The following is a 54223-nucleotide window of genomic DNA, read 5'->3' on the forward strand; positions in this document are numbered from 1 at the left end:
GCGGCCGGCTTCCTCTCCATCGCTGAAGATGTTCCCCTGATGCCGGGTCTGGCGGAAAACGCCGACGCTGCGGCCGTCTTCGACAAGCCGTCGGGCCGCATCGCCAGCACCGAAGCCAAGGGTGCGGTCACCGCCAAAGCCGTGCGTGACTTCTACGCCAGCACCCTGCCGCAACTCGGCTGGACCCGGCAGAACAGCGAACAGTATCGCCGCGAAAAAGAGCAGCTTCGCCTCGGCTTCGCCGGTCGCGATGGCGCGCTCACGGTGCGCTTCGAACTCGCACCGCATCAGCAATAATCCGGAAAACCAGAGGACACAGTCATGGCATATGAGAACATCCTGGTGGAGACGCGCGGCCAGGTCGGCCTGATCACGCTGAACCGGCCCAAGGCGCTCAATGCCCTGAATGCGGCGCTGATGCAGGAAATGACCGCCGCGCTGGATGCCTTCGAGGCCGACGACAACATCGGCTGCATGATCATCACCGGCTCGGAAAAGGCCTTTGCCGCCGGTGCCGACATCAAGGAAATGCAGTCCAAGACCTATATGGACGTCTACAAGGAAGACTTCATCACCCGCGATTGGGAGCGCGCCGCGCGCTGCCGCAAGCCGGTGATCGCGGCGGTCGCCGGCTATGCGCTGGGCGGCGGCTGCGAACTCGCCATGATGTGCGATTTCATCATTGCCGCCGATACCGCCAAATTCGGCCAGCCGGAAATCAATCTCGGCACCATTCCCGGCGCCGGCGGCACCCAGCGCCTGACGCGCTTCGTCGGCAAGTCCAAGGCGATGGAAATGTGCCTCACCGCGCGCATGATGGATGCCGAGGAAGCCGAGCGGTCCGGCCTGGTCAGCCGCGTGGTGCCGGCAACTGATCTGCTGACCGAAGCATTCAAGGCGGCGGAAAAGATCTGCAGCCTGTCGCGCCCGGTCGTGATGATTGCGAAAGAATCCGTCAACCGCGCCTACGAGACCACGCTCAGCGAAGGCGTGCGGTTCGAGCGCCGCATCTTCCATTCCACCTTCGCCACCGAAGACCAGAAGGAAGGCATGAGCGCCTTTGCCGAGAAGCGCAAGGCCGAGTTCAAACACCGCTGAACGGATTTTCCAAGATCATGGCAACGCGCCCCCGAACTCCTGCGAATGACGGCGACAGTGGTCTGTCGCCCACCGCCGGCTTATTGCCGGCGGGATTGAGAGACGTGCTGCCGCCGCGCGCCGAATGGGAAGCGCAGGCGAGCGAAAACCTGATCGCCAGCTTCGCCGCCCATGGCTATGCGCGGGTCAAGCCGCCGCTGATCGAATTCGAGGAAACGCTGCTGGCCGGGTCGGGCCAGGATCTCGCCGGCCAGATGTTTCGCGTCATGGACCCGGTGTCGCAGCGCATGATGGGCCTGCGCACCGATATCACGCTGCAGGTGGCGCGCATCGCAGCCTCCCGCATGAAGGACTCTGCGCGGCCCTTGCGTCTGGCTTACGCCGGTCAGGTGCTGCGCGTGCGCGGCACACAGCTGCGGCCCGAGCGCCAGTTCGCCCAGGCCGGTGTCGAGCTGATCGGCGCGGATGCGCTGGCCGCCGATGTGGAAGTCGCCGTGCTGGCGGCCGAAGCGGTGGCGGCGCTCGGCGTCAGCGGACTGTCGCTGGATATCACGCAGCCGCTGCTGGCGCCGGCGATCATCGCCGCCCATGGCCTGGATGCGAAACAGGCCAAGGCCGCGCGCCGTGCGCTGGATCGCAAGGATGCCGCCGAGTTGAAAGCCGCCGGCGGTGCCGCTGCGCCCACACTGCTGAAATTGCTGGCGCTGGCCGGTCCGGCGAAAACTGCGCTGGAAGGTCTGACGAAACTGAAGCTGCCCGAAGCTGCGGCGAAGATCGTCGCCGATCTCGACGGGCTGGTAACGGAAGTTTCGGCCGCTGCACCCGATCTGCTGGTCACGCTGGATCCCGGCGAGTTCCGCGGCTTCGAATATCACACCGGCATTGCGTTTACGCTGTTTGCCCGCAACGTGCGCGGCGAACTGGGACGCGGCGGCCGTTACGTGACGCCGGCCGGCGAAACCGCCACCGGTTTTACGCTCTATCTCGACAGCGTGATGCGCGCCCTGCCGCCGCAGGCCGCACCGGAATTGGTCTATCTGCCGTTCGGCACGCCGCGCAGCGCGGCGACAAAACTGCGCCAGGATGGCCGCGCCACCTGGGCTGCGCTCGACAGGGACGGCGGCGATGTGAAGAAGGCGGCCAGGGCCGCCGGCTGCAGCCACTGGTGGGACGGCAAGGCCGTTCAGTTGCTTTGAGTATCTCTCCTCGTCATCCCCGCGAAAGCGGGGATCCAGAGGCCGCGTGAAAACCTCTGGGTTCCCGCCTTCACGGGAACGACGAATGTAACTTTGAGATTTAGAGGACGTTTGACATGAGCAACGTGGTAGTGGTCGGCGCCCAGTGGGGCGACGAGGGCAAGGGCAAGATCGTCGACTGGCTCAGCCTGCGCGCCGATGTGGTGGTGCGGTTCCAGGGCGGCCACAATGCCGGCCACACGCTGGTGATCGGCCAGAATGTCTACAAGCTGTCGCTGCTGCCGTCCGGCATCGTGCGCAAGAACAAGCTGGCCGTGATCGGCAACGGCGTGGTGGTCGATCCCTGGGCGCTGTTTGCCGAGATCGACAAGCTGCGCGGCCAGGGCGTCGAGATCGGCGAGCATAATCTGAAGGTCGCCGACAATGCCGTGCTGATCCTGCCGCTGCATCGCGAACTCGACGGCCTGCGCGAGGATGCCACCGACGGCGGCGTCAAGATCGGCACCACGCGGCGCGGCATCGGCCCGGCCTATGAGGACAAGATCGGCCGTCGCGCCATCCGTGTCTGCGATCTGGCCGACAAGGCCACGCTCGGCCGCAAGGTCGATGGCCTGCTCGGCCATCACAACGCGCTGCGTCGCGGCTTCGGCGCCGAGGAAGTGGATCGCGCCGAACTGCTGACACAGCTGAATGAAATCGCCGAAAAGATCCTGCCTTATGCGGCACCGGTCTGGCGCGATCTCGACGAAGCCCGCCGCGCCGGCAAGCGCATTCTGTTCGAAGGCGCGCAGGGCTCGCTGCTCGATGTCGATCACGGCACCTATCCCTATGTGACCTCGTCCAACACCATGGCGGGGTCGGCAGCGGCCGGTTCCGGCCTCGGGCCCGGCTCGCTCGGCTATATCCTCGGCATCGTGAAGGCCTATACCACGCGCGTCGGCGAGGGCCCGTTCCCGACCGAATTGACCGACGAGACCGGGCAGTGGCTCGGCGAGAAGGGCCGCGAATTCGGCGTCGTCACCGGGCGCAAGCGCCGCTGCGGCTGGTTCGATGCCGTGCTGGTGCGCCAGACCGTGAAGCTGAACGGCATCCATGGCATCGCGCTGACCAAGCTCGATGTGCTGGACGGGTTGAAGGAACTGAAGATCTGCGTCGGCTACGAGGTGAACGGCAGGACGCTGGATTACTTCCCCTCGGGCATGGGCGATCAGGCCGTGGCGAAGCCAGTCTACGAGACGCTCGAAGGCTGGAGCGAAACCACGCAGGGCGCCAGATCATGGGTCGATCTGCCGGCGACGGCGGTGAAGTATGTCCGCCGCATCGAGGAGCTGATCGGCGCGCCGGTGGCGCTGCTGTCGACCTCGCCCGAACGCGAAGACACCATCCTGATGAAGGATCCCTTCGAGGATTGAATTATCGGAGCGAGGATTCCGTAAGAATCCAGTCCGATCAGTAGCTTCCTGCCACGGCAGGTTATCGACTCTTAATGCCGAGTTACTGAGCCATAACCTGCCGGAATCGCGCGGTTTGACCGACACTGTGTCCATCGAGTTCACCGGACCCGGGAGGGGTTCATGCTCAGGACGCAGGAAGCAGCTTCGTTCAATTTCGGCCAGGACGGCATGACCGGTCTGTGCGAGGCGATCTGCCTCGATGCGATCGAGGTCACCTCGGTCACCCGCGTCAGCATCTGGTTCTTCGACGAGAGCGGCGACATGGTCTGCAGGCGCCTGCTCGACAGCCGCGACGGCCGCTTCCAGGACGGCGCCGTGATCCCGCGCTCCGCCACTGCCGCCTATCTCGATGCCGCCCAGCAGGGTCTGGCTTCGATGCAGACCGAAAACGCCCCCGAACTTCCCTCCGACAGCGCCGAGGCCCGCGACAAGATCCAGGCCCGTATCGACCTGCTGCTGGTCGATGCGAAGAACAACCCGGCCGCGATCTTCCGTTGCGAACGCTGGGATTCCGGTGCTGACTGGCGCCCGCGCGACATCACCCTGCTGCGCAATCTGGCGCAGACGCTGGCGACTGCCATCCGTCGCAACACGCTGCCTGCCGTGCCGGCGATGCCGTCGATTGCCCTCTCGGGCATGGGCTCCACGCCGCAGGATTTGAGCTGGCTGCGCCACAAGGACGAGACCGCGATCTGGCTGCAGGCGCTGGCCGCCGATACCGCCTTCGACGCGCTGGCCTTCGACGCGTTGCCGCCAGGTACCGATGCGCTGCTGGACGATCCCTTCGCCGATCTCGACGACGACATTCTCTGAGTTAAATTTCTCCAGACCAACGAAAAAGGGCTGCGTCGCGAGACGCAGCCCTTTGCTTTTTTGGACAGCGGGAAAGCCTTCAGGCAGGCAGCTGCGACGGAGCCGGATCTTTCACGGAAGACTGGCCGCCGCCCATGCCCTGTTCGACAGCGGCATTGCGCACGGCCTTCTGCAGTTTCTCAAACGCCCGCACTTCGATCTGGCGCACGCGCTCGCGGCTGATGCCATAGCGCGCCGACAGGTCTTCCAAGGTGGTCGGTTCCTCGATCAGGCGGCGCTGCATCAGGATGTCGCGCTCGCGCTCGTTCAGCTGCTGCATGGCATTGGTCAGCAGCTGCTTGCGGCTGTCGAACTCGTCGCCTTCGACAAGGCGGGCTTCCTGGTTCGGCGTCTCGTCGACCAGCCAGTCCTGCCACTCGCTGCTGCCATCCTCGTCGTTGCGCACCGGCGCATTCAGCGAGGCATCGCCGCCGGCGAGCCGGCGGTCCATGGTGATGACCTCTTCCTTGCTGACATCCAGCTGGGTGGCGATCTTCTCCACCTGGTCCGGCGTCAGCTGGCCGCCATCGATCGCCTTCATCTGGCCGCGCAGGCGGCGCAGGTTGAAGAACAGCTTCTTCTGGGCAGCCGTCGTGCCGATCTTCACCAGCGACCAGGACCGCAGGATGTATTCCTGGATCGAGGCGCGGATCCACCACATGGCATAGGTCGAGAGGCGGAAGCCCTTGTCGGGATCGAAGCGCTTCACCGCCTGCATCATGCCGACATTGCCTTCGGAAATCAGTTCGCCGACCGGCAGGCCGTAGCCGCGGTAGCCCATGGCGATCTTGGCGACCAGGCGCAGGTGGCTGGTGACCAGCTTATGCGCCGAATCGACATCGCCATGGTCGCGCCAGGCCTTGGCGAGCATGTATTCCTGTTCCGGCTCCAGCATGGGGAACCGGCGGATCTCGGCGAGGTAACGTGACAGGCCCCCCTCGATGGAGGACAGGGCAGGCAGGCTGGCAGTGGTAGACATCGAAGCAACTCCCCCGGCCGGACCGCGGGTGCCCGGCGCTGACTGAGATTTGGGTGTTCTGTCGTTCATTTGCAACCGAGCAAAGCGGCCAAATACGGCGGAAGTGCGACCGGTCTTGCCGCTCCGGCCCTCCCCTGTGATAGTGATCACAGGTAGAATGCAACTTCCGGGGGCGGAGAATGCGCGGATGGGCGGTATTGCGGGGAATCGGGCTGGCGGTCGGCATCCTGGCGGCCGGCCAGGCTCCGATGCTGGCCTGGGCCCAGACCAGGGAAATTCTCGAATTCACCAGCCCCTCGCGCAATGGCCCGGTCACGGTGAAGGCCGAGCTGTTCCTGCCCGATAACGCTTCCGGGGGCGTGAACGGCCGGATGCCGGCGATGGTGATCCACCATGGCAGCGGCGGCGTCAGCAACACCCGCGAATATGCCTATGCCCGCGAGTTCACCAAAATGGGCGTCGCCTCGATCATCCCGGATTCGTTCACGCCGCGCGGCGTGAAAAACACGGTGGAAGATCAGAGCACGGTCTCGACCAACGACATGATCATCGATGCCTTCAATGCGCTGAAGGCGGCGGCCGCGCATCCGCGCCTCGATCCCGCCCGCATCGGCATCACCGGCTTTTCCAAGGGCGGCGGCGTGGCGATGCGCACCGGGCTTGAAGTGATCGTGCGGCGTCATGCCCCCAATGGACCGCGTTTCGCGCTGCATGTGCCGTTCTATGCCGGCTGCGACACGATCTATCACAACATGCGCACGACAGGCGCGCCGATGCTGGTGCTGATCGGCGGCGCGGATACTTACGTGGGGCCGGAACGCTGTGTCGAGGCGGTCGAGCACATGCGCGCGGCGGGAAGCACGGTGGACATGATCGTTTATCCGAATGCGCAGCATGGCTGGGACGGCACGGGTAAAGCCTGGAGCTATCCGAACGGCCAGAATTTCAGCAGATGCGTCTATCTCCAGAGCGGCAACGGCAGCTGGACCGAGCAGACCTCGGGCGTGGCGATTGCCGGGCCGGGCGGCAAGACGATTGAAGGCGCGCCGCAGAAGGCGCTGGCCGGCTGCCGCTTCAACGGCGTCAGCGGCGCACCGGATGCCGAGGTGAAAGCGCAATCGCTGGAGGCGCTGAAAGGCGCGATGAAGGCGGCGTTTGGGTTGAAGTAACAATTTCACAGTATGGCATTCGCACCTGAAACCCTTGATGAGTTGGAACGCCATCGTCTGGCCGTCCAGGGCCAGCATGACCAGATGCTGATTCAAGCATATAGAACCTACAACTCGGCTGACGCCCGAGAGAACGCCCTCCACGGCTTCTGCCGCCGTCTTAGAACCCTGAAAGTCTGCATCGAGAACGTTTTTGCCCTCTGTCCGCCCGACAGCACAAAAGCGCCGGAGGACATTGAGGACGTGACGATCAATATCCAGGCTTTCATTTTCAATCTCTACGGCGCACTGGATAATCTTGCTTGGATATGGGTGTTCGAGAAGAAGGTAACACACCCTGACGGTACGCCTCTCAAACCAGGCCATGTTGGGCTTGGACCGAAATTCGCATCTGTCAGGAAAAGCTTGTCACCGGAGCTTCAGGCAAAATTGAAAACCAAAGCCATGCGGAAATGGTTCGTACATATCGAAGACTACCGGCATGCCTTGGCCCATCGCATCCCGCTCTATATTCCACCTTACCTAGTCGATCCTAAGCACCAAGACAGGCATTACGAACTGTCCTGTCTCGCAGCTGAGGCCTTTGGCCGGCAGGACTATGAGGAGTACGACCGACTTGAGGCCGAGCAACTGGCTTTAGGCTGGTTTGATTCCTGCATTACACACTCAATCACAAAAGCGCGCGCTGTTCTGTTCCATCCCGGATTGCTTGCAAACTGGCGGACCTTGCAGATGATTTTCGAGATGATTATCTACGATCTGGACAACTTCACGCCGGCCCCGGCTGAGCCGGCGTTAAGAATGCCATAAATCAGCAGGCCTCCGGGATGGTCGATCTTCGCGGACGCCACCTGCCTGATCTGGCAACTAGATGGCCGGATCCTGGCAGTCCCCGATGGATCGGTTCCGTCATTTCCGAGAAAGGATCGCCAATGACGAATAAAATTCAGCGAAGAGGCCCGTGAAGCATGCCGCGTTATACGAACGATATCGCTGGCGAGAATGCCGCGCTTGCGGAGGTTGAGCGCCTCGTCGCACGCGGGCGTGCTGAAATGGCGAGCGGTGAGTTTACGCATGTCGGCAGTCCCGAAGAGGCGAAAGCCCTTGAGGCGCGAGTGAAAGAGCGTGTGAAGCGGAATTCCGCGTAGCTTTGTCGTCTGGTTCTTCCCGCTACCGGCTTCGGCCGCGCGATCGTTCTGGGCATGCTTATCTGGCGGCAGCCTGAGAGACTTGAATTTTAGGCTCAGATACTGTACACTATATGTTCTCATTTCTATATCCGGCACGGCAGTTGATCGCCTATAACCGGGCATCTGTTGACGGACATCGTGCATAGAATGGTATGCAACTCGCAGCGCAGAGCTGCGCGAGGGCGAGGGCACGACAGCACCGAATAGGGGTCAAATAAGCCCAAATAAGAAAATATAAGACTCAAATAAGCATGCTATTAGCCTGCATAAGCACCGGCCAGAGCCACATAAATACCGGATAAGACTAAGATAAGTCTTTGAAAATATGAAATAAATATCAGCGCAAGCCCTCTTAACGCGGCGTATTGCGCTGGCTCGACAGCAGCTTCAGCAGGGTCGCGAAGTCTTCCGGAAGCGGGCTTTCGAAGCGCAGCACCTTGCTGCTGACCGGATGGCGGAATCCCAGGGTGGCGGCATGCAGCGCCTGGCGCTTGAACGCCAGCAGCGCGGCGCGCGCCGCATCGCCCAGCTGGAAACGCTGCAGGTTGCGGGCGCGGCCATAGGTCTGGTCGCCGATCAGCGCATTGGTCTTCGCCGTCATATGCACGCGGATCTGATGCGTGCGGCCGGTTTCAAGCTGGCAGCGCACCAGCGCGCAGACCGGCTGGCCCTTGCCGTCGAAGATCAGTTTCCTGGTCTCGTAATGTGTCGTCGCCGCCTTGCCGCCGCGCGTGACGATGGCCATGCGCTTGCGGTCCTTCGGATCGCGGCCGATCGGGCCCTCGATGCTGCCCTGCAGCGGATTGGGATGGCCCCACACCAGTGCGTCGTAACTGCGCTCGATATCGTGGTCTGCGAACAGCGCGGCGAGCGCGTGATGCGCGCGGTCGTTCTTCGCTGCCACCACAAGCCCCGAGGTGTCCTTGTCGATGCGATGCACGATGCCGGGCCGCTTCACGCCGCCGATGCCCGACAGCGTGTCGCCGCAGTGATGCAGCAGCGCATTCACCAGCGTGCGGTCCGGGCTGCCGGGCGCGGGATGCACCACTAGGCCGGCCGGCTTGTCGACCACAATCAGATGCGCGTCCTCGTAGACGATAGTGAGCGGGATATCCTGCGCTTCGGGATCGGCCGCGATGGCCTCGGGCTGGCCGACCTCGTAGGCCTCGCCCGGTTTGATCTTGCGAGAGGGGTCGGTTATCGTCGCGCCGTTTAAGCGGACATGGCCGTCGAGCACCAGCGTCTTGAGCCGCGAGCGCGACAGCGAGGCTTCATCGGCACCCGGCAGCAGCGCCATGGCGGCAGCCAGATAACGGTCCAGCCGTTCGCCACCCTGGTCGGGCGGCACGGGCGGCAGACTCTGAAAGGCGATGTCGTCGGGCATCAGGAGATGACAGTATGAGCGAGGATGTTGAAGAGACCCGGAAGATACGGTGGTTGAAGGCCACCGTCATCGGTCTGGGCGTCATCTTCCTCGGTCTTGCCACCCTGCTGATCGTGCTGATCATGACCGGGGGGCCGAAACGGACGGCTTCCACTGCCCCGGCGGGCGCCTCGGTACCGCGCAACGTCACCGTCGAGGATCTGGAATTCACCATTCCGCGCAACAGCCGCGTGGCCGAGGTCTTCGCCACCGGCAGCCGCATCATCCTGCGCGTGCGTTTGGCTGACGGCACTGAAAGACTCTACGCCCTGGATGGCGAGACGCTGAAGCCGCTCGGCAGCCTGACGGTGAAGACCGAGAAATGACCGCCCTTCGTCTGTCGGCGTCACAGCAGGCCGAACTGGCGGCGCTGGGCGCGGCGGCCTGGCCGCGCGAGGCCTGCGCGTTGCTGGTGGGTGGTGCGGACGGCGCTGTGCTGGCGGTGACGGAGATCGTGCCGGCGGCGAATGTCGCCACCGATCCCGCGCGCGAATTCGAACTCGATCCCGCCGTGCATATCGCCACCCTGCGAAAATTGCGGGATGAAGGCGGAACCAATCGCATCATTGGTCACTGGCACTCGCACCCCAACGGTCGTGACGAACCTTCCGCAAAAGATGCCGCCATGGTGAGCGATCCGGGACTCGTCTGGCTGATCACGGCGGTGCATGATGGCCGCGCCCTGCCGCTGCGCGCCTTTCAGGCCGTCGCTGCCGGTGAGGGTTTTCGTTTCACGCCTCTCATGATCAGGCAGGATTGAACAAGATGGATTTTCGCAGCGACAATGTTGCCGGCGCGGCCCCCGAAGTCATGGCGGCGCTGCTGGAAGCCAACAAGGGCGACGTGTCGTCCTACGGCGCCGATCCGTTCAGCGCCGAACTCGATGCCGCCTTCTCGGCGCTGTTCGATCATGAGTGCAAGGTCTTCCCGGTCGCCACCGGCACCGCTGCCAATGTGCTGTCGCTCGCCTGCGTGGCGCCCGGCTATGGCGCGATCTATGCGCATCAGGACAGCCATATCGTCGTCGATGAATGCAACGCGCCGGAATTCTATACCGGCGGCGCCAAGCTGGTGACCCTGCCGGGTGAGAGCGGCAAGATCGATCTGGCCGCACTGGATGCACAGCTGGCGCTCGGCTGGACCGGCTCGCAGCACAGCGCGCAGCCGTCTGCCGTCAGCATCACCCAGGCGACCGAGGCCGGCACGGTCTATTCGCCTGACGAGGTGGCCGATATCGCGCATCGCTGCAAGGCGCATGGCCTGAAACTGCATATGGATGGCGCGCGCTTCGCCAATGCGGTGGCGGGGCTGAACTGCGCGCCGGCCGATCTCACCTGGCGCGCCGGCGTCGACGTGCTCAGCTTCGGCGCCACCAAAAACGGCGCCATGGCGGCCGAAGCCGTGGTGTTCTTCAAACCAGACCTGGCCGAGAGTTTCCTCTATCGCCGCAAGCGCGGCGGCCATCTGTTTTCCAAGTCGCGCTATCTCTCGGTGCAGCTGCTCGCCATGCTGGAAAACGGCCTGTGGCTGCGGCTGGCGCGCGAGGCCAATGCGCGGGCGCGCGAGCTGGCCGAGGGCCTTGGCAAACTGCCGGGCGCCAAGGTCGTGTGGCCGGTGCAGGCCAACGAGGTGTTTGTGCAGCTGCCGACGGCGGCGGCCGAGGCGATGCGCCAGCGCGGCGCGCTGTTCCATACCTGGAGCGAGGCCGACAGTCTCTACCGCTTCGTCTGCGCCTTCGACAAGACCAGCGACGACACAGCGGCGCTGGTGCAGGCGGCGACGGCAGCTTTGAAGTAACTCACATCTGCCACGGCGGACTGGCCGAATAGCATTCGACCAGATAGTCGGTGAAGGCGCGGACCTTCGCCGCCAGATGCTTGCGCGCCGGATAGACCACATGGATCGGTCGCAGGATGTCGGCGGTGTGTCCGGTCAGCACCGGCACCAGCCGGCCGTCTTCCACCGCCTGCCGGATGCCGAAATCGGCGGCGTAGCACAGCCCGACGCCGGCCAGCAGCATGCGGAAAATCGCATCGCCGTTGCTGCTGCGGAAATTGCCGCGGATCGGGATGCGCGCGATGCTGCCGTCCGCTTTGCGGAACGGCCATTCGTTCAGGCCTTCGGGTCCGTCGAACAGCAGGCAGTTGTGCTGCGCCAGATCCTCGGGCGTCTGCGGCGTGCCGTATTTCTCCAGATAGCCGGGTGCGGCGCAGATGATGCGGCGATGCTCGCCCAGCTTGCGTGCGATGAGTGTTTCATCGCGTAACGCGCCGGTGCGGATGCCGATGTCTTCGCCCTCGGCAACAAGGTCGACCACATGGTCAGCGAAAGTGATCTGCACATCCACTTTCGGATAGCGCGCGAGAAAGCCCGGCAGCAGCGGCACCACCTGCGTCATGCCGAAACCATGCGCGACATTGACCCGCAGGCTGCCGCGCGGTTCGGCTTCGGCGCCGCCGACGCTGGCTTCCACCGCATCGATCTCGGCCAGGATTCCGCGCACCTGGTCGGCATAGACGCGACCCTCGGCGGTCAGGCTGACGCGCCGCGTGGTCCGCTGTAGCAGGCGCGCGCCGAGCCGGTCCTCCAGCCGCGAGATCAGCTTGCTGACCGCAGATGGGGACAGGCCGAGCGTCCTGGAGGCTTCGGTGAACCCGCCCTGATCCACCACCTCGACAAAGGCCTGCATCTCGCCGTAGCGGTCCATCTCTGCCTCAACTTATGAATTACAGTCATCAAATACTGCCAATTCTCCATATTAATGAAAAGTGCGGCGCAGCATATATCTTTCCCATAGCCACCCAGCAGAGGAAGGCCTCCCCCATGACCCAGTCTTTGATTTCCCAGATCGAAAACCGCTTCCAGACAGTCGGCCAGCCGGTCAGCTATATCTCGGCCGACGAGATGGCCTACCTGCGCGCACGCGCCAGCAGCCTGCGGGCGCACTCGAACCAGGCGCTGTTCGACGGCATCATCGCCCGCATCGCCGGCGCATTCCGCCCGACGGCGTGGCAGGCCTCGGGTCGCATTGTTACCGTCGAGTAAGAGCGCACTTCCCAGGCTTACTGGCCAGTAACGTCTTGCGGGCCCCGCTCCGCTGACTTAGGTGATCGCTGCGCCGTCATGCCGATAGCGCAGCAGGATCGTCCGATGTCGTCTTCTTCTCCCAATCGTCTGCCTGCCGTCTTCATCAGTCATGGTTCGCCCATGCTGACGCTGGAGCCCGATCGTCCGGCGCACCGGTTCCTACGCGGCGCGTCCGCGCTGTGGCAAAAGCCCAAGGCGATCCTGGCTGTCTCCGCGCATTGGGAAACCGCGCAGCCCGTTGTCGGCGCTGTCGCGCAGCCTGAGACCATCCACGACTTCTACGGTTTTCCGCCGGCGCTCTACCGCATGCAGTATGACGCGCCGGGCGCGCCGCAGCTTGCCGCGCGTATCCGCGATCTACTGGCCGATGCCGGCTTCACGGCCACACTGGATCCGCAGCGCGGCCTCGATCACGGTGCCTGGTCGCCGCTGGCGCTGATCTATCCCGAAGCTGATATTCCGGTGCTGCAGCTTTCGATCCAGTCGCAGCGCGATCCGGCGCATCATCTGGCGCTTGGCCGCGCGCTGTCGGTGCTGCGCGACGAGGGCGTGCTGATCATGGCGACCGGATCGCTGACGCATAACCTGCGCCTGCTGGATCGCAGCGACAGCCATCCACCGGCCGACTGGGCATCCGCCTTTGCCGACTGGATGGCGCAGAAGCTGGAACAGCGCGACGATGCGGCGTTGCTGGATTATCGCCGCGAGGCGCCATTCGCGGCGCAGAACCATCCGACCGACGAACACCTGCTGCCGCTGTATGTCGCGCTCGGCGCTGCCACGCCGGGACAGCCGGCCGAACGCATCCATGCCAGTTTCGCGCATGGCTCGCTGGCGATGGACAGCTACAGTTTCGCGTGACTTTCTAGCGCGTCATATCGAGCAGCAGCCGGACCACCACCACGTCCAGCACCACGATATACAGCAGCATCATCAGCAGCATCAGGTAGCGGTGGATGTCGCCGCTCAGCCTCGGCTTGCGGCGCAGCGCACTGCGCGCAAAGTTGGAAAAATCATTCGCCAGATAGCTCATCTTGGCGTGTTCGTTGCCCTGCCAGGATTGCAGCATGACGATCACGCCCAAGCTGCCGACGCCGACGACAGTGAGGAAGCCGGCGACGAAGCGCGCCACATCGGATGCGAAGGGCGTGGCGATGCCGATCGCCACCAGCGCCAGCGCGATCAGGGTGAAATACTGCACCACCCGCCATTGCTGCCGCTTGGCGAACAGCACGTTGCGGGCCGCCGCATCGTAGAGCAGCCGGTATTCGGCATGGGTGGCGTCGTCGAGCTGGCTCGGCTCCAGCTGCTCGACCTCGGCTTCGGCGGCTGCCGGCGCCGGGGCTTTCGGAGCGAGCGGGCGCGGCGGTGCAGTTGTTCCGCCTGCAGAGGGTTTACCGGGCTGAATCGCCATGGCCCCAGTCTAAGCCCGTTTCCGTCCCGCACCTAGACCGGCCTTGAGGGGGCGCGTCCGGCAGGGGTTTCCGGTGTCGGCAGAAATTGCCGCCCGGCAAAGACGGTGCGCAAAACCGACTCGGGTCCCGCTGAAATAATATATTGAAATCATACGTTTGCCTGAGCGATCCGACTTGGCCCGGCGCTTGCTTCTAAAGCCGCGACGAATGAGGAATCCATGAAAGTCGCTCAGGTAAACAGCTCTCTCGCTCCCGCCCCCGGTTCGCCTCTGGGCCAGACCCCGGCCGAGGAGATGTCGAGCCGCGCCGACGATTTCGCCCGCGTGCTGCAGACTGCCGTTTTCGGCAAGGGCAGCGAAGCCGTGGCGAAGACCACCGAGCGCGCCATGTCGGCGGCTGCCCCACGCACTGAAACCCGGCCGGTCGAGCGCCGCGAGCGTGCCGAACCGGCCCCGCGTCCGACCAGCACTCCCGCCCCGCGCAGCGAAGCCGCCCCGCGCGACACCCGCGATACTGACGCTCCGCAGAAGCCGGCCGAGAGCAAGGCTCCGGCCAAGACCGATGCCCAGGCACCTGCCAAGGATACCGCCGCCGACCAACCGGAAAAGACCCCTGAAGACACTGGCGCCGCCGCACCGCAGGAGACTGCGGCCGACAAGCCGGTCGACCAGACAGCCGAACAGACCGGCAAACAGACCGGCAAACAGACCGGTGCGCAGGACGCCGCCGAAGACACCGCCGAAGAGACGCTCGAAGACGCTGCCGATAAGCCGGTGGTGGCCGATGCTCCGGATGCCGCGCTGATCCTGGCTCTGCTGCAGACGCAGGCGGTGCCGGCTGCCGCCGCCGCTGCGACTGCCACTGCTGTTGCCGCGCCGGGCGCGGCGGCTGCCGCCGTCGCGACTGCCCCGGTCGTCGCGGCCGCTGTTGCCATGTCGCCCGAAGAGGCCGCTGCTGCCGCGCTGGCCGCCGCTGCCGAAGCGCAGGCCAAGGCTGCTGCGTCGGTGCAGACCGCTGCCGATGCCACGCCTGCCGACGCGGCCAAGGCCGCTGCTCCGGCAGTGACGCTGCCGGCCGTCGCCGATCCGCAGATCAAGACCGCCACCGACACCAGCGCCGCCGCGCTGCTTTCGCAGCAGCAGACCCTGTCGGCAGAAGATTTCGCAGCACTCCAGCAGGCACTGACGGCCCAGAATCAGGGCCAGGTGCAGGTGCAGGACCAGGCCGGCAAGCCGGTCGTGACGGCCGAGGCGAAGCAGAAAGCCGAGCCCAAGGCCGAAAAATCCCTGACGGTCGACGTGCAGACCGTCAGCGTGACGCCGAAGACCTTGGTCGACCAGGCCACGCTGTTCGTCATGCAGGACGACGATCAGGCCGCCGATATGGCCCAGTTGCAGCAGCAGGCGCAGGCCGCGCTGCAGCAGCAGGCACAGCAGACGACTTCGGAACTGAAATTCAGTGCCGCCCTGCTGCAGGCCGCCGGCGACGATATCGCGCTGCAGGCCGGCAGCACCGCCAGTACCGGCGGCAACAACGGCCAGACCCTGCAGCAGACGGCTGCTATCGGCGCCACGACCGCGACGCAGGCCACCCAGACGGCGCATCAGGCCGCGACGCAGACTGCCGCCCGCCATCTCGCCGCCTATGTTCCGGTCGGTGAACAGGTCGGCGTGCAGATCAGGAAGGGCGTGGCCGACGGCCTCGACAAGATTTCGATCAAGCTCGATCCGGGCAATCTCGGCAAGGTCGAGATCAAGCTGGAAATCGGCCACGACGGCCGCCTGCAGGCGGTGATCGCCGCCGACAAGCCGGAAACCCTGCAGCTGCTGCAGCAGGACGTGAAGAATCTCGAACAGTCGCTGCGCGACAGCGGCCTGAAGACCGACCAGCAGTCGCTGAATTTCACGCTGCGCGATCAGGGCCAGGCCGATGACGGCCGCAACGGCAATGGCACCGGCACCGGCCGCCAGCACAATCGCGGCGGCGACGACTATGCCGAGACCGGCGCGCATACCGATCCCGTGCAGCTGGCCGCTGCCAATGCACAACGGGCTGCTGCCGCGCGCGGCGGTCTCGATCTTCGTATCTGAATGAGTCGCACAGGAGAACCATCATGGTTACCGGCGTAAGCAACACCACTGGCAGCACCTACACCGGCACGCCGAGCGCGGCGGAGCAGTCCGGCGTCTCGCTGGCGAAGAATTTCGACACCTTCCTCACGCTGCTGACCACGCAGCTGAAGAACCAGGATCCGACCTCGCCGATGGACTCGAAAGAGTTCACCAACCAGCTGGTGATGTTCAGCCAGGTCGAGCAGTCGATCAATCAGAACAAGAACCTGGAAAAGCTGCTGGCGATGTTCGCGACGCAGCAGAACAGCAACAACCTGAACTTCATCGGCAAGATCGTCGATGTCGACGACAACCAGATCGAGTTGCAGCAGGGCGGCAGCGGCTTCTGGTCTTACGAACTGCCGGCCGGCGCCACAAACGTGAAATACAACATCCTGAATTCCTCGGGCAAAGTGGTGCGCTCGGTCACCTCGACCGCGCCGGATGGCGGTTTCCCGAAGGGCCGTATCGAACTGGCCTGGGACGGCAAGGACGGCGAAAGCAATGCGCTGCCCGCCGGCAAGTACAGGCTCGAAGTCGTGGCCAAGGATTCCGGCGGCAAGACCATCGACGGCACCAAGGTCTATGCGCGCGGCTATGTCAGCTCGCTCGATACCGTGGACGGCGAGCAGCATCTGGTTGTCGGCGGCAACAAGTATCTGCCCAGCAAGGTGGTCTCGGTCTATCCGGCGCCGACCAACGACAATACCGGCGGCACCGACGACGGCGATGACGAAGAGGCGGCGTCGTAAGGCGCCGCATCCAGTGCGACTTCTCCAGTAGCTTTTGACGTGAGGCGATGACGACCATGCAGAACCTGATCGAAACCGTGACCCCGCAGACGCGCCCGCTCGGCGCGCCGACCAGCGTGCCGGCGAGTGTGATCGGGCCCGAAGGTCAGCGCATCACGCGTGATACGCTGCCGCCGGCCAACACCAAACGCTGGGTGATCCGCCGCAAGGCCGAGGTGGTTGCCGCCGTCCGCGGCGGCCTGCTCACGCTTGAGGAAGCCTGCGGGCGCTACATGCTGACGGTGGAGGAATTCCAGTCCTGGCAGCGCGCCATCGAGCAGCATGGATTGCCCGGTTTGCGCACCACCCGGCTGCAGGAATACCGCCCCGGTACGTTAAAGGATCCGGCGATTCGTAGTTTTTGAGGAAATTCCTCTAAGCCACTGAAATTATTACCGTTTACGGGGTTAACATTCCGGTAGGCAAAATTTGCCGGGATGTTAACCTCTCCTTCATTCCCGCTACCTAATTTGGCGTTCGTGGGCAGGTGTGGACCGGCCCGTAACGCGTGCCTTGGTGCAGGGGTGATGCCGTGAACGGTATTATGAACATGATGCGGAACATCGGTCCCGCGCGGCTGGCAATGCTGGCGGCGACGGCCGCGGTTCTGATCGGTTTCTTCGTCTTCCTGGGCATGAAGGTGACGCAGCCCAAGATGTCGCTGCTCTACGGCAATCTGGACCTGCAGTCCTCGGCCGAAATCGTCAACCGCCTCGAAGCCCAGAAAATCCCCTACCAGATCGTCGCCAACGGTGCGCAGATCCTGGTGCCGGAAGACCGCGTGCTGCGCACCCGCATGCAGCTGGCCGAAGGCGGCCTGCCGTCGGGCGGCGGCGCCGGCTACGAAATCTTCGACAAGGCCAATGCCCTGTCGGCCACCAATTTCATGCAGAACATCAACCAGCTGCGTGCCATGGAAGGCGAGCTGGCCCGCACGATCCGTTCGATCGACCAGGTCCAGTCGGCCCGCGTGCATCTGGTGCTGCCCAAGCGCGAGGTGTTCAGCCGCGAACAGCGCGAACCGACCGCCTCGATCATCGTCAAGACGCGCGGCGGTCGCCTCGAACAGCCGCAGGTCCGCGCGATCCAGAATCTTGTCGCCTCTGCGGTGCCCGACCTGAAGCCCTCGCGCGTCGCCATCGTGGACGACCGCGGTAATCTGCTGGCCGGCACCCAGGAAGAGCCCGATCCGGCCACCGCTACGGCCAACCGCATGGCCGACATGCGCCGCCAGATCGAAGACCGCCTGCGCAAGAATGTCGAAGCGCTGCTCGAGCGTTCGGTCGGCGTCGGCAATGTGCGCGCCGAAATCTCGGTCGACATGGATTTCGACCGCGTCACCACCAACCAGGAACTGTTCAATCCCGACCAGCAGGTGGTGCGCTCGACCCAGACCATCACCGAAAACAACCAGAGCCAGGAAGGCCAGCAGAACGTCACGGTCGCCAACAACCTGCCGGAAGCGGAAGGCCAGGGCGGCTCGCAGGCCACCACCAGCGGCAACCGCACCGAAGAATTGGTCAACTACGAAATCTCCAAGACGATCCGTACCCAGGTGCGCGAAGCCGGCACCATGCGCCGCGTCACCGCCGCCGTGCTGGTCAACAACATCGTGCAGGTCGATGGCCAGGGCCAGCGCTCGTATCTGGCGCGTTCGCCGGAAGAGATGCAGCAGATCAACGCGCTGGTGCGCAGCGCCATCGGCTTCGACCAGCAGCGTGGCGACACGGTGGAAATCGTCTCGATGCGCTTTGCCGAACCGGGCGATGTGCCCGAGGAAGTCGATCCGAACAGCCTGCCGGTGCTGCTGGGCCTGACCAAGGCTGAACTGTTCCGCATCGGCGAGATCGCCGGCTATGTCCTGCTCGGCCTGCTGGCGATGCTGCTGGTGGTGCGCCCGCTGATCCGCCGCGTGCTGGAAGCCTCGCAGGAGAGCGAAGACATTCCGCCGGGCATGCTGACGCCGGCTTCGCCGGGCCTGCCGATGGTGGTGGGCGGCGCGCCGCTCGCCGAACTGCCGGCCGCGCCCGAGCTGGGCATGGCGCCGCCGACGCCGGGTATCGAATCGATGATCGATATCGCCCGTATCGAAGGCCAGGTGAAGGCGTCGTCGCTCAAGAAGATCGGCGAGATTGTCGACAAGCATCCGGAAGAAGCCGTGTCGATCATCCGCAACTGGCTCTATCAGGCAGCGTGACGGTTTAGGAGCGCGCTATGGCAGCAGACAAGGACTTTCGCCAGCTCAAGGGGCCTGACAAGGCCGCCATGCTGATGCTGGCCCTGGGCGAAGAGCATTCGGCAAAGATCTGGCCGCTGCTCGACGACGAAGAGATCAAGGAAATCTCGCAGAATATGGCCAACCTCGGCGCGGTGAATTCCGACGTCGTGGAAAAGCTGTTCCTGGAATTCGTCAACAACTTCTCGTCCACCGGCTCGCTGACAGGTACCTTCGACAGCACGGAACGCCTGCTGATGAAGGCGCTGCCGTCCGAGCGCGTCAACCAGATCATGGAAGAAATCCGCGGTCCGGCCGGCCGCACCATGTGGGACAAGCTCGCCAACGTGAACGAGAACGTGCTGGCGAACTACCTGAAGAACGAATATCCGCAGACCGTTGCTGTGGTGCTGGCCAAGATCCGCCCGGAACATGCCGCGCGCGTGCTGGCGGCGCTGCCCGAAGAATTCTCGATGGAAGTCGTCATGCGCATGCTGCGCATGGAAGCGGTGCAGAAGGAAGTGCTCGACAAGGTGGAGCAGACGCTGCGCACCGAATTCATGTCGAACCTGGCGCGCACCAACCGCCGTGACGCCCACGAAATGATGGCTGAAATCTTCAACAGCCTGGATCGCAACACCGAAGCCCGCTTCCTGGCGGCGCTGGAAGAGCGCAGCCGCGACGCCGCCGAGCGTATCAAGGCGCTGATGTTCACCTTCGAGGATCTGATCAAGCTGGATCCGTCCGGCGTGCAGACCCTGCTGAAGGGCGTGGAAAAGGACAAGCTGGGCCTGGCGCTGAAGGGCGCCTCGGAGACGCTCCGCGACCTGTTCTTCTCCAACATGTCCGAACGCGCGTCCAAGCTGCTGCGCGAGGAAATGGAATCGATGGGCCCGGTGCGCCTGAAGGACGTCGACGAGGCGCAGATGATGATGGTCAACACGGCCAAGGAACTGGCGGCCAAGGGCGAAATCATGCTGGCCGACAACAAGGGCGAAGACGAGCTCATTTACTGAGGCCCATGTATTACAAGGACGTGGCGTAACACGCGATGGCAAGCAAGGCGAAATTCCTTTTCGACGTACCCTTCGACGGCAGCCGCCCGAAGGTGGAGCGGAATTACGCGCCCAAGGCGCCGCCGCCGAAATACTCAGCCGAGGAAGTCGAGGCCGCCAAGGCCGCGGCCTTTGCCGAGGGCGAGGCGGCCGGGCGCGAGGCTGCCTACGGCGAGCATCAGCAGAATCTGGAAACCGCGCTGCGCAACATCGCACAGCAGCTGCGCGGCATTGCCAGCGGTCAGGAGAATGCCCGTATTGCCGCCAGCGCCGAGGCGACCGAACTGGCCGTGGCGATTGCGCGCAAGCTGGCGGGCCGGCTGATCGAGCGTCAGCCGCTCGACCAGGTCGAAGCGCTGGTGCTGCGCTGCATGGACGACATGCGCGACGAGCCGCGCCTGGTGATCCGCGCTGCCGAGCCGGTGGTACAGCAGCTGGATGCCAAGATCGACCAGCTGGTGGCGCAGTCGGGCTTCGGCGGTAAGGTGGCGCTGGTGCCCGACGAGACGATGGCGCTGACCGATTGCCGCATCAACTGGGCCGACGGTTCGGCCGAACGGCGCCAGACGGCGCTGGAACACGACGTCGACCAGGCGGTCGAACGATATCTGGCCGGGCTGCAGGCGCAGCTGGCGGAGCCCGGCGAATAGCTGCGGCAGGGAGTGAACGAGTATGGCGGATAGTGACGATCTCGAACTGAAGGATCTCGGCGGCGGCGCCGGGATGATGGCCGAGGACGATCCCGATGCGGCACGCACCGCAGCGGATCTGCAGGCCGTGTTCGATATTCCGGTGCATGTCTCGGCCGTGCTGGGCAAGGCCAACATGCAGGTCAGCCAGCTGCTGAAACTGGGCCGCGGCGCGGTGGTCGAACTCGACCGCAAGGTCGGCGAGGCCATCGACATCTATGTGAACAACCGGCTGGTGGCGCGCGGCGAAGTGGTGGTGGTCGAAGACCGCCTGGGCGTGACCATGACGGAAATCATCAAGGGCGGTCGCGGCGGCTGATGCGTCGCACCGGGTTGACGTCGGACGTTTGGATTAAAGCGGGAAGCTGGGGCGGATTATGCGGCTGATCATCTTTGGAACGCTGAATGGGCAGATCGGTGCGGCGACACGCATCGCGCTGCAGCGCGGCGCCAAGGTCATCCAGGTCGAGGATATCGAGCAGGGCCTGAATACGCTGCGCACCGGGCGCGGCGCCGATCTGGCGATGATCGATGTCAGCCTCGATGTGAAGTATCTGGTCGAAAGCCTGAAGAACGAGCGCATCAACCTGCCTGTGGTGGCCTGCGGCATCGGCAACGATGCGCGCGCCGCCGTGGCCGCGATCCGCGCCGGCGCCAAGGAATACCTGCCGCTGCCGCCGGAAGCCGACCTGATTGCGGCCGTGCTGGAAGCGGTGGCCGAGGAAAGCCACCAGATGCTGTTCCGCGATCCGGCGATGGGCCAGGTCGTGAAGCTCGCCGAACAGATCGCGCCGAGTCCGGCCTCTATCATGATCACCGGCGAGAGCGGCACCGGCAAGGAAGTGATGGCGCGCTTCATCCATATGAAGTCGCCGCGTGCCGACCGGCCCTTCGTGTCGGTCAACTGCGCCGCCATTCCCGACACGCTGCTGGAATCCGAACTTTTCGGCCATGAAAAAGGCGCCTTCACCGGCGCCGTCGCCCGCCGGCTGGGCAAGTTCGAGGAAGCCAACGGCGGCACCCTGCTGCTGGACGAAATCAGCGAGATGGACGTGCGCCTGCAGGCCAAGCTGCTGCGCGCCATCCAGGAGCGTGAGATCGACCGCATCGGCGGCAGCAAGCCGGTCAAGGTCGATATCCGCGTCATCGCCACCTCGAACCGCAATCTGGCCGACGAAGTGGCGCGCGGCACTTTCCGCGAAGATCTGCTGTTCCGTCTCAATGTCGTGAACATCAAGCTACCGCCGCTGCGTCAGCGTCCTGCCGATATCGAGATGCTGTCGCAGCATTTCGTGAAGAAATACGCCGCCGCCAATGGCGTGGCCGAACGTCCGCTGTCGGCCCCGACGATCGAGGCGCTGCGGCTGGCGCCCTGGCGCGGCAACGTACGCGAGCTGGAAAACACCATGCATCGCGCCGTGCTGCTGGCGCTGGGTTCGCAGATCGAACTGGCCGATATCCGTCTGCCGGATGGCAGCGCGCTGACCGACTCCCTCGGTCGCGGCACAGTCGCGTCCGAGCCGGGCACCGATGATGCTGCCGGCGCATCGCCCAACCTGGTCGGGCGCACCGTGGCCGATGTCGAACGCGACCTGATCATCGATACGCTGAAACATTGCCTGGGCAACCGCACCCACGCGGCGACCATCCTGGGGATTTCGATCCGCACCTTGCGCAACAAGCTGAAGCAGTATTCCGACGAAGGCCTGGCTGTTCCGGCGGCCAACGAGGGCACGCGCGTCACCGCCTGACGGCAGTCGACGCGTGGGTTGAGGAGACTAGGGTATGGCGGAGAACGTGCCGGCTGAAGCTTCAGCCGCCTCTGGAGGCGGTGGCGGCAGCCTGTTCGGTCGGCTGGGTCAGATCGGCCAGCATGGCGACATCCTGCTCGCCATCGGCATCATGGCCATCCTGTCGGTGCTCATCCTGCCGATGCCGACCTGGCTGCTCGACGTCTTCCTGGCGCTGTCGATCACCGCTTCCGTGCTGGTGATGATGACCTGCCTGTTCGTAACCCGGCCGCTCGAATTCTCCAGCTTCCCGACCGTGCTGCTCATCACCACGATGCTGCGGCTGTCGCTGAACCTGGCCTCCACCCGCCTGATCCTGGGCCACGGCCACGAAGGCACCGATGCCGCCGGTCATGTGATTGAGGCCTTCGGCCAGTTCATCATGGGCGGCAACCTGGTGATCGGCATCATCGTGTTCGCGATCCTGGTGATCGTGAACTTCGTCGTCATCACCAAGGGTTCGGGCCGTATCGCCGAAGTGTCGGCGCGCTTCACTCTCGACGCGATGCCCGGCAAGCAGATGGCGATCGACGCCGATCTCTCGTCTGGCCTGATCGACGAAGCCACCGCCCGCATCCGCCGCAAGGACCTGGAAGACGAGTCCGGCTTCTTCGGTTCGATGGACGGTGCCTCGAAATTCGTGCGCGGCGACGCCGTCGCCGGCCTGCTGATCACCTTCATCAACCTGATCGGCGGCATCCTGATCGGCGTGATCCAGAACGGCCTGCCGTTCAGCGCCGCGCTCAACACCTACTCGATCCTGTCGGTCGGTGACGGCCTGGTCGCGCAGATTCCGGCGCTGATCATCTCGGTCGCCGCCGGTATCATGGTGTCGAAGGGTGGTGTCACCGGCACCACCGACAAGGCGCTGTCGCGCCAGCTCTCCTCGGTCAAGGGCCTGGGCATGTCGGCGGTGCTGTCGTCGGCCTTCGCTCTGATCCCGGGCATGCCCTTCATCCCCTTCATCATCCTGGGACTGGTGACCGGCGGTCTGGCCTACCTCTCCTGGAAGCAGGAACAGAAGGTCATTGCCGACGCCTATATCCCGCCCGCGCCGGCTGCGCCGCCGCCCAGCCCGCTGGACGAGCCGGTCACCAATGCGCTGGTGATGGACGACCTGCGGCTGGAGCTGGGCTTCAGCCTGCTGCCGCTGATCAACGATGCGCGCGGCTATCGCCTGACCGACCAGATCAAGGCGCTGCGCCGCCAGATCGCCATCGACATGGGCTTCATCATGCCCAGCGTGCGCATCCTCGATAACATGCAGCTGCCGGGCACGACTTACGTGATCCGCGTCAAGGAAGTGGAAGCGGCGCGCGGCGAGGTGAAGCCGAACCTGCTGCTGACCATGGACCCGCGCGGCGAACGTATCGCGCTGGCCGGCGAGGAAACCATTGAACCCACCTTCGGCCTGCCGGCCATGTGGGTGGACGAGAGCATGCGCGACGAGGCGATGTTCCGCGGCTATACCGTGGTCGATCCCGGCACCGTGATCACCACGCATCTGACCGAAGTGGTCAAGGACAACATGTCCGANNCGCACCAACGTCAACGGCGTACAGCGCGTGCTGCAGAACCTGCTGAGCGAGCGCATCTCGATCCGCGATCTCTCCACCATCCTGGAAGCGATCGCCGAGGCCGCCGGCTATACCCAGAGCATCACCCAGATCACCGAGCATGTGCGCTCGCGCCTGGCGCGCCAGATTTCCAACGCCAATGTCAGCCCGGACGGCTTCATCCCGCTGGTGACGCTGTCGCCGCAATGGGAGCAGAATTTCGCCGAGGCACTGGTCGGCCAGGGCGAAGACCGCCAGCTCAGCATGCAGCCGTCGCGGCTGCAGGAATTCATCACCCAGGTGCGCCAGACCTTCGAGCGTCTGGCCTCCGAGGGTCATATGCCGGTGTTGCTGACCAGCCCGACCGCGCGGCCTTATGTGCGGTCGATCATCGAACGCTTCCGTCCGGCAACCGTTGTAATGTCGCAGCAGGAAATTCATCCGAAGGCCAAGCTTCGGACGATTGCGCAGATCTGAGGATGGGCTGACAGATGCGGCTCAAAACCTTCCAGGCTGAAACGATGACCGAGGCGATGGACCTCGTCCGTCAGGCTTTGGGCGACGAGGCGATCATCGTCTCCACCTACACGCACCGCAACGGCGGCGGCGTCGAGATCACGGCTGCCATCGAACAGGCGAGCGAGGACGATTTCGTCACGCCGGAAGCGCAGGCGCTTCGCTACGGCCAGGGCAACGGCCGGCTGTTCGTGCCAGGCGAAGACTTCGCCAGTCCGGACGACCTGCAGCAGACCGGCGAACTCATCCTCGGTGCGCTCAGCTGGCACGGCGTACCCGGGCGCGTCGCCGAACGGCTGACCCAGGCGGCACTGCGGGTCGGCCTCGACGATGCCGTCGGCGCGCTGGCCGAGGCACTGGACGAGACCTATCGCTTCCCCGGTCTGAGCACCGATAACCGACCGCTGATCCTGATCGGCCCGCCGGGCAGCGGCAAGTCGGTTGTGGCCGCCAAGCTCGCTGCGCGTTGCGTGATGGAACGCCGCCCGGTGCAGATGATTTCCACCGATGTCAGCCGCGCGGCGGCCGGCGAACAATTGGCGGCGCTGTGCCGCGTGATGAGCGCACCCTTCCTCGAAGCCGCCGATGCCCGCGAGCTGCAGTATGCCGTGGGGCAGACCCCCGATGCCGCCAAGCTGATCATCGACACCGCTGGCGTGAATCTGCACGACGCCGCGGAGCGCAAGGCGCTCAGGGCGCTGATCCAGGCCAGCGGCGCCGAACCGGTCGCCGTGCTGGCAGCCGGCACCGACGCTCTCGAATGCGGCGAGCTTGCCGCCCAGGCTGTCGCACTCGGTGCGCGCCGCTATGTCGGCACGCGACTGGATGCGGCGCGGCGCCTCGGTGCGCTGGTCGCCGCCGCCGATCTCGGCGGACTTGCCTTCGCCGATGTCAGCGCCAGTTCCTTTATCGGCAAGGGCTTCGAACGCTGCGACTCACTCAGTCTCGCGCATCGTCTGCTGGCCGATCCCGATGCTCGCAGCCCCGCTGTCGATCCTGCCGAAGACATGCAATACTTTTCCCCGAAACCCGCTGCCATGAAGGCCGCCGAATGACCGTGATGACCATGACGCCGACTCCGCCGTCCTCTCCTGCTCGCCCGGTCCGCCATCCTGCTGCGGCGGTGCGACAGCATAACGTGATCGCCGTTGCCTCGGGCAAGGGCGGCGTGGGCAAGACCTGGCTCTCGGTCACGCTGGCGCATACCTTTGCGCGGCAGGGCCAGCGCGTGCTGCTGTTCGACGGCGACATCGGCCTCGCCAATGTTGACATCCAGCTCGGCCTGATGCCCGACCGCGATCTCGGCAGTGTGATTGCCGGCCGTTTCAGCCTGGCCGATGCGATCATGCCTTCCGAGGCAGGATTCGACATTATTGCAGGTAAATCGGGCTCGGCGTCGCTCGCCACGCTGGACCAGCCGGCTATGAGCCATGTGCGCGACGAACTGATGCAGCTGGCGAAAAGCTACGACCGTGTCATCATCGATCTCGGCGCCGGCGTCGACTCGGTCGTGCGCACCTTCTCGGCGGTGGCCGGCGTGACGCTCGTGGTGACCAATGACGAGCCGACTGCGCTGACCGATGCCTATGCCTATATCAAGCTGACCCGCATGGCCGACCGCAACGCCGATGTGCGTGTGGTGATCAACATCGCGCCGACCACGCGCGAAGGCGAGCGGACTTACGCCAAGCTGAACAAGGCGGCGGAGAATTTCCTGAAATACTCGCCGCCGCTGGCCGGTGTGATCCGCCGCGACGACAAGGTGCGCGACGCCATCCGCAATCAGGTGCCGCTGCTGACCCGCCATCCGATGTGCGAAGCCGCCGAGGATGTCGAAGGCCTGATGAACGGTCTGCTGCGCGCGCCCGTCGCGATGCAGCCCTGATCATGCGTTAAGCGGGCGGAGAGGCGCGTGAGCGATCTCGGCCCGCTTGTGCCCAAGCCGGCGGTGACAAGCACCGGCGGCAGCACGCCCGTCACCTCCACGCCTGCACCGACCGCACCTGCACCGGCGCCGGGCGGCAATGCGCCTGCACCGGCGCAACAGGCACCATCCTCTCCCACAGTCGTCCTGCAGGACGATGCGGCCGATATCGCGGCCAGCGCGCGCGAACTGGCCAGGGGCGGCCAGATCTCGGCGCAGGTGGTGGCGCGCGACAACGCGGCCCTGCTGGTGCGTACCGCAGCCGGTAATACGCTGGCGCTGACCAGTCTGGCGCAGGCCTTCGAGCAGGCCAATCTCGCCACGCTGAATGCAGCGATCCGGCTGCAGCTCAATCCCGCCAATCCGCAGCAGGCGACCTCTCTCAGCGTGATCGTGCTCAGCGTCAACGGCACGACTCTGGCCCTGCCGATGCCGGCACAGGCGCAGCCGCCGACGGCTGCTCAACTGGCGCTCGCCGCCTCGCCGCCGCAGCCTGCTGCTTCCACGGCTGCGCCGACACTGCCGCAGGCGGGACAGACCTTGCGGGCCGTGCTGGTGACGCCATCGCCGAACAGCGCAGCCATCGCGCTGCCGGCCGGCAGCCAGGTGCAGGTGACGGTGCAGGCCGTGACTTTGCCCAATGCGGCCCCTGCCGCAGCCGCGCTTCCGGGGCAGCCCGCTGTATCGACCGGATTGCCGAGCGCCGCCGGCGCGCCGCCGCAGATGCCAGCCGCTGCCACACCGCAAGTGACAACGCCGTCTGCGCCGGTTCCTGCACTGCCGGGTCAGTCCGCTGCGCCGGCCATGATGCAGCCGGCTGTTCCGCAGCCCGCCGCGTCACCGACGATTCAGGCGCCGGCAACGCCGCCTGCGCCGACCCCAGCGCAACCCGCCGGCCTGCCGCAGGCCGCTGCTGCATCGCCGGTGCCAACTCTTGCCGCGCCGGCTGCTGCCGTCATCAGCGTGCCGATCACCGGTATCGTCACGGGTCAGAGCCAGACCGGCCAGGTATTGGTCTCCACACCGCAGGGCGTGCTGGCGCTGAACCTGCCGCAGCCGCTGCCGCCCGGCACGCAGCTGGCGCTGGAACTCGGCGCCATCACGCGGCCGCCGGCCACGGCACCAACGCAGCTGACGCCCGCGCCGCTGGCCGGCGTGCTGACCCGCCTGCATGACGGCTGGCCCAGCCTGCAACTCACACTGGATGCGATCCGTGCCGCCGATCCCGCACTGGCCCAGCGGCTGCAGACCGAATTGCTGCCGCAGCCGAATGCGCGGCTGGCTTCCACCGCCCTGCAGTTCATTGCCGCCGCCGCTGTCGGCAATGCGCAGGCCTGGCTCGGCTCCGAGGCCGTGCGCAAGCTGGAGCAGAGCGGCAGGGGCGACCTGCTGAAAAAGTTGGATGACGATTTCCGCGAACTCGGCCGGCTCAACCAGCGTCAGGGCGACAACGACTGGCAGGCGCTGGTGATGCCGATGATGATCGGCGGCAAGGTCGAGCCGATCCAGATTTTCATGCGCCGGCGCAAGGATCCGAAGAAGCAGCAGAAGCAGACCCGTTTCATCATCGACTTCAATCTGGAAAGCACCGGTCCGATCCAGTTCGACGGTTTCGTCGGCACCAAGCAGCTCGACCTGATCCTGCGCAGCGAAACCGAATTCGGCCCGGCCTTCCGCCTCGATGTCACCGGAATCTTCGAACAGGCGCTGGCAATCACCGGCATGGTCGGCTCGCTGCGTTTCCACGACCGGGAAAAGCCGCTGCCCTGGCCGAGCCCGGAACTCGACAGCCGCGGGCCAAGCACGGAAGTGAAGGCATAGAACAATCTCACTGCCCGCGAATGTGTTCGCAGGAAGCGGGATGCATTTGCGTTCCGCTGCGCCTATAAGCGATGGATGACTCCGCAGATGGATAAACGTGCATGGATGGGGCTTCTGATCCTGTCTGTGCTCTGGGGCGGCTCGTTCTTTTTCGTCGGCGTCGCCGTCAGGGAAGTGCCGCCGCTGACCGTCGCTGCCATCCGCGTCTTCGTCGCCGCGATTGTCCTGCTCGCAGTGCTGAAACTGACCGGACTGGCCCTGCCGCGTCGACGCGAGGTCTGGCTGGCCTTTCTGATTATGGGGCTGCTCAACAACGCCATCCCGTTCAGCCTCACTTTCTGGGGACAGACGCATATCCCGAGCGGCCTGGCCTCGATCCTCAATGCCACCACGCCAATCTCGACCGTGCTGGTGGCGCATGCCTTCAGCGACGACGAAAAGCTGACGCCGGGCCGGCTGCTGGGCGTGCTAACTGGCTTCGCCGGCGTGGCGATGATGATCGGTCCCGATCTGTTGTCTGGCCTGGGGCGCAACGTGCTGGCGCAGGGTGCCTGCCTGCTTGCGACGCTCTCGTATGCTTTCGGCGCCGTATACAGTCGTCGTTTCCGCCGGCTCGGCGTGGTGCCGATGCAAGTCGCCGGCGGCCAGTTCATCGGCTCGTCACTGATCCTGGTGCCGCTGGCGCTGCTGGTCGAGCAGAGCTGGCAGATACCATTGCCGTCGTGGCAGGCCATGGCCGCCATCCTGGCGCTCGCCATCGTCTCTACGGCTCTGGGCTTCGTGATCTATTTCCGGGTCATGGCGGTGGCCGGCAGTAACGTGAATCTTGTCACGCTGCTGGTGCCGGTCAGCGCCATCCTGCTGGGTGTACTGGTGCTGCGCGAAAGCCTGCTGCCGCGGCATTTCGCCGGCATGGCGGTGATTGCGCTCGGCCTTGGCGCCATCGACGGACGGGTCTTTACGCTGCTGCGTAAGCCCGGAGCCGACTAAGGCTCATTCCGAGGCCTTGCTGTCCCGTTCCTGGCGGCGGCGGAAGCTCTGCAGGCCGGCTTCGTCGAGTTCGTCCTGCTCACGCTTTTCCTGCTTGGCCTTTTCGCGCTTTTCCCAGTTCTCGAGCACCAGTTCGTATTTCTTCTGCTCACGGAAGGCGGCATTCACCTCTTCCTGCGCGGCGGCGATGCGGTCGATGGTCTGGTTGCGCGCCACTTCGGCATTGGCATGGCGTTCGCGGTTCATGCGGCGATAGGCGGTGAAGCCGAAACCGGCGGTGTAATTCTGCGTTGCCACCTTGCGTTCGTGTTCCAGTTCGGCATCCAGCGCCGTCATCTGGCGTTCGATGCTGGCGCGCAGGATTTCCAGATCGACGACGATGCGGCGCCGCTCGTCGAGCCGCCACTTCCATAGCCGGATCAGTCCGCCGACACCCTTCATGACTTATGCTACCGCCTGCCTTACGCGCCCTGCAGGAAGATTTCCGCCAGCCGCTCATAGCCCGAGCCGAGATCGGCGCGCTCGGATTTCTGCTGCTTGAGGAAGGTTTCCAGCATCGGCTGATAGCGGATCGCCTCATCCACCTTGGGATCGGAACCGTTGCGATAGGCGCCGAGCCGGATCAGCTCGGCCATGTCGTCATAGGTGGCCATCAGCTGGCGCGCGCGTGTCACCAGCAGGTTTTCATCCTCGGTGTTGCAGCCCGGCATGGTGCGCGAGATCGAGCGCAGGATGTTGATGGCCGGATAGCGACCGCGTTCGGCGATGCCGCGTTCCATCACGATATGGCCATCAAGAATACCGCGCGTCGCATCGGCGATCGGTTCGTTATGATCGTCGCCGTCCACGAGAACAGTAAAGAGCCCGGTGATGCTGCCGTCCTCGGTGCCGGGGCCGGCACGCTCCAGCAGGCGCGGCAGTTCGGCGAATGTCGTCGGCGGATAGCCCTTGGTGGTCGGCGGTTCGCCGCCCGACAGGCCGATCTCGCGCTGCGCCATGGCAAAGCGCGTGACAGAGTCCATCAGGCAGAGCACCTGCGCACCCTGGTCGCGGAAATACTCCGCCACCGCCAGCGTCATATACGCGGCCTGGCGGCGCACCAGCGCCGGCTCGTCCGAGGTCGCCACCACGATCACGGTACGCGCAAGGCCGGCCTTGCCCAGGTCGTCCTCGATGAATTCCTGCACCTCGCGACCGCGTTCGCCGATCAGGCCGACCACGTTGACATCGGCTTCGGTGTAGCGCGCCATCATCGACAGCAGCACGGATTTGCCGACGCCCGAGCCGGCGAAGATGCCCATACGCTGGCCGCGGCAGCAGGAGATGAAGGTGTTGATCGAACGCACGCCGAGATCGATCTTGGCGCCGACGCGTTTGCGCGAATTGGCCGGCGGCGGATTGGCGCGCAAAGGATAGGGTCGGGTGCCGTTGGTCAGCGGCGGGCCGCCATCCAGCGGACGGCCCAGACCATCGATCACGCGACCGCGCCAGCTGGCATCGGGATAGATCACTGGCTGGTCCTCGCCGACCACGGCGCGGCTGCCCAGGCCGATGCCTTCCAGCGAGCCATAGGGCATCAGCAGGGCGCGGTTCTGGCGGAAGCCGACCACTTCGCATTCCACCTGGCGGTGATCGCGGGTCTGCAGATGCACGCGCGAGCCGATGGACAGATGGCGCTCCACGCCGGCCACTTCGACCAGCAGGCCCTGGATCGAGGTCACCCGGCCGGTGAAGGCGACGTCCTTGATCCGGTCCAGATCCATCAGCAGGCTGTGCATGGCGCCTCAACAGGGTTAACGGAGAAAATACCCTACAGGTCAAAGCCTTAACTGGCGGTAAAGCCCCGGGACACTCGCCTGCGGCCGGGCTGCGCTGGCTTGCATTTTAGCATGGAACCGGACGCAGTGCCCGGGTGTAAAGGATGCGTTAAGAAATGCGTTAACTTCATTTATTAACAATGGTAAACTGCGGCGAATCGGGCGGAAAAACGCCAACTCCGAAGCTGCCGGCCGTTTGCGGCGCATCGGATACCGACCTTCAAGCGTGGGGTGCACCATGCGCGTGCTGCTGATCGAAGACGACGCTTCCATGGCCAAGAGCATCGAAATGATGCTCAGCGCCGAAGGATTCAACGTCTATCGTACCGAATACGGCGAAGAGGGCTTGGACCTCGGCAAGCTGTATGATTACGACATCATCGTGCTCGACCTGAACCTGCCCGACATGCACGGCTACGATGTGCTGAAGAAGTTGCGCGCGGCCAAGGTGAATACGCCGATTCTGATTCTCTCGGGCATGGGTGAACCGGACAAGAAGGTGAAGGGTCTCGGCTTCGGCGCCGACGACTACATCACCAAGCCGTTCAACAAGGACGAGCTGGTGGCCCGTATCAACGCCATCGTCCGCCGCGCCAAGGGCCATTCGCAGTCGGTGATCCAGACCGGCAAGCTGACGGTCAACCTGGATGCCAAGTCGGTCGAGGTGGAAGGCGGTCGCCTGCACCTGACCGGCAAGGAATATGCGATGCTGGAACTGCTCTCGCTCCGCAAGGGCACAACCCTGACCAAGGAGATGTTCCTCAATCATCTATACGGCGGCATGGACGAGCCGGAACTGAAGATCATCGACGTCTTCATCTGCAAGCTGCGCAAGAAGATCGCCTCAGCCACCGAGGGCGACAACTACATCGAGACGGTCTGGGGTCGCGGCTATGTGTTGCGCGACCAGGTCGAACCTGTGGCCGCCGGCGCGAAACGCGCGGCTGGCGGACACTGAACGCCACGACATCGAAATGAAAAAGCCGGCCCATGTGGCCGGCTTTTTTGCGACTGGCGAGTGGAGGATTGCATGAAAGCGCTGCTGGCATCCTGGCAGGTCTGGGCCCTCGCCGCGGCGGGCTTTGCGGCGCTGACCGCGATCTTCGCCAAGATCGGCGTCGCCGGCATCAATGCAGATTTCGCCACCTTTATCCGTACGCTGGTGGTTGTCGCACTGGCCGGTGGCATTGTGGCATTCGGCGGCCAGTGGCAGCCGCTGGAGACCGTGCCCTCGCGCACATGGCTGTTCCTGCTGCTGTCCGGCCTCGCCACGGGCGCGTCCTGGCTGTGCTATTTCCGCGCGCTTAAAACAGGCGATGCCGCGCGCGTCGCACCGATCGACAAGCTCAGCGTGGTCTTCGTTGCCGTGCTGGGCGTGCTGCTGCTGGGCGAGAAACTGTCGCTGGCCAACTGGCTCGGCGTCGCGCTGATGGCCGGCGGTGCGCTGCTCGTTGCGCTATAGGCGTGCGCTGTGATTTACGCGGCGAAGCGCAGGATGAGCGAGGTCTCGCCCGGCTCGGCCTGCAGGTTGCAGCCTGCCATCGCGGCAAGCTGCTGCGCATAGCGCGCGATCGCCGCCGCCGGTTCGGCCGGCAGGGCGCCGTCGCCAAGTCCCTGCGCAACATGATCCTGCCAGCGCAGGGTGGTGCCCTCGGCGCGGATCAGCCAGGCCGCGCCGTCTTTCACAAGACCGAGGCTGCCGCCGCGCGGCAGCGCCTGCGCCGCCAGCGACAGGCCGAGCAGCAAAGCCTTGCCAAGCGGCTTGGGCAATGTGTCTGCCGTGGCGGGCAGCAGCAGGCTCAGCTTGCCGCCATCGAAATAGGCCTTGGCTACGCGCGAGAATTCCGCATAGGCCATCGGCTCGTTCATGCTGCCCGAGGCACCGAGCGCGAGCCGGAAAAAGCTCAGGCGTTTTGCCGCATCGCTGGCCGATTGTGCGATCAGGCCGATGGCTTCCTCGCGCATCGCGGCATCGGTCTCCTCGACCAGCAGTTCCACGCCGTTGTTCACCGCGCCGATGCTGCCGGCCAGGTCATGGCACAGCCGCGAACAGATCAGGGCGACAAGGTCGGGATTTTCGCTGGCCATCGGCGGCGCTCCGGTGTTTCGGCCTGTCTGCGGGTGGCAGTCAGGCGATGCCCTGTCTAGAATGTCTGCGGCGGGCAGGCAACCGCAAGCTGGGGCAGATCAGGCACGTGAATATGCTGGCACCGTTCGTTCCGGGCGACTGGGTGGAAAACACGCTGCGGCCCGACTGGGGACCGGGGCAGGTGCAGTCGTCGATCGGCGCGCGCGTCACCGTCAATTTTCTCCATGCCGGCAAACAGCTGATCAATACCGACCAGGTCGTGCTGCGCCCGGTCAAACCACCTGAAGACTGACCCTTTAATGACGCTGAATCATCAAACTCTCGCCGAGGCTTTGCTGCCGCTTGCCCATGAGGCCGGCGCCGCCATCATGGCAGTCTATGCCACGCCCTTCACGACGCGGTCGAAAGACGACCGCAGCCCGGTGACCGATGCCGATGATGCGGCGGAAGCCATCATTCTCGCCGGCCTGCACAAGCTGACGCCCGGGATTCCGGTGGTGGCCGAAGAACTGGCGGCACGCGGCGAAGCGCCCAAGGTCGGCGACGGACCCTTCTGGCTGGTCGACCCGCTGGACGGCACACGCGAATTCATCGAACGTAACGGTGAGTTCACCGTCAACATTGCACTGATCGAAAATACCCGTCCGGTGCTGGGCATCGTGCTGGCGCCGGCGCTGGAGGTTGCCTGGCTTGGTGGGCCGCAGGGCGCGCAGCGCTTCGACAAGCTGCACCCCGAGGGCAGGGTGATCCAGGCGCGTCCGGTGCCGAAAGTGGCGCCGCTGGTGCTGGTCAGCCGCAATCACCGCGAGGCGTCGGTGGATACCTGGCTGAAGCAGCAGATGGCGCCGGAGACGAAAACCGTCGGCTCGTCGCTGAAATTCTGCCAGATCGCCGAAGGGTCTGCCGATTTCTATCCGCGTTTTGCGGCAATCTCGGAATGGGATACTGCGGCGGGACAGGCGGTGCTGGAAGCGGCCGGCGGCAAGGTACTCGTCTGGGACGGTCCGGCCGACAAGCCGAATATCGGCGCGGCGCTGCATTACGGCAAGCCGGACTTCCGCAACCTGCCGTTCCTCGCGCGCGGCGCCTGAACTAGGCGATCGCCACATCCACCAGGATGGCGGCGTAATGACAGGCCGCGGCGGCCAGCACGAAGACATGCCAGATCGCATTCTGGTAGGGCAGCCTTTCCCACAGATGGAACACCACGCCGAGCGAATACAGCCCGCCGCCGGTGACCAGCAGGTTCAGTGCTGCCAGTGACATGCTGCTGAGCAGGGGTTCGAGCGCGGCGAGGATCACCCAGCCGAGCAACAGATAGGCGGCGACCGACAGTTTCTCGAAGCGCAGCGGATAGCGTAATTTCAGGAACACCCCGACCAGCGCCACGCTCCAGACGAAGCCGAGCAGCGCAGCGCCCCAGGCACCGCCGATCACGATCAGCGAAAACGGCGTATAGGTGCCGGCGATCATCACGAAAATGGCGGCATGATCGAAGCGGCGGAACACCGCTTTCAGCTTCGCCTGCCTGGTCAGATTGTAGAGCGCCGAACAGGCCAGCATGGCGAGCAGGCCGAAGCCGTAGATGCCGAGGCTCAGGCCGCGCGGCAGATCCGGGTGGAGGGCGACGAAGACAATCAACGTGATGCAGGCCGCGAGACCGAAGCCCAGACCGAGCAGATGCACCACGGCATCGGCCAGCAGTTCGGCGCGGGTACATTCACGTCGGGTATAGGTCGTCATGCCGGTCCCTCAGGTCTCGGCACGATCCTAGCGCAGGGATTGCGGCGGAATGAAGACGAGCTGCGTGACTACCTTGCGTCAGCGCAGCGGATCGTCGTCGCGCTCGTTGTGCGGCGCGGGTTCGTAGCCGCGCAGATCGGCGAAGCGCAGCAGCTGGTTCGGCGTCAGTGCATCGCGCGCTGCCAGATGGCTGCGCAGGCGCAGCGCGCGGATGCGGCCATCCAGCGCGGAAATCCGTGCCGTCAGCGCATCGACCTTGGTGGCTTCGATATTGTTCTCGGCAAAGGCGCGGGTCAGCCGGCGTTCCTCGGTGGCCAGCCGGCGGCCCAGGACTGCGATCTCGACATCGGTATCATGCTGCATCTGGCGAAGCTGGGCGCGCTGCGCGTCGCTGAGGTCGAGCGACTCCGCGATCTGCAACGCGGTCTGGGGCGCCGGATAGAGGTGGCGTTCAGCCTCGGCGGTATCCTGCGCATTCACGGCGACGAAAATCGCGGCGGTCGGCGGGAGGGTCGGAATATCGGTATCGGTGGCCTGCGCCTGGCTTTCGGCCGGAGACCGGCCAATGGATCCCAAAGCGAAACCAGCGGCCAGTGTCAGGCCGAACGCCAGCGTGGCGAGCAGACGTCGCGTCACGGCGTATCTCCTAAGACTTGAGCAAAGAACCGAGCGGAATATGGCTCGGTAGCGCGCGCAATCTAGGGTGAGGCGTTGTGTCAGTCGGTGATGGCGATCACGTCGGACGCAGGCGGATCGGCATAGATGCGCATCACATCGGCGTGACGGCGCTCCAGCGTCGCGCGCTGGTTGATATAGCCCTTGTCGGTAATCTCGTTGGCGTCGATCGACGGCGGCTCGCTCAGGAGAATCACGCGCTGCACCTTCAGCGAAGAGGCGCCGCCCTGTGCCTTGTTATGCAGGGCCAGCTTTTCGGCGATCTGCCGGCGCAGCTCTTCCGGCGCGATGTCTTTCGCCGCAGCGGAAGCCCAGGCCAGCAGCCCGATGAAGCTGCGGTCCTGCCCGGTCACCACAGCATCCTGCAGCAGTGGCGAGCAGGCGGCCAGAGCTGCAACGCGGACTCCCCCGACGTGAACCCATGTGCCGGTGGTCAGCTTGAAGTCTTCCGCCGTGCGACCGTCGAAGACCACGCCCTTGGCCGGATCACTCTCATCCGCCAGCCTGGCGGCATCGCCGATGCAGTAGAAGCCGTCCTCGTCGAAGGCCTTCCTGGTCTGCTCTTCGCTGCCGAGATACCCCGGCGTCACGTTGGGGCCTTTGACGCGGATTTCCAGCTTGCTGCCCGAGGGCACGAATTTCAGCTGCACGCCCGGCACCGGCACGCCGATTACGCCGGCGCGCTCGATCGGGTAATGCGCGGCTGTGGCCAGCGGCGAGGTCTCGGTCGAACCCCAGCTCGACGTCATGATCACGCGCTTGCCAAGAGTCCTGATCGACAGCGCCTCCAGCCGGGCCCAGAGATCGGGTGGCAGAGCAGCGCCGGCATAGAAGATCATCTGCAGCCGGCGGAAGAAGCGCTCGCAGAGCGCGGCGTCCTTTTCCAGATGCGGGATCAGCATGGCGTAGCCGGCCGGCACGTTGAAATAGATCGTTGGCGACACGTCGCTCAGGTTCGCCACCGTCCTGTCGACCAGGCCGGGCGCCGGCTTGCCGTCGTCGATATACAGCGTGCCGCCCTGGCGCAACACCATGTTGAAATTGTGGTTGCCGCCAAACGTATGATTCCACGGCAGCCAGTCGAGCAGTACCGGCGGCGTCTTCTGCAGGAAGGGCCAGATCTGCGCAATCGCCTGCTGGTTGGAACACAGCATGCGATGCGTGTTGATCACGCCCTTGGGCAGGCCGGTGGAACCGGAGGTGAAGAGGTATTTGGCGACCCAGTCGGGGCGGATCGCGTTGAAGCGCGCATCGGCGGCGGGAGTCGGCTCGGTGGTGCGCAGGGCGGAAATGTCGGTGATCGTTTCGATATCTTTGGGCAGCGTGGCCAGCACCTTCTCGAACGGTCCGCCACCTTGCGCGAAAATCAGACGCGGTTTTACCAGGCCGACGATGTGATGCACCTTGGCGAAATCGCCGCTCATCAGCGAATAGGCGACCGAGACCGGCGTGACCGGCACGCCGGCGACGAAACCGCCCAGCATCAGCAGCGCATGATCGATGCTGTTGCCCGAGAGAATCGCGATGGGTGTCGACTGGTCGAGGCCGCGATCGAGCAAACCTTGCGCGATGCTGCGTGCGGCATCCCAGGCATCGCCATAGCTGACCTTGCGCCAGCCGCCGGTCGGGACTTTTTCGGCCAGGAAGACGGTCTGCGGCTGACGTTCGGCCTGGCGCTGCAGCAACTGACCCAGATGATCGGCATGGGCGCCGAGCGGCTCTTCGGATTCGAGGATGAAGCCGCCGCCAGCGAGGGCGCGTTGACGGATGCGTGGCGTCGCCAGCTCAAGCGGCATGAAGGACGGCTTGGTCTCGCCCGACTGGATCATGTTTCCTCCCACGGAAACCGGTTTTTTATCATGCCACCGATTTTGTAAGGCAGCATTACAATGTCATGCAGACTACAGCCGGGTTGGGCGGCGGGCAAGGGGGAAGCTCAGGACTTCGCCTTCGCCTTTTTCGCCTTCAGCCGTGGCGGCGGCGCGATGTGCCATGGCCGGGCTTGTCCCGGCCATCCACGACTTTGCTATCGGTGCGGTAGGCGTGGATGCCCGGCACAAGGCCGGGCATGACAGTTTACTACTTCGCGATATCGATCACCACGCGGCCGCGAATCTGGCCGGCGATGATCTTCGGCGCGAGGCTGAGCACGTCCGACAGCGGATGCACTTCGGTGATCTTGGCGAGTGCATCTTTCGGCAGGTCCTGTGCCAGTTGCCACCAGGCGCGTTTGCGCCTGTGCATCGGCGCCATCACGGAATCGACGCCGAGCAGGCTGACATTGCGCAGGATGAAGGGAAACACGCTGGCCGGCAGGTCGTTGCCGCCCGCCAGACCGCAGGCGGCGACATAACCGCCGTATTTGATCTGGCCGAGCACAGTCGCGAGCGTCTGGCCGCCGACGGAATCGACCGCCCCCGCCCAGCGTTCCTTCGCCATCGGCGCGCCTTTCTGCGAGAGCTCTTTGCGCGTGACAAAACTGCTGGCGCCCAGCGAGGACAGATAGTCATGCGTCTCCGGCCGGCCGGTGGCGGCCGCCACCTTGTAGCCCTTGCGCGCCAGGATCGCGATGGCGACCGAGCCGACGCCGCCGGCAGCGCCGGTCACCAGCACTTCGCCGTCATCCTTGGTGAGGCCGGCATCTTCCAGCGCCATCACGCAGAGCATCGCGGTATAGCCGGCCGTGCCGATCGCCATCGCCTCCTGCATCGAAAACGCATCGGGCAGGCGCACCAGCCAGTCGCTTTTCACGCTGGCGAAGCGGCTGTACGCGCCCCATTGTGTTTCGGACAGGCCGTAGCCGTTGACGATCACCTTGTCGCCCGGCTTGAAATCCGGATTGCCCGACATCACCACGCTGCCGGCGAGATCGATGCCGGCCACCATCGGCAGCTTGCGGGCGATCCGCCCGCCGGTCAGCGCCAGGCCGTCCTTGTAGTTCAGCGTCGAATAGGCAACCTCGACCAGCACGTCATTCTGCGGCAGGTCCTTCTTGCTCAGCTCCTTGAAGCCGGCTTTCGGCTTGCCGTCGATCTCTTCGATCACCACGGCGCGGAAGGTATCGGACATGGGTATTTCCCTAACAAGGAAGGCGTGGATGGCCGGGACAAGCCCGGCCATGACAAAGGATGATTACAAATTTCAGTGTCATGCCCGGACTTGTTTCGGGCATCCACGTCTTAACTTTCAACGCAGCGGTTCGAGGATCGAGACGTAGTTGGCCACCGCGACACCGCCCATGTTGAAGACACCGCCGAGCCTGGCATTCTTCACCTGGATGTCGCCGGCAGAGCCGTTCAGCTGCATCGCTGCCATCACATGCATCGAGACGCCGGTGGCGCCAATCGGATGGCCCTTCGACTTCAGGCCGCCCGACGGATTGACCGGCAGCTTGCCGTCGGCCTGGGTCCAGCCTTCCTTGATGGCTTTGGCGCCTTCGCCCAGCGCGGTCAGCCCCATGGCTTCGTATTCGATCAGTTCGGCAATGGTGAAACAGTCGTGGCTCTCGGCAAAGGAAAGATCCCACACGGAGAGGCCGGCTTCAGCCAGCGCGTCGGCCCAGGCCTTGGCCGGGCCCTCGAAGGCGATCACGTCGCGTTTGGCCATCGGCAGGAAATCCTGCACGTGTTTCGAAGCGCGGAAGGCAATTGCCTTCTTCATGCGCAGCGCCGTCTGCACGTCGGTCATCACCAGGGCTGCGGCGCCGTCCGACACCATCGAGCAGTCGGTGCGGCGCATGCCGCCGGTCACAATGGGGTTCTTGTCCGACACGGTCTTGCAGAAGTCGTAGCCGAAATCCTTCTGCATATGCGCCAGCGGATTCTTGGCGCCGTTCTTGTGGTTCTTGGCGGCGATCATCGCGGTGGCGTCCGACTGGTCGCCATAGCGCTGGAAATACTGCTTCTGGATCGAATCGAACACGCCGGCGAAGCCACCTTCGTTGAAGACCTCGGTCTTCTTGTAGCTCGCCTTGACCAGGATATTGCCGACCATCTCGGTCGAGGCGGAGGTCATCTTCTCGACACCGATGCAGAGCACGAAACGCGCCTTGCGCGCGGCAATCGCGTTCAGACCCTGATAGATCGCCGCCGTACCGGTCGAGCAGGCATTCTCCACCCGCGTTGCCGGCTTGAAGCGCAGCGCCGGATCGGCCTGCAGCACCAGCGAAGCAGTGAAATCCTGGTCGATCAGCCCGCCGTTGAAATGACCCAGATAGATCGCATCGACATCCTTCGGCTCGATGCCGGCATCGCGGATCGCCCCGACCGCCACTTCGACGACGAGGTCTTCGGCGTCGCGCCCATCCAGTTTGCCGAATTTGCTGTGGTGCCAGCCGACGATGCAGGCAGTCATGCGGTCTCTCCCGAAAAGCTTTGTTGTCTGGTGCGGTTAAGAGAAGAGGGGCGGTGGATGAAGTCAAGGCATGCCCCGGACTGGCAGCGACCGCGTCGGGATTCGTTTTGCTCCTTTTTGCTCGCAGGTGTTCGTTTTGCTTCGTTTGCGTTCGTTGGTGCTCGTTCCGGTTCGTTTGGCTTCGTTTGTGTTCGTGGCCTGGCTAAGTCCTTGATTTGCCGTGAATGAGAACATAAGGCGAAAATTCCTTGCTTCAAGAGATGGCGACCTGTATATTCACTATCTGTTCTCAATCAGGGAGTCGCCCATGTCCGCCCGAGCCTTTCTCCAGATTCCCAGCCGCGATGACCTCGACTGCCTGCCCGATCCGGCCGAGGCCTTCCTGACCAGCGCGCTGGACGGGGCCTTGCGGGGCAATGGCCTGTTCAACCTGCGCGCCGGCGTGGGCAGCGGGCAGGTCAACGGACATGCCGATGTCTGCAAGCTGCAGGAGCTGCTGCATCTGGAAGGCTATCTCGACATTGCCGCCACCAACGGGCCGACTGGCATCTGGGGCGCGCGCGAAGATTATGCCCTGCGCAAATTCCAGCGCGACAACGGCCTGGCCATCGATGGCGTCGTGTGGCCCCGCGGCGAGACCATTGAGGCAATCCGCGGCTTTTCGCAATGAACCGGCTGTTGATCAGTGCCGTGCTGGGCGCGCTGCTGCCGCTGGCATTCATCGGCGGCATCGCGATGCAGAACGAGAGTCATGTACTGCACGCAGATCGTGCGGCGTTTCAGATTCTGCTGCCGATGCTGCTGTTCGGCATGATGGCCTTTGCGGTCTGGACGCTGATGCGCCAGCGCCCATCAGCAGCATGACACCGCGAGTGCCAATCGGCATCGCGTTTACACAATCTTGTTGAATCGAATCCGACACTGCTGACAGGCTTTGACTGTTGGTGCCGGCTTCCGCGTCGGTGTTCACCGGTATCGGATGCCGGCTCCCGTCCCTGACTGGAGGCGCGATGTCGGATCATTCTCCGGACGACAAGACATTCAATCATGCCGCATGGCTGCAGAAGCTGCTGACGCATCGTCTGACCACGGCGGAAATCCTCTACCACATGCCTGATCATCCCAGCCTGCTGCAGAGCTATGTCTGGCAGGATTACGATCTGGCGCCGAAATTTCCGGTGCTGCAGACGTTTCTCGATTTCTGGGAAGACAGGCTGGACGGCAGGCTGCACAGCGTGCGCGTGGTTTCAGCCCGGCTGGTGAGTCCGGTGGAAATCCGCGCGGCGGCGGAGAGCTACAGCCTGCATTGAGGGAAACTGCCTACTCGCCGCGTTCGAGATCGGCCTTGAGATAACTCAGGATCGGATAGAGCCCGGCCATCAGCGCGATCAGGAAACCGTAGCGGCCTTCGCGATAGCCCTTGCGGCCGATATAGCATTTGTAGAAGCGGCTGAAGATGCGGCGGATATTATGGCCGTAAGAGCCGATATCCTTGCCCTCGGCCCGCAACGCCCGCAGGTCGGCAGCATTTGAGGTCGTGTAGCGATCCAGCCGGTGGATCATGTCGGAGATATTCCTGTCGACATAATGGATCATGCGGCTCTTGAGGAAACGCTGCTCGCCCTTCAGCTCCAGGGCGGGATGCACGCGCTGGTCGCCCCAGCGTTTGGCGCCTTTGGCGGTCAGCCGCGGCGCCATCATCACGCCGAAATATCCACCCCAGCCATAGCGCACCAGACGGCTGCCGACATAGTTGTCGAAAGGTATCAAGATATGGCCGAATTTTGCCGTCGCGATCACATCACGGATTTCGCGCGCCATCTCGCCCGGCACGCGTTCGTCGGCATCCACTTCCAGGATCCAGTCGCCGCTGCAGGCATCAAGTCCGGTATTGCGGCGCTCGCCTTCCAGCGGCCAGGCGCCCTCGATCAGTCTGGTCGTGAATCCGGCTGCGATCTCGCGCGTGGTGTCGGTGCAGCGGTCGAGCACCACCACGATCTCGTCGGCAAAGCGTAAACGCTCCAGGCAGTCGGCGATCTGCGCGGCTTCGTTATGCGCGACGACGAGGGCGGAGAGTTTCGGCGCGGTCATGCCTCAGTCCTCTTGCGCGTGTTTCCACACGCTTTCCGCGGCGCGCTGCGCCTTGTCCACGCTCAGGTCCAGCATGCGGCTGTCGTGGCTGCGGTGATCATAGCCCTTTTCGCCGACGATCTCCTCGAAGCTGCGGTCGGTGCGCACCGCGCCGTTCTTCTCGCCCCAGGGACCGTAAATTTCCTCGCGGCTCGGGCCGAACAGGCCAAGCGTCAGCGTGCCGGCGGCGGCGGCCAGATGCATCAGCCCGCTGTCGTTGCCGATATAGAAGTCGCAGCGTTTCAGTGCCGCACCGATGGTCTGCAGGTCCAGCTTGCCGACGAAATCCAGCGTATGCTCGGCCGGCAGGTTGCCGAGCGCCGGCGCAGCCAGGGCTTCCTCGCCCGGTCCGCCGAACACCACGATACGCGCATTCGGCAGGATGCCATTCTCGCCCGTCAGGCGCTGCGCCAGTTCGGCGAAACGTGCGCCGGGCCAGATCTTGCCGCCCCAGTTGGCGGTCGGGCCGAGCGCCAGCACCGGACGGCCATCATCTGGCCACAGCTTTTTCGCCGCCTTGGTTGCCTCGTCCTTCAGCCAGAGCCGCGGCGAGACGACATCCTTCAGCTTGAGGAAATTCGACAGCACGATCACCTTGTGCAGGCGCGAACCCGAGCCGCTGAAACTGCGGCGGCGGCGCGACAGCAGGAACTGGCCGATGCCGGAGCCGCGCAGGTCGACGATCAGCCAGAAGCGGGTCAGCGCCAGCTTCTTCCACAATTCCCACCAATGCCCGGCCCAGGGCTTCTTTTCCATCACGATCAGGCGGTCGAGATTGGGCACGGCCTCGAACACGCCGACGGCCGCGGGTCCGCAGGCCACGGTGAAGCGGGCCTTGGGAAACTGGGCATGCAGGGCGTTGAGCAGGCCGGTCGACAGGATTGCGTCGCCGACCCGGTTGGCGGAAATGAACAGGATGCGCATGGTGCCAATCTTAAAGGTTTGGCCGGTTATAGGGGTGTGCTTTCGCCTTGCCAAGGTCGGATGGCTCCCATAGGTGAAGGGGATGTCCGATCTAACCTGCTCCCCCCCGATCTGCGCCGCCCTGCCCGGCCGCACCCTGCTGCGGATTTCCGGGCCGGATGCCGCAGGTTTCCTCAATCCGCTGATTTCCAGCGACGTGGCGAGCGAGGCGGGCCGGGCGGTCTATGCCGCGCTGCTGACGCCGCAGGGCAAGTTCCTGCATGATTTTCTGGTCTATACGCAAAGCGCCGACACCCTGCTGGTCGATGTGGCGGCCGAACGTCGCGCCGACCTGAAGCGCCGGCTGACACTCTATCGCCTGCGCGCCAGGGTCGAACTGGCAGAGATCGAGGACTGGCAGGGCTATGCGCTGTTCGGCAGCGGACGGATGCCGGAGATGCCGGAAGGGTCTGTCCTGTTCACCGATCCGCGCCTGCCGGCTTTGGGCTGGCGGCTGTGGCTGCCTGCCAATATCGCGCCGCCGCTCACCATCACCAGCCTGGCGGCCTACGAAGCGCATCGCATCGCGCTCGGCGTGCCCGAGGGCGTACGCGACATCGAAGTGGATAAAGGCCTGCTGCTGGAAAACCATTTCGAGGCGCTCAACGGCGTCGATTTCAGGAAGGGCTGCTATATCGGCCAGGAGCTGACGGCCCGCACCAAATATCGTGGCCTGCTGAAGAAGCAGCTCTATCGCGTGGAAGGCAAGGCGGCCCTGCCGGCCATGGGCACGCCGATCACTGCCGGCGGCCAGGAGGTTGGGCAGCTGCGGTCAGTTTCCGGCAGCAGTGGGCTGGCGCTGCTGCGACTGGATGCAGTGTCTTCGCAAGAACTGGATGCCGCGGGCGTTGCGCTGACCGCAATCCGCCCCGACTATGCAGGACCGATTCCAGAGGCAAAGACCTAATCAAATGGCCAAGAAACTCATCGCCGCTGTCGCCGTGGACGACGGCCGCTGCCGCTGCACCTGGTGCGGTGTCGATCCGCTCTATGTGAACTATCACGACACCGAATGGGGCGTACCCGAATGGGACAGCCGCGCCCTGTTCGAGAAGCTGATCCTCGATGGCTTCCAGGCGGGATTGAGCTGGATCACCATCCTGCGCAAGCGCGACAATTTCCGCAAAGCCTTCGACGGTTTCGTGCCCGAGAAGATCGTGCGCTATACGCCGAAGAAGCTGGATGCGCTGATGCTGGACGAAGGCATCATCCGCAATAAGGCCAAGATCCACGGCACGGTGGCCAATGCGCGCGGCTGGCTCGAAATCATGGAAACGGAGAAGGGCGGTTTCTCCGGCTATCTGTGGAAGTATCTCGACGGCAAGCCGCTGCAGAACAGCTGGGCGCAGAAAAAGCATGTGCCGGCGGAAACGCCGCTGAGCCAGACGATCTCGAAGGATCTGCGCAAGCGCGGCTTCACTTTCGTCGGCCCCACCATCGTCTATGCCTTCATGCAGGCGGTCGGCATGATCAACGATCACACCACCGATTGCTTCCGCCATCGCGAAGTGCAGAAACTGAAAAAGCCGCGCGGCTGATTTGAAGTAAGACCCTCACCCTCCCGCCGCTTCGCGTCGGGTCCCTCCCTCTCCCACAAGTGGGAGGGGGCAGATGCGCCTCTTGCTCCCTCTCCCGCTTGCGGGAGAGGGTTGGGGTGAGGGTGTTTCGTTCGGGCGATGCTTACGCCGCCTTGCCGTCGGCGTTCAGGCCCATGGCGATGCGGCCGGCCAGCTTCTGCTGCGGCAGCATGGTGAAGGGGTGATAGCGCGCTGCCTGCAGGTCGCGGTACAGCCGCTCGATGCCGTTGTCGCGATAGAAGGCACTGCCGCCGGCGGCATCCAGCGCCAGCGCACCGACCTGCAGCAGGCTTTCGGTCATCGCACGCTTCAGCGTCATCATCGTTGCCGTGGTCTGTTCGCCCGGCGCGCCGGCATCGCCGAACTGCAGCATGCGCTCATGCGTGGCGGTGGCGGTGGCCAGCGCGGTGTCCATCGCACCGATCAGGATCTGTGCCTCGGTATCTTCACGCCGCTTCGATGCCAGACGCACGGTTTCGTCGCGCAGCTTTTCGGCCACGCCGCGATACACGCTGTAGATCAGCGGGAAGGCGACCAGGGTGACCAGATGGAAGAACGGATGCCACACGCCGGCAGGACGCCGCGCGCTGATCGCGGCATCGGCCACGAACACATCCTTCAGCACCACGTCATGCGAACCGCTGGCGCGCATGCCCAGCGTGCGCCAGGTCTGCTCGATGCTGACGCCCTCGGCCTTCATCGGCACGGCGGCATGCAGCACTTCGCCATCACACACGGCCATGGTCATCAGCAGGTTGCCGGCTTCGCAGCCGCTGACGAAACGCTTGCGGCCCGAGAAGCGGTAGCCGCCCTCGACCTTCACGGCGCTGCCCGAACCGGCGAGCCAGTCGTTGCCGCCGGTCGACAGCAGCATCAGATTTTCGGTGGCAATGCGTTTCAGCACGGCTTCGACGGCGGCAGGATCGCCGCGCCAGCGCCGCACCAGCAGGGCGACCGGATGCATGTGCATGGAGAGGGCCAGCGCCGTGCCGCTGCAGCCACCAGCGAAGCTGCGCAGCATGTCGGCCACGTCGCGATAGCCGGCGCCCAGGCCGCCCAGTTCGGCGGGGATCAGCGCGGGCAGGATGCCAGCCTGCTTGATCAGGGCGAAATTGTCGGCGGCAAAGCGGTCGGACGCGTCGTTCAATACGGCACTGGCGGCGAAGGCTTCGCCCAAGGGTGCTATGCGCGCGGCGAGGTTTTCGGTGGCGGGTTTCTTGATCTGCGACTGAACGGTCATGACGGTCTCCGGGCCAGTTGGGGGTAACTAAAGGCGGCGGATACTGGTCGGGAGGCCATTCACAGGATAGTGCAAAATTTGCACTTGGCACTTCAGGGCTTCTCGCATATCCATGCCGGCATGGATATGCGCTATGGCATTTTCTGCCCGGTCGCAAAGGCCGCCGAGGTTGTGGCGAGCCGTTGGACCCCGCTGATTCTGAGCGAATTGATGAAGGGCCGCGAGCGCTTCGTCGACATCCAGCAGGGCGTGCCGCTGATGTCGCGCAGCCTGCTGTCGCGCCGTCTCAAGGAAATGGAAATCAGCAACCTGATCGCGCGCGTGCCGCAGGGTCGCGGCCATGTCTACCGGCTGACCGAAGCGGGCAATGCGCTCCGCCCGCTGATCAACCAGCTGGCAGCCTGGGGCAGCACATATCGTCTGCCCTATCTCGATGAGCAGGATCGCAACGTCAGCTACCTGATGTATTCGATGCGCGATTTCCTGCTGCATGGCCGGCTGGGTGAACTGCCCGCCAAATGCGTCGTGCATTTCGAATTCACCAATGTGCCGCGCCGCGACCACAAGCTGCGCAACTGGTGGCTCATCAAGCGCGATGGCGACATTGATCTCTGCTACACCGATATGGGCTTCCAGGTCGATCTGCAGATCACCGCCGATCTCGACGTGCTGACGCGGATCATCGTCGGCACCGCCAGCCTGCAGAAGGCGCGCATCGCCGGCGATGTGGCCTTCTCGGAGAATCCGCGTCTGGTCAACAGGCTGATCAATGCGCTCGAACTGGTCGAGCCGCCGCGGATGCGCCTGCTGCGTGTGCCGGAAGAGCCGCCGCCGCCCAGCATGCTGCCGATGCCGCTGAACCTGCGGAAGTCGCTTAAAACGACGAGCCGGGCTGCTTAAGGAATTCCACTTCTTCCAGTGAGCTGTCGCGGCCGAGTGCGGCATTGCGGTGCGGGAAGCGGCCGAAGCGCGCGATGATCACGCGATGCTTGTCGGCCCACCCTGCCAGATCGAAACCGGGCAGATCCTTGTCCAGCGCCGAGAACAGCAGATGCGCCAGATCCTGGTCGGGCAGATGCTCGCTGTGTTCAAAGGGCAGGTAGAAGAACAGCCGCATCACCGGCGGCACGGCGATGTCGAAGCCGCGGTCCACCGCCTGGCGGGCAATGATGCGGGCGCGTGTATCGCCGGCAAAAGCCTTGGCCTGGCCGCGGAACAGGTTACGCGGAAACTGGTCGAGCAGGATCAGCAGCGCCAGCGCACCTTCGGCCGTCTGCGTCCAGTCGGCATAGCCTTCGGCCAGTGCGGTTTCGACGGCAGCAGAAAAGCGACCGCGGATTGCCTCATCGAAAGCGTCGTTCTTTTCAAACCATGCCTTGCGATGTGTCAGCTCGGCGCCAGGCTGGCGGTCGAACCAGAAATCGAGAATGTCGTCAGGCGTCGTCATCAGTCGGCGATCTCCCAGTACCAGTAACCGATCAGATGGTGCGCGGTTCCTCGATCATCAAGCAGCGGCGCAAGAATACGCTGGAACATGATGAACTCGCGGCCATGCTTCAGCGAGCCGCGCCGGGCATAATGCGGCTGGCCGCTGCGCAGGATGCCGAGGTATTCGGCATTCAGCCGGGCGACCTGCTCGGGCGTATAGAGTTCGTCGAAATAGCGGCCGGTATAGTCATGCGCGGTGGCATGGCGATGCGCGGTGCCCAGCAGACGGTAATACAGCCGGCCGTCGTCGGGTCCGGCCGGATCGCCGCTACGCGGCACCCAGTCGATCAGGCCGATGCCGGGCAGCAGATGGGGCGGAATCTGCAGCGCGTCGATGGCGCGTTTCGGCGGTACGCCGCCGGCCGCGGCGCGCAGTGCCTGCCAGTGACGCAGAAATTCCGCCAGCGGCGGTGGCAGGGCCACCGGCCAGTCTGACTCGGCAATGATCGGATCGCCGCTGCGGTCCATGACGTTGTCTCCTGCTGCCAGAATAGGCACGACGCCCGAGTCCTGTCCCTGTTAAAACACCTGCCGCTTCTGCTAGCCTGCCAGAAAACAGGAGCGGGAACGTCATGAACCAGATTGATCTCAAGGGCCGGAATGCAGTGGTCACCGGCGGTGCGCAGGGCATCGGCCGCGCTGTCACCGAACGCTTCCTGCGCTCCGGCGCAGCCGTGGCGATCTGGGATCGCGATACCGCGCTGGCCGGCAAGGTGGCGGGCGAGCTGTCCGCACTCGGCAAGGCGATCGCCGTCAATGCAGATGTTACCTCCTGGACCAGCATCGAGGCTGCGGCCAAGGAAACCGCCACAAAACTCGGCGGCATCGACCTCCTGGTCAACAATGCCGGCATTGCCGGCCCGAATGCGCCGGTCGATGCCTATCCGCTTGCGGACTGGCAGCAGGTGATCGATATCGACCTGACCGGCGTATTCCACTGCTGCCGCGCCGTGGTGCCGCTGATGAAGGCGAAGGGTTTCGGCCGCATCGTCAATGTGGCCTCGATTGCCGGCAAGGAAGGCAATCCGAATGCCAGCGCCTACAGTGCTGCCAAGGCCGGCGTGATCGCGCTGACCAAGTCGCTGGGCAAGGAACTGGCCGGCATGGACATCGCGGTCAATTGCATCACCCCCGCGGCGGCGAAAACCGCCATCTTCGACCAGATGACGCAGACCCATATCGACTATATGCTGTCGAAGATTCCCCGCACGCGCTTTGTGGCGGTGGACGAGATCGCGGCGATGGTGGCCTGGCTGGTCAGCCCGGAGAATTCCTTCACCACCGGCGCGGTATTCGATCTGAGCGGCGGTCGCGCCACGTATTGAGGCAGGATGGCAAAGAGTAAGAAAGCTGAGAGCCGGGACGCAAAATTCGGGATCGGCGATGTGGTGCGGCATCGCCTGTTCCCGTTCCGCGGCGTGATCTTCGACGTCGATCCGGTCTTCAACAATACCGAGGAGTGGTGGGAGTCGATCCCGGCCGACCTGCGTCCGCGCAAGGACCAGCCCTTCTATCACCTGCTGGCGGAGAATGCGCAGAGTTCCTACGTGGCCTATGTCTCGGAGCAGAATCTGCTGCCCGATGCCGAAGCCGGCCCGGTGAATCATCCCGACATCAAGAAATATTTCGGCGGCTTCCGCAGCGGCCGCTACGAGTGGCGTGCCACGGTCAGGATGTAATCCCGGTCAGATATCCGGGTGCCAGGGCAGTTCGCCGAAGATGCCCTCGACATATTCGGTCAGCGCGGTGACGGCCAGCGCCAGCGGCTTTGCGGTATCCAGCACCAGGTCGGCATTCTGCGGCGCTTCATAGGGCGCCGAGATACCGGTGAAATTCCTGATCTCGCCCGAGCGCGCCTTGCGGTACAGGCCCTTCGGATCGCGTGACTCGCACAGTTCAATATCGGCCTTCACATAGATTTCGCGGAAATCCTCGCCGACGATCTCGCGCGCCATGTCACGGAACCGCTGCAACGGCGAAATCGCTGAAACCAGCACCAGCGAGCCATTCGCGGCCATCAGCTTTGCCACCTCGGCGAGTCGGCGGAGATTCTCCAGCCGGTCGGCATCGGTGAAGCCGAGATCGCGGTTCAGGCCATGACGCAGGTTGTCGCCGTCCAGCACGGCGACATGACGGCCGCGCGAAAACAGCAGGCGCTGCGTCGCCATCGCAATCGTCGACTTGCCGGCGCCGGACAGGCCGGTCATCCAGATCACGCCACCGCGATGGCCGTTCATGTCGATGCGTTCCTGCACCGTCACGGAAGAATCCACGGCCGTGATGTCGGTACTGACGCGGGTGGCCGCCGTCTCGATCACCAGGCCGGCAACAATCTGCGGCCCGCGGATCAGCACGCCGCGACCGGTGCGTGGCAAAGTCTCGTAGAGATCAATCGCCATCGGCGGCCGCACGCGCAACACCACGCGGGCGACGCCGTTGCGTTCGATCTGCTGTGCCGTATCGGCATCGAGCGTCTCGACATCGAGTGATTCGACAATCGATTCCACCTGCGCCTCGCGTTCGGCGGTCCCCACCTTCATAGTCAGGCGATCACCTTTACGAAGCGGCTGCTTGTCGAGCCAGAACAGCCGCACGGTGAAGCGGTTGGCATCGATAGGCCGATGCTCGGGCGAGGAGCCGAGCGCGCCGCGTTCGACGAAGACGTCTTCGTCCAAGGTGAAGGCCACGCTCTCGCCGGCTTTCGCCTCGGTCGGCGCCGGCATCTGCCGGCCCGGACCAGTCCAGTGTTCCAGCGTCGCCACCGTGGCCTCGCGGCCCAGTGGTGCGAAGCGGATGCGGTCGCCGGCTTTCAGCCGGCCGCTTTCAATGCGGCCGACGACAATGCGCCTGTCGCCATATCGGTAGAGATCCTGCACCGGCAGGCGCAGCGGCTGCTCGACCGGCAGGGCGCGCGGGCTGAAGGCATCCAGCGCGCCGATCAGCGTCGGGCCCTGATACCAGGCCGTATTCAGGCTGCGGCTGGCGATATTGCCGCCCTCGCGGGCCGACAGCGGCACGATGGCCTGCGGTTCGATGCCGATGCCGACCAGGTAATTGCGCACGCTATCGGCGACAACCTTGAACTTGGCGGCATCATTTCCGATCAGGTCGATCTTGTTGACGGCCACCGCGACCTGGCGGATGCCGAGCAGATGCAGCAGATAGGCATGGCGGCGGGTCTGCTCGGCCAGGCCCTGCGCCGCATCCACCACCAGGATCGCGGCATCGGCCTGCGCCGCACCGGTCACCATGTTTTTCAGAAATTCCTTATGCCCCGGCGCGTCGATGATCACATAGCGGCGTTGCTGCGTGGTGAACCAGATCTGCGTGGTATCGACCGTGATGCCCTGGTCGCGTTCGACCTGCAGCGCGTCGAGCAGGAAGGACCATTCAAATTGCAGGCCGCGCTTTTCGGAGACGGCCTTCAGCTGCTCCAGCTTGCCGGTCGGCAGTGAATCCGTGTCATGCAGCAGGCGGCCGACCAGAGTAGACTTGCCGTGATCGACATGGCCGACGATGACGATGGGAAAGGCGCGCCCCTGCTGCAGGCTGGCGCGCTGCTGATCAAGGGTCTCGATGCTGAGCGGAACGGCGGACATCGGCAGGCTCACATATAGCCGGCGACGCGCAGGCGCTCAAAGGCGTCTTCGCTGTCATGATCCATGGCGCGGCCGGCGCGTTCAGGTTCGCGCGTCACCGCCAGTTCGGCGATGATCTCGTCGATGGTGCGCGCCGGGCTGCTGATCGGAAAGGTGATGCCGATCTCACCCAGCGAACGGAAGCGCTTGTTTTCGGCATTGGCGAAATACAGCGGCACCACCGGAATGCCCTCGCGTTTGATGTAGCGCCAGATATCCAGCTCGGTCCAGTGCAGCAGCGGATGCACGCGCATATGCACGCCATCGGGCAGGTCGGCGGCGAAATGGTCCCAGAGTTCGGGCGGCTGGTCGCGGAAATCCCAGGCCCCGGCGTCGTCGCGCGGGCTGAACACGCGTTCCTTGGCCCGCGTCGCCTGCTCGTCGCGGCGGATGCCGGCGATCACGCCTTTCCAGCCGTAGCGGGCAATGGCTTCCTTCAGGCCGAGCGTCTTGCGCGCCGCGATGCGGGAATTGTGCGGCAGGGTCGGATCGGTCGCCTCCAGCGGCGGGCAGGCATCCTTGATCAGATCGATGCCCCATTCCGCCGCATAGCGCTCGCGGAAGGCATAGGTCTCGGGGAATTCCAGACCGGTATCCAGATGGGCCAGCGGGAAGGGCACCTTGCCGAGAAAGGCCTTCCGGGCCAGCCAGATCATGACATTGGAATCCTTGCCGAGCGACCACAGCATCGCCATCGGCTTGATGCGGCTGTAGGCCTCGCGAAGGATGTAAATGCTCTGGGCTTCCAGGGAATCGAGATCGTCATGCATGGCTTAATACACTCTAGCCCGGTACTTTTAGCGGGAAAGTATTAATAAAACTCAGAGATTCCCCACCGGAATCGGCAAATGGATGCCGCATTCGGTCTTTTCGCTGCCCTGCCAGCGGCCCGAGCGGGCATCCTGCCCGGCCGCCACCGGCCGGGTGCAGGTGTCGCAGCCGATCGAGAGATAGCCTTCCGCCACCAGCGGATGGCGCGGCAGGTCGTGGCGGGCGAAATAGGCCTCGATCTCGGCTGCATTCCAGCCGGCCAGCGGATTGAATTTCAGCCGCGCGCCCTCGGCCTCGACCAGCGCAATCTCGCGCCGCGTATTGGCCTGGTAACGCTTGCGACCGTTGATCCAGGCGGCGAAGGGTTTCAGCGCGCGCTGCAGCGGCTGCACCTTGCGGATGTTACAGCAGGCCTCTGTATCCTTGAACCACAGCGTGCCGCTCTCGTCCTGCGCCGCCAGCTGCTTCGCATCCGGCTTCAGTACGCGCACGTCGCTCAGGCCGAGGCGGTCGACCAGCGCATCGCGGTATTGCAGCGTCTGCTCGAACAGTTTTCCGGTATCGAGGAACAGGATCGGCGTCGCCTTGTCGGTCTGCGCCGCCAGATGCAGCAGCACGGCGGATTCGGCGCCGAAGGACGAGACCAGCGCGATCTGGCCGGGAAACAGGTCGCGGATCGCGATGCCCAGCACATCTTCGGCTGAGCGGCCCTGCATCTGCGCATTCAGCGAGGCGGCATAATCGTCGAGGTCGAGGCCGGCAAAGGCGAGCGCGCTCATTCTGCTGCCTCCTGGCTGCGCCCATTCTTATTATTATGGGCCGCCAGGCGCTGTTTCAGCACGCTGACGCGGCCGTCGCCGGTTGGCTGGTAGACATGGCTGAAGGTGCGGCTGGCTTTCGCAAAGGCCTCGACCGCATCGGCACGCGGAATCTCGAAGGCGTCGAAGCCGCTGCGCTGCATATGCCAGAGCTGGTCCTGCAGCACATGGCCGGTGGCGCGCAGCTCGCCGCGATAGCCGAAACGTTCGCGCAGCAGCCGGGCCTGGCTGTAGGCGCGGCCATCGCTGAATTTCGGAAACTGCAGCACGATCAGGTCGAAGCGCTCGGCTTCAGCACCGAAATCCAGCACATCGAGATTATTCGGCAGCAGGATGCCGAGCGGCGCATTACGGCCGGTCAGCTGCTCCCTCTCGACCTGCCAGCGCGCATAGGTCACCAGTACCGCACCGCTGGCGGGCAGGGCGGCATCATCCGCGACCGGCTGGAAGGCATCTTCGCCGACAAGGCGACCGTGCTTAAGCAGAGACATAGACGGCCTCCTTGAACGGCGCGATGCCGATGCGGCGATAGGTGTCGAGGAAACGCTCGTCGCTGCTTTTACGCAGGCGCAGGTAGGTCTCGACCAGCGTGTCGATGGCGTCCACGGCGTCGTGCGTGTTCAGCGATGGGCCGATCAGGTCGCCGAGCGCGGCCTGGTCGTCGGCCGAGCCGCCCAGCGTGATCTGGTAGAATTCCTCGCCCGCCTTGTCGACGCCGAGGATGCCGATATGGCCGACGTGATGATGACCACAGGCGTTGATGCAGCCGGAAATCTTGATCTTCAGTTCACCGATATCATGTGCGCGTTCCCAGTTCTTGAAACGCAGCGCGATCTGCTGCGCGATCGGGATCGAGCGGGCATTGGCCAGCGCGCAGTAGTCTAGGCCCGGGCAGGCGATGATGTCAGAGGCCAGGCCGACATTCGGCGTGGCGAGATCCCAGGCCTTCAATGCCTTGAACACGGCCGGCAGGTCGGAATGCTTCACATGCGGCAGCACCAGATTCTGCTCATGCGTCACCCGGATTTCTCCAAACGAATAGCGGTCGGCGATATCGGCCACGGCATTCATCTGTTCGGCCGAGGCATCGCCCGGCGGTGCGCCTTCCTTCTTCAGCGAGATGGTGACGATGCTGTAGCCCGGCTGCTTGTGCTTGAAGGTATTGCGCCGCGCCCACAGGCCGAACTCGAAGTCGGTGCGGAAGGCATTGGCATACTCGGCCGAAATGCCCGACAGCGTCTCGAAGGCCGGCGGGGCGAACTGCACGGCGATCTGGTCGATCGCCTCCTGCGGCAGTTTCAGCGCGCCATGCTTCGAGGCGGCGAATTCGGCTTCCACCTTCTCGCGCATGGTCTCTATGCCGATCTCATGCACCAGGATCTTGATACGTGCCTTGAACAGGTTGTCGCGCCGGCCGAACTGGTTGTAGACGCGCAGGATGGCTTCCAGATAGCTGAGCAGATCCTGCTTGGGCAGGAAGTCGCGGATCGTCTTGCCGATGAAGGGCGTGCGGCCGAGACCGCCGCCCACGATCACCTCGAAGCCAATCTCGCCGGCATCGTTTTTGTGCATGCGCAGGCCGATGTCATGCACGCGCACG

The 54223-nt window shown here is 64.3% G+C and carries 58 protein-coding genes and 2 pseudogenes (1 of these 60 running past the window's edge); 38 read left to right on the forward strand and 22 right to left on the reverse strand.

Going from position 1 to position 54223, the window contains the following annotated elements:
- The 5 genes and pseudogenes from CTR53_RS12935 to CTR53_RS12955 form a co-directional block, all read left to right on the forward strand.
- Nucleotides 1–297: pseudogene (locus CTR53_RS12935) on the forward strand (hypothetical protein); the annotation flags it as partial.
- 24 nt (nt 298–321) lie between these two features.
- Nucleotides 322–1098, forward strand: a complete 777-nt coding sequence (locus CTR53_RS12940) for an enoyl-CoA hydratase (protein WP_290813942.1) — start codon at nt 322–324, stop codon at nt 1096–1098.
- A 104-nt stretch (nt 1099–1202) separates the two neighbouring features.
- The gene (locus CTR53_RS12945; RefSeq protein WP_290813944.1) at nt 1203–2294 is read left to right on the forward strand and encodes an ATP phosphoribosyltransferase regulatory subunit; all 1092 of its coding nucleotides are present in this window, start codon (nt 1203–1205) and stop codon (nt 2292–2294) included.
- A gap of 116 nt (nt 2295–2410) precedes the next feature.
- Nucleotides 2411–3706, forward strand: coding sequence for an adenylosuccinate synthase (locus CTR53_RS12950; protein WP_290813947.1), 1296 nt, complete (start codon nt 2411–2413; stop codon nt 3704–3706).
- Between the two features lie 162 nt (nt 3707–3868).
- Nucleotides 3869–4561: a hypothetical protein gene (locus tag CTR53_RS12955; RefSeq protein ID WP_290813950.1), complete on the forward strand. Its 693-nt coding sequence runs from the start codon at nt 3869–3871 to the stop codon at nt 4559–4561.
- Nucleotides 4562–4640: 79 nt separating this feature from the next.
- Here CTR53_RS12955 and rpoH read toward each other — a convergent pair whose 3' ends face one another.
- Nucleotides 4641–5579 carry an RNA polymerase sigma factor RpoH gene (rpoH, locus tag CTR53_RS12960; RefSeq protein ID WP_290813953.1) on the reverse strand — a complete coding sequence of 313 codons (939 nt, stop codon included), beginning with the start codon at nt 5577–5579 and terminating at the stop codon, nt 4641–4643.
- Between the two features lie 179 nt (nt 5580–5758).
- Between rpoH and CTR53_RS12965 the strand changes: the two genes are divergently transcribed.
- From CTR53_RS12965 to CTR53_RS12975, 3 genes are all read left to right on the forward strand, one after another.
- Nucleotides 5759–6748 carry a dienelactone hydrolase family protein gene (locus CTR53_RS12965; RefSeq protein WP_290813958.1) on the forward strand — a complete coding sequence of 330 codons (990 nt, stop codon included), beginning with the start codon at nt 5759–5761 and terminating at the stop codon, nt 6746–6748.
- A gap of 12 nt (nt 6749–6760) precedes the next feature.
- Nucleotides 6761–7558: a hypothetical protein gene (locus tag CTR53_RS12970; protein WP_290813961.1), complete on the forward strand. Its 798-nt coding sequence runs from the start codon at nt 6761–6763 to the stop codon at nt 7556–7558.
- Nucleotides 7559–7716: 158 nt separating this feature from the next.
- Nucleotides 7717–7896, forward strand: coding sequence for a hypothetical protein (locus tag CTR53_RS12975; protein ID WP_290813964.1), 180 nt, complete (start codon nt 7717–7719; stop codon nt 7894–7896).
- A 394-nt stretch (nt 7897–8290) separates the two neighbouring features.
- Here CTR53_RS12975 and CTR53_RS12980 read toward each other — a convergent pair whose 3' ends face one another.
- The gene (locus tag CTR53_RS12980; RefSeq protein ID WP_290813967.1) at nt 8291–9322 is read right to left on the reverse strand and encodes an RluA family pseudouridine synthase; all 1032 of its coding nucleotides are present in this window, start codon (nt 9320–9322) and stop codon (nt 8291–8293) included.
- 14 nt (nt 9323–9336) lie between these two features.
- Here CTR53_RS12980 and CTR53_RS12985 point away from each other — a divergent pair, with 14 nt between their 5' ends.
- Genes CTR53_RS12985 through CTR53_RS12995 form a run of 3 tightly spaced genes read left to right on the forward strand, consistent with a single transcriptional unit; the run spans nt 9337 to nt 11158 of the window.
- A complete protein-coding gene (locus CTR53_RS12985) occupies nt 9337–9687 on the forward strand; it encodes a hypothetical protein (protein ID WP_290813970.1) in 351 nt (116 codons plus the stop codon).
- Complete coding sequence (locus CTR53_RS12990; RefSeq protein WP_290813974.1) at nt 9684–10121, forward strand: M67 family metallopeptidase; 438 nt, start codon at nt 9684–9686, stop codon at nt 10119–10121. The genes CTR53_RS12985 and CTR53_RS12990 overlap by 4 nt, the downstream gene beginning before the upstream one ends.
- A 5-nt stretch (nt 10122–10126) precedes the next feature.
- Nucleotides 10127–11158 carry a low specificity L-threonine aldolase gene (locus CTR53_RS12995; RefSeq protein ID WP_290813977.1) on the forward strand — a complete coding sequence of 344 codons (1032 nt, stop codon included), beginning with the start codon at nt 10127–10129 and terminating at the stop codon, nt 11156–11158.
- Nucleotide 11159: 1 nt separating this feature from the next.
- Here CTR53_RS12995 and CTR53_RS13000 read toward each other — a convergent pair whose 3' ends face one another.
- Nucleotides 11160–12068 (reverse strand): LysR family transcriptional regulator, encoded by a 909-nt coding sequence (locus tag CTR53_RS13000; RefSeq protein WP_290813980.1) that lies wholly within the window; start codon nt 12066–12068, stop codon nt 11160–11162.
- A gap of 116 nt (nt 12069–12184) precedes the next feature.
- Here CTR53_RS13000 and CTR53_RS13005 point away from each other — a divergent pair, with 116 nt between their 5' ends.
- Both CTR53_RS13005 and CTR53_RS13010 read left to right on the forward strand, forming a co-directional pair.
- Nucleotides 12185–12406, forward strand: coding sequence for a hypothetical protein (locus tag CTR53_RS13005; protein ID WP_290813983.1), 222 nt, complete (start codon nt 12185–12187; stop codon nt 12404–12406).
- A gap of 105 nt (nt 12407–12511) precedes the next feature.
- A complete protein-coding gene (locus tag CTR53_RS13010) occupies nt 12512–13309 on the forward strand; it encodes a class III extradiol ring-cleavage dioxygenase (RefSeq protein WP_290813986.1) in 798 nt (265 codons plus the stop codon).
- A gap of 4 nt (nt 13310–13313) precedes the next feature.
- Here the strand turns inward: CTR53_RS13010 and CTR53_RS13015 are convergent, their stop codons facing one another.
- Nucleotides 13314–13862, reverse strand: coding sequence for a hypothetical protein (locus tag CTR53_RS13015; protein ID WP_290813989.1), 549 nt, complete (start codon nt 13860–13862; stop codon nt 13314–13316).
- 219 nt (nt 13863–14081) lie between these two features.
- Between CTR53_RS13015 and CTR53_RS13020 the strand changes: the two genes are divergently transcribed.
- The 13 genes and pseudogenes from CTR53_RS13020 (at nt 14082) to CTR53_RS13080 (ending at nt 29321) form a co-directional block, all read left to right on the forward strand.
- Nucleotides 14082–15953 carry a flagellar hook-length control protein FliK gene (locus CTR53_RS13020; protein ID WP_290813992.1) on the forward strand — a complete coding sequence of 624 codons (1872 nt, stop codon included), beginning with the start codon at nt 14082–14084 and terminating at the stop codon, nt 15951–15953.
- Nucleotides 15954–15976: 23 nt separating this feature from the next.
- Nucleotides 15977–16726: a flagellar hook capping FlgD N-terminal domain-containing protein gene (locus tag CTR53_RS13025; protein WP_290813995.1), complete on the forward strand. Its 750-nt coding sequence runs from the start codon at nt 15977–15979 to the stop codon at nt 16724–16726.
- 56 nt (nt 16727–16782) lie between these two features.
- Nucleotides 16783–17130 carry a DUF1153 domain-containing protein gene (locus CTR53_RS13030; RefSeq protein WP_290814155.1) on the forward strand — a complete coding sequence of 116 codons (348 nt, stop codon included), beginning with the start codon at nt 16783–16785 and terminating at the stop codon, nt 17128–17130.
- A gap of 167 nt (nt 17131–17297) precedes the next feature.
- Nucleotides 17298–18962, forward strand: a complete 1665-nt coding sequence (fliF, locus tag CTR53_RS13035; protein ID WP_290813998.1) for a flagellar basal-body MS-ring/collar protein FliF — start codon at nt 17298–17300, stop codon at nt 18960–18962.
- A gap of 17 nt (nt 18963–18979) precedes the next feature.
- Nucleotides 18980–19996: a flagellar motor switch protein FliG gene (fliG, locus tag CTR53_RS13040; RefSeq protein ID WP_290814001.1), complete on the forward strand. Its 1017-nt coding sequence runs from the start codon at nt 18980–18982 to the stop codon at nt 19994–19996.
- 35 nt (nt 19997–20031) lie between these two features.
- Nucleotides 20032–20685, forward strand: coding sequence for a FliH/SctL family protein (locus CTR53_RS13045; protein WP_290814004.1), 654 nt, complete (start codon nt 20032–20034; stop codon nt 20683–20685).
- A gap of 22 nt (nt 20686–20707) precedes the next feature.
- Entirely contained in the window at nt 20708–21043 is a 336-nt protein-coding gene (fliN, locus tag CTR53_RS13050) for a flagellar motor switch protein FliN (protein ID WP_290814007.1), read from the forward strand.
- Between the two features lie 58 nt (nt 21044–21101).
- Entirely contained in the window at nt 21102–22475 is a 1374-nt protein-coding gene (locus tag CTR53_RS13055; RefSeq protein WP_290814010.1) for a sigma-54-dependent Fis family transcriptional regulator, read from the forward strand.
- Between the two features lie 34 nt (nt 22476–22509).
- Nucleotides 22510–24547 (forward strand): annotated as a pseudogene (locus CTR53_RS13060) (flagellar biosynthesis protein FlhA).
- Nucleotides 24548–24561: 14 nt separating this feature from the next.
- Nucleotides 24562–25641 (forward strand): AAA family ATPase, encoded by a 1080-nt coding sequence (locus CTR53_RS13065; protein ID WP_290814013.1) that lies wholly within the window; start codon nt 24562–24564, stop codon nt 25639–25641.
- Entirely contained in the window at nt 25638–26471 is an 834-nt protein-coding gene (locus tag CTR53_RS13070) for a MinD/ParA family protein (RefSeq protein WP_290814016.1), read from the forward strand. The genes CTR53_RS13065 and CTR53_RS13070 overlap by 4 nt, the downstream gene beginning before the upstream one ends.
- Before the next feature lie 27 nt (nt 26472–26498).
- On the forward strand, nt 26499–28331 hold the full coding sequence (locus CTR53_RS13075; protein WP_290814019.1) for a hypothetical protein: 1833 nt from the start codon (nt 26499–26501) through the stop codon (nt 28329–28331).
- 87 nt (nt 28332–28418) lie between these two features.
- A complete protein-coding gene (locus tag CTR53_RS13080; RefSeq protein ID WP_290814022.1) occupies nt 28419–29321 on the forward strand; it encodes an EamA family transporter in 903 nt (300 codons plus the stop codon).
- Between the two features lie 3 nt (nt 29322–29324).
- Here CTR53_RS13080 and CTR53_RS13085 read toward each other — a convergent pair whose 3' ends face one another.
- Entirely contained in the window at nt 29325–29762 is a 438-nt protein-coding gene (locus tag CTR53_RS13085; protein WP_290814025.1) for a hypothetical protein, read from the reverse strand.
- Between the two features lie 20 nt (nt 29763–29782).
- Entirely contained in the window at nt 29783–31099 is a 1317-nt protein-coding gene (gene fliI, locus CTR53_RS13090; RefSeq protein WP_290814028.1) for a flagellar protein export ATPase FliI, read from the reverse strand.
- A gap of 277 nt (nt 31100–31376) precedes the next feature.
- Here fliI and ctrA point away from each other — a divergent pair, with 277 nt between their 5' ends.
- Both ctrA and CTR53_RS13100 read left to right on the forward strand, forming a co-directional pair.
- Nucleotides 31377–32096 carry a response regulator transcription factor CtrA gene (gene ctrA / locus CTR53_RS13095; protein WP_290814031.1) on the forward strand — a complete coding sequence of 240 codons (720 nt, stop codon included), beginning with the start codon at nt 31377–31379 and terminating at the stop codon, nt 32094–32096.
- Between the two features lie 84 nt (nt 32097–32180).
- On the forward strand, nt 32181–32600 hold the full coding sequence (locus CTR53_RS13100) for an EamA family transporter (RefSeq protein ID WP_367158975.1): 420 nt from the start codon (nt 32181–32183) through the stop codon (nt 32598–32600).
- Between the two features lie 14 nt (nt 32601–32614).
- On the opposite strand, the gene CTR53_RS13105 is transcribed toward CTR53_RS13100, so the two are convergent.
- Nucleotides 32615–33226 carry a histidine phosphotransferase family protein gene (locus tag CTR53_RS13105; protein ID WP_290814038.1) on the reverse strand — a complete coding sequence of 204 codons (612 nt, stop codon included), beginning with the start codon at nt 33224–33226 and terminating at the stop codon, nt 32615–32617.
- 113 nt (nt 33227–33339) lie between these two features.
- Here CTR53_RS13105 and CTR53_RS13110 point away from each other — a divergent pair, with 113 nt between their 5' ends.
- Together CTR53_RS13110 and cysQ are read left to right on the forward strand one after the other, a co-directional pair.
- The gene (locus CTR53_RS13110) at nt 33340–33519 is read left to right on the forward strand and encodes a DUF3553 domain-containing protein (RefSeq protein WP_290814041.1); all 180 of its coding nucleotides are present in this window, start codon (nt 33340–33342) and stop codon (nt 33517–33519) included.
- Nucleotides 33520–33526: 7 nt separating this feature from the next.
- Entirely contained in the window at nt 33527–34318 is a 792-nt protein-coding gene (gene cysQ, locus CTR53_RS13115) for a 3'(2'),5'-bisphosphate nucleotidase CysQ (protein ID WP_290814044.1), read from the forward strand.
- Nucleotide 34319: 1 nt separating this feature from the next.
- Here cysQ and CTR53_RS13120 read toward each other — a convergent pair whose 3' ends face one another.
- The 5 genes from CTR53_RS13120 to CTR53_RS13140 all read right to left on the reverse strand — a co-directional run bounded on the left by CTR53_RS13120 (nt 34320) and on the right by CTR53_RS13140 (nt 39998).
- Nucleotides 34320–34970, reverse strand: a complete 651-nt coding sequence (locus CTR53_RS13120; RefSeq protein ID WP_290814047.1) for a hemolysin III family protein — start codon at nt 34968–34970, stop codon at nt 34320–34322.
- Nucleotides 34971–35048: 78 nt separating this feature from the next.
- On the reverse strand, nt 35049–35606 hold the full coding sequence (locus tag CTR53_RS13125) for a Spy/CpxP family protein refolding chaperone (protein ID WP_290814050.1): 558 nt from the start codon (nt 35604–35606) through the stop codon (nt 35049–35051).
- Between the two features lie 80 nt (nt 35607–35686).
- A complete protein-coding gene (locus CTR53_RS13130; protein ID WP_290814053.1) occupies nt 35687–37474 on the reverse strand; it encodes a feruloyl-CoA synthase in 1788 nt (595 codons plus the stop codon).
- A gap of 250 nt (nt 37475–37724) precedes the next feature.
- Nucleotides 37725–38714 carry an MDR family oxidoreductase gene (locus CTR53_RS13135; protein WP_290814056.1) on the reverse strand — a complete coding sequence of 330 codons (990 nt, stop codon included), beginning with the start codon at nt 38712–38714 and terminating at the stop codon, nt 37725–37727.
- 117 nt (nt 38715–38831) lie between these two features.
- The gene (locus CTR53_RS13140; protein WP_290814060.1) at nt 38832–39998 is read right to left on the reverse strand and encodes an acetyl-CoA acetyltransferase; all 1167 of its coding nucleotides are present in this window, start codon (nt 39996–39998) and stop codon (nt 38832–38834) included.
- 307 nt (nt 39999–40305) lie between these two features.
- On the opposite strand from CTR53_RS13140, the gene CTR53_RS13145 reads away from it, so the two are divergent.
- From CTR53_RS13145 to CTR53_RS13155, 3 genes are all read left to right on the forward strand, one after another.
- Entirely contained in the window at nt 40306–40668 is a 363-nt protein-coding gene (locus CTR53_RS13145) for a peptidoglycan-binding domain-containing protein (protein WP_290814063.1), read from the forward strand.
- Nucleotides 40665–40862: a hypothetical protein gene (locus tag CTR53_RS13150; RefSeq protein ID WP_290814066.1), complete on the forward strand. Its 198-nt coding sequence runs from the start codon at nt 40665–40667 to the stop codon at nt 40860–40862. The genes CTR53_RS13145 and CTR53_RS13150 overlap by 4 nt, the downstream gene beginning before the upstream one ends.
- 146 nt (nt 40863–41008) lie before the next feature.
- The gene (locus CTR53_RS13155) at nt 41009–41308 is read left to right on the forward strand and encodes a Usg family protein (protein WP_290814069.1); all 300 of its coding nucleotides are present in this window, start codon (nt 41009–41011) and stop codon (nt 41306–41308) included.
- Between the two features lie 10 nt (nt 41309–41318).
- Here the strand turns inward: CTR53_RS13155 and CTR53_RS13160 are convergent, their stop codons facing one another.
- Both CTR53_RS13160 and CTR53_RS13165 read right to left on the reverse strand, forming a co-directional pair.
- On the reverse strand, nt 41319–42089 hold the full coding sequence (locus CTR53_RS13160; protein WP_290814072.1) for a glycosyltransferase family 2 protein: 771 nt from the start codon (nt 42087–42089) through the stop codon (nt 41319–41321).
- 3 nt (nt 42090–42092) lie between these two features.
- On the reverse strand, nt 42093–43052 hold the full coding sequence (locus CTR53_RS13165) for a glycosyltransferase family 9 protein (RefSeq protein WP_290814075.1): 960 nt from the start codon (nt 43050–43052) through the stop codon (nt 42093–42095).
- An 82-nt stretch (nt 43053–43134) separates the two neighbouring features.
- Between CTR53_RS13165 and CTR53_RS13170 the strand changes: the two genes are divergently transcribed.
- Nucleotides 43135–43998 carry a folate-binding protein gene (locus tag CTR53_RS13170; RefSeq protein ID WP_290814078.1) on the forward strand — a complete coding sequence of 288 codons (864 nt, stop codon included), beginning with the start codon at nt 43135–43137 and terminating at the stop codon, nt 43996–43998.
- Between the two features lie 4 nt (nt 43999–44002).
- Entirely contained in the window at nt 44003–44629 is a 627-nt protein-coding gene (locus CTR53_RS13175) for a DNA-3-methyladenine glycosylase I (protein ID WP_290814081.1), read from the forward strand.
- Between the two features lie 142 nt (nt 44630–44771).
- Here the strand turns inward: CTR53_RS13175 and CTR53_RS13180 are convergent, their stop codons facing one another.
- Nucleotides 44772–45908, reverse strand: a complete 1137-nt coding sequence (locus CTR53_RS13180) for an acyl-CoA dehydrogenase family protein (RefSeq protein ID WP_290814084.1) — start codon at nt 45906–45908, stop codon at nt 44772–44774.
- Nucleotides 45909–45992: 84 nt separating this feature from the next.
- Between CTR53_RS13180 and CTR53_RS13185 the strand changes: the two genes are divergently transcribed.
- Nucleotides 45993–46808: a helix-turn-helix domain-containing protein gene (locus CTR53_RS13185; protein ID WP_290814087.1), complete on the forward strand. Its 816-nt coding sequence runs from the start codon at nt 45993–45995 to the stop codon at nt 46806–46808.
- On the opposite strand, the gene CTR53_RS13190 is transcribed toward CTR53_RS13185, so the two are convergent.
- The gene (locus CTR53_RS13190; RefSeq protein WP_290814090.1) at nt 46783–47355 is read right to left on the reverse strand and encodes a DUF924 family protein; all 573 of its coding nucleotides are present in this window, start codon (nt 47353–47355) and stop codon (nt 46783–46785) included. The two genes, CTR53_RS13185 and CTR53_RS13190, sit on opposite strands and share 26 nt — an antisense overlap.
- Nucleotides 47355–47864, reverse strand: a complete 510-nt coding sequence (locus tag CTR53_RS13195) for a hypothetical protein (RefSeq protein WP_290814093.1) — start codon at nt 47862–47864, stop codon at nt 47355–47357. The genes CTR53_RS13190 and CTR53_RS13195 overlap by 1 nt, the downstream gene beginning before the upstream one ends.
- 104 nt (nt 47865–47968) lie before the next feature.
- Here CTR53_RS13195 and CTR53_RS13200 point away from each other — a divergent pair, with 104 nt between their 5' ends.
- A complete protein-coding gene (locus CTR53_RS13200) occupies nt 47969–48721 on the forward strand; it encodes an SDR family NAD(P)-dependent oxidoreductase (RefSeq protein WP_290814096.1) in 753 nt (250 codons plus the stop codon).
- Nucleotides 48722–48727: 6 nt separating this feature from the next.
- A complete protein-coding gene (hspQ, locus tag CTR53_RS13205) occupies nt 48728–49075 on the forward strand; it encodes a heat shock protein HspQ (RefSeq protein WP_290814099.1) in 348 nt (115 codons plus the stop codon).
- Between the two features lie 6 nt (nt 49076–49081).
- Here hspQ and cysC read toward each other — a convergent pair whose 3' ends face one another.
- The 5 genes in view from cysC to CTR53_RS13230 are tightly spaced (at most 51 nt apart) and all read right to left on the reverse strand, a layout consistent with a single transcriptional unit that may run on beyond the window.
- Entirely contained in the window at nt 49082–50995 is a 1914-nt protein-coding gene (gene cysC / locus CTR53_RS13210; protein WP_290814102.1) for an adenylyl-sulfate kinase, read from the reverse strand.
- Between the two features lie 8 nt (nt 50996–51003).
- Nucleotides 51004–51804 carry a sulfate adenylyltransferase subunit CysD gene (cysD, locus tag CTR53_RS13215; RefSeq protein WP_290814105.1) on the reverse strand — a complete coding sequence of 267 codons (801 nt, stop codon included), beginning with the start codon at nt 51802–51804 and terminating at the stop codon, nt 51004–51006.
- A 51-nt stretch (nt 51805–51855) separates the two neighbouring features.
- On the reverse strand, nt 51856–52584 hold the full coding sequence (locus tag CTR53_RS13220; RefSeq protein ID WP_290814108.1) for a phosphoadenylyl-sulfate reductase: 729 nt from the start codon (nt 52582–52584) through the stop codon (nt 51856–51858).
- Complete coding sequence (locus tag CTR53_RS13225; RefSeq protein WP_290814110.1) at nt 52581–53114, reverse strand: DUF934 domain-containing protein; 534 nt, start codon at nt 53112–53114, stop codon at nt 52581–52583. Before CTR53_RS13225 ends, CTR53_RS13220 begins: the two co-directional genes overlap by 4 nt.
- Nucleotides 53101–54223: the 3' portion of a nitrite/sulfite reductase gene (locus CTR53_RS13230; protein ID WP_290814113.1), read on the reverse strand. 536 nt of this gene lie beyond the right edge of the window; 1123 of the gene's 1659 nt are visible here — the last part of the coding sequence; its start codon lies off the right edge, out of view; its stop codon occupies nt 53101–53103. The genes CTR53_RS13225 and CTR53_RS13230 overlap by 14 nt, the downstream gene beginning before the upstream one ends.

The sequence above is a fragment of the Ferrovibrio sp. genome (genome assembly GCF_002796975.1).
Classification (GTDB): Bacteria; Pseudomonadota; Alphaproteobacteria; order Ferrovibrionales; family Ferrovibrionaceae; genus Ferrovibrio.

Excerpts from the sequence above, each read along its gene's own strand:
- CTR53_RS13030 (WP_290814155.1), top strand. The coding sequence starts at position 16,783 with ATGCAGAACCTGATCGAAACCGTGACCCCGCAGACGCGCCCGCTCGGC.
- cysC (WP_290814102.1), bottom strand. The coding sequence starts at position 50,995 with ATGTCCGCCGTTCCGCTCAGCATCGAGACCCTTGATCAGCAGCGCGCC.
- CTR53_RS13220 (WP_290814108.1), bottom strand. The coding sequence starts at position 52,584 with ATGAGCGCGCTCGCCTTTGCCGGCCTCGACCTCGACGATTATGCCGCC.
- CTR53_RS13130 (WP_290814053.1), bottom strand. The coding sequence starts at position 37,474 with ATGATCCAGTCGGGCGAGACCAAGCCGTCCTTCATGCCGCTTGAGCTG.
- CTR53_RS13180 (WP_290814084.1), bottom strand. The coding sequence starts at position 45,908 with ATGACCGTTCAGTCGCAGATCAAGAAACCCGCCACCGAAAACCTCGCC.
- ctrA (WP_290814031.1), top strand. The coding sequence starts at position 31,377 with ATGCGCGTGCTGCTGATCGAAGACGACGCTTCCATGGCCAAGAGCATC.
- CTR53_RS13010 (WP_290813986.1), top strand. The coding sequence starts at position 12,512 with ATGTCGTCTTCTTCTCCCAATCGTCTGCCTGCCGTCTTCATCAGTCAT.
- rpoH (WP_290813953.1), bottom strand. The coding sequence starts at position 5,579 with ATGTCTACCACTGCCAGCCTGCCTGCCCTGTCCTCCATCGAGGGGGGC.
- CTR53_RS13170 (WP_290814078.1), top strand. The coding sequence starts at position 43,135 with ATGTCCGATCTAACCTGCTCCCCCCCGATCTGCGCCGCCCTGCCCGGC.
- fliG (WP_290814001.1), top strand. The coding sequence starts at position 18,980 with ATGGCAGCAGACAAGGACTTTCGCCAGCTCAAGGGGCCTGACAAGGCC.
- CTR53_RS13005 (WP_290813983.1), top strand. The coding sequence starts at position 12,185 with ATGACCCAGTCTTTGATTTCCCAGATCGAAAACCGCTTCCAGACAGTC.
- CTR53_RS13000 (WP_290813980.1), bottom strand. The coding sequence starts at position 12,068 with ATGGACCGCTACGGCGAGATGCAGGCCTTTGTCGAGGTGGTGGATCAG.
- CTR53_RS12980 (WP_290813967.1), bottom strand. The coding sequence starts at position 9,322 with ATGCCCGACGACATCGCCTTTCAGAGTCTGCCGCCCGTGCCGCCCGAC.
- fliI (WP_290814028.1), bottom strand. The coding sequence starts at position 31,099 with ATGCACAGCCTGCTGATGGATCTGGACCGGATCAAGGACGTCGCCTTC.
- CTR53_RS13190 (WP_290814090.1), bottom strand. The coding sequence starts at position 47,355 with ATGACGACGCCTGACGACATTCTCGATTTCTGGTTCGACCGCCAGCCT.
- CTR53_RS13195 (WP_290814093.1), bottom strand. The coding sequence starts at position 47,864 with ATGGACCGCAGCGGCGATCCGATCATTGCCGAGTCAGACTGGCCGGTG.
- hspQ (WP_290814099.1), top strand. The coding sequence starts at position 48,728 with ATGGCAAAGAGTAAGAAAGCTGAGAGCCGGGACGCAAAATTCGGGATC.
- CTR53_RS13055 (WP_290814010.1), top strand. The coding sequence starts at position 21,102 with ATGCGGCTGATCATCTTTGGAACGCTGAATGGGCAGATCGGTGCGGCG.
- CTR53_RS13160 (WP_290814072.1), bottom strand. The coding sequence starts at position 42,089 with ATGACCGCGCCGAAACTCTCCGCCCTCGTCGTCGCGCATAACGAAGCC.
- CTR53_RS13120 (WP_290814047.1), bottom strand. The coding sequence starts at position 34,970 with ATGACGACCTATACCCGACGTGAATGTACCCGCGCCGAACTGCTGGCC.
- CTR53_RS12950 (WP_290813947.1), top strand. The coding sequence starts at position 2,411 with ATGAGCAACGTGGTAGTGGTCGGCGCCCAGTGGGGCGACGAGGGCAAG.
- CTR53_RS13225 (WP_290814110.1), bottom strand. The coding sequence starts at position 53,114 with ATGTCTCTGCTTAAGCACGGTCGCCTTGTCGGCGAAGATGCCTTCCAG.
- CTR53_RS12970 (WP_290813961.1), top strand. The coding sequence starts at position 6,761 with ATGGCATTCGCACCTGAAACCCTTGATGAGTTGGAACGCCATCGTCTG.
- CTR53_RS13065 (WP_290814013.1), top strand. The coding sequence starts at position 24,562 with ATGCGGCTCAAAACCTTCCAGGCTGAAACGATGACCGAGGCGATGGAC.
- CTR53_RS13140 (WP_290814060.1), bottom strand. The coding sequence starts at position 39,998 with ATGACTGCCTGCATCGTCGGCTGGCACCACAGCAAATTCGGCAAACTG.
- CTR53_RS12965 (WP_290813958.1), top strand. The coding sequence starts at position 5,759 with ATGCGCGGATGGGCGGTATTGCGGGGAATCGGGCTGGCGGTCGGCATC.
- CTR53_RS12990 (WP_290813974.1), top strand. The coding sequence starts at position 9,684 with ATGACCGCCCTTCGTCTGTCGGCGTCACAGCAGGCCGAACTGGCGGCG.
- CTR53_RS12985 (WP_290813970.1), top strand. The coding sequence starts at position 9,337 with ATGAGCGAGGATGTTGAAGAGACCCGGAAGATACGGTGGTTGAAGGCC.
- CTR53_RS13155 (WP_290814069.1), top strand. The coding sequence starts at position 41,009 with ATGTCGGATCATTCTCCGGACGACAAGACATTCAATCATGCCGCATGG.
- cysQ (WP_290814044.1), top strand. The coding sequence starts at position 33,527 with ATGACGCTGAATCATCAAACTCTCGCCGAGGCTTTGCTGCCGCTTGCC.
- CTR53_RS13025 (WP_290813995.1), top strand. The coding sequence starts at position 15,977 with ATGGTTACCGGCGTAAGCAACACCACTGGCAGCACCTACACCGGCACG.
- CTR53_RS13020 (WP_290813992.1), top strand. The coding sequence starts at position 14,082 with ATGAAAGTCGCTCAGGTAAACAGCTCTCTCGCTCCCGCCCCCGGTTCG.
- CTR53_RS12975 (WP_290813964.1), top strand. The coding sequence starts at position 7,717 with ATGCCGCGTTATACGAACGATATCGCTGGCGAGAATGCCGCGCTTGCG.
- CTR53_RS13135 (WP_290814056.1), bottom strand. The coding sequence starts at position 38,714 with ATGTCCGATACCTTCCGCGCCGTGGTGATCGAAGAGATCGACGGCAAG.
- CTR53_RS13105 (WP_290814038.1), bottom strand. The coding sequence starts at position 33,226 with ATGGCCAGCGAAAATCCCGACCTTGTCGCCCTGATCTGTTCGCGGCTG.
- CTR53_RS13070 (WP_290814016.1), top strand. The coding sequence starts at position 25,638 with ATGACCGTGATGACCATGACGCCGACTCCGCCGTCCTCTCCTGCTCGC.
- CTR53_RS13110 (WP_290814041.1), top strand. The coding sequence starts at position 33,340 with ATGCTGGCACCGTTCGTTCCGGGCGACTGGGTGGAAAACACGCTGCGG.
- CTR53_RS13150 (WP_290814066.1), top strand. The coding sequence starts at position 40,665 with ATGAACCGGCTGTTGATCAGTGCCGTGCTGGGCGCGCTGCTGCCGCTG.
- CTR53_RS12955 (WP_290813950.1), top strand. The coding sequence starts at position 3,869 with ATGCTCAGGACGCAGGAAGCAGCTTCGTTCAATTTCGGCCAGGACGGC.
- CTR53_RS12940 (WP_290813942.1), top strand. The coding sequence starts at position 322 with ATGGCATATGAGAACATCCTGGTGGAGACGCGCGGCCAGGTCGGCCTG.
- CTR53_RS12995 (WP_290813977.1), top strand. The coding sequence starts at position 10,127 with ATGGATTTTCGCAGCGACAATGTTGCCGGCGCGGCCCCCGAAGTCATG.
- CTR53_RS13145 (WP_290814063.1), top strand. The coding sequence starts at position 40,306 with ATGTCCGCCCGAGCCTTTCTCCAGATTCCCAGCCGCGATGACCTCGAC.
- CTR53_RS13200 (WP_290814096.1), top strand. The coding sequence starts at position 47,969 with ATGAACCAGATTGATCTCAAGGGCCGGAATGCAGTGGTCACCGGCGGT.
- CTR53_RS13175 (WP_290814081.1), top strand. The coding sequence starts at position 44,003 with ATGGCCAAGAAACTCATCGCCGCTGTCGCCGTGGACGACGGCCGCTGC.
- CTR53_RS13080 (WP_290814022.1), top strand. The coding sequence starts at position 28,419 with ATGGATAAACGTGCATGGATGGGGCTTCTGATCCTGTCTGTGCTCTGG.
- CTR53_RS13015 (WP_290813989.1), bottom strand. The coding sequence starts at position 13,862 with ATGGCGATTCAGCCCGGTAAACCCTCTGCAGGCGGAACAACTGCACCG.
- CTR53_RS13165 (WP_290814075.1), bottom strand. The coding sequence starts at position 43,052 with ATGCGCATCCTGTTCATTTCCGCCAACCGGGTCGGCGACGCAATCCTG.
- CTR53_RS13045 (WP_290814004.1), top strand. The coding sequence starts at position 20,032 with ATGGCAAGCAAGGCGAAATTCCTTTTCGACGTACCCTTCGACGGCAGC.
- fliN (WP_290814007.1), top strand. The coding sequence starts at position 20,708 with ATGGCGGATAGTGACGATCTCGAACTGAAGGATCTCGGCGGCGGCGCC.
- CTR53_RS13085 (WP_290814025.1), bottom strand. The coding sequence starts at position 29,762 with ATGAAGGGTGTCGGCGGACTGATCCGGCTATGGAAGTGGCGGCTCGAC.
- cysD (WP_290814105.1), bottom strand. The coding sequence starts at position 51,804 with ATGCATGACGATCTCGATTCCCTGGAAGCCCAGAGCATTTACATCCTT.